Genomic DNA, 57,671 nt, shown 5'->3' on the forward strand with positions numbered 1-57,671 from the left:
CTTACCCAAGTTACGCCTTAAATTTGGATCAATTAGGGGCGCTTTGCATTTCAAATCTTTGTGCAACAAAGCCATTTTAAAGCGGGTGATTTCTATATCAACAATACAACGACTTACTATTTAAAACCAAATGAATATGTACTATCTGTTAAAAACTGCAAAGAAGAATGTAAAACATATCACACAAAACTCGTTATTAATAATCAGTTTCAAAGTGTAAATATTATATTATCTTTAGATAATAAAGACCGCCCTTTCATTATTAATAAAAAATCATAATATTAAAAATTGAACCCAATTTAAATGAAAATTTGGTTTAAATTAAAACCAACTATTTTAGTATAATTAGTTTCTCTAAATAATATTAAAAATAATTAGAATAATTACTTTAAAATAAACAACAATAGAATAAAAACTCCATTTCATTATTTAGACTTTATTTTAAACATTTTAATCTGCTATTATTTAGTGATGTAATTAACACTTATTTAACTATTATGTCTAATCAAAACCAGATACTGCGTAAGGATTTAAGAACAAAACGCCGAAAAATTTCTATGTTAGAACAAAAACATAGTGAAAACTTTACATTACAACGCCTGATTAAAAATCCTAAATTTAAAACAGCCCACAATATCGGTATTTATCTACATAGTTTTGGTGAGTTACATACTGGAAAAATGATTGAATATTGTTTTAAACATCACAAAAATGTGTATTTACCGCTCATTTGTAACATGAATAAAACCTTGCGTTGGGTTAAAATTTCACATCAACAATATAGAAATAAACGGTTTGTATTACATAAACTCGGCATGTTACAACCCATGGCAAGTCGCGCTTCGCATGTTTCACATTTAGATGTATTGCTCATGCCGTTATTAGCATGTGATGCAGTTGGAATACGTATGGGGATGGGCGGTGGTTTTTATGATCGGACTTTGGCCTCAGCACCATTTAAACCCTATCGTTTAGGACTTGCACATGATTTTCAATTTTTACAGCAAAGGTTGCAAAAAAATCCTTGGGATCAACCCCTTCATGCACTGATTACACCCACAAAATTTGTCCGTTTTCAGTGTCAAATCAGTCAATAGCATCTATTATGATTTATTTATAAACAAATACTTGGCATTTTTTATGCAAATTATTTTTTAAAGCCCTTGTAATTTTTAAAATACCCATCACTATAAAAAACATGGCAACACCGTTGTCACTCATTAGGAGTGCCCATGTCTGAGATTATTATGAATCAAGAAAACTTAGAGCCACAGGTTCCAAGTGTATTACCGCTTTTAGCGTTACGTGATGTTGTGGTCTATCCACACATGCAAATTGCGCTATTTGTAGGTCGTGAAAAATCGATCAATGCAGTTGATGTGGCTCGTAACAGTGACAATTTAGTATTTGTAGTTGCGCAAAAAGATTCGCTTACAGAAGAAATTGATCACGACAATTTATATCAATATGGTACTGTCGCTAAGATTGTACAAGTTGTGAATCACGAAAATGATGAAAACTGTATAAAAGTATTAATTGAAGGTTTACATCGTTCTAAACTGGTACAAATCATCGAAAATGATGAGTATTTATCAGCAGAGCATGCTTTAAGCCCAATGACAGTATCCATTGATGAAGATACGCAAAAAACACGTGTTGAAGAATTACGTGCCTTGTTTGCTCAATATGCAGAAGCAAAATTACGTAATGCACGTGAATTGATTACAGCGGCGAATAAAATTGATGATTTATTGCAATTATTATTTTTTGTCGCAACACGTGTACCTTTGAATATCGATATTAAACAAAAATTCTTAGAGCACGATGAGTTTGAAGCACATTTACAAGAACTCATGACTTATTTGCTACAACAATCTGAAGAACAACAGATTGAGCAAACATTGCATGATTCTGTAAAACGCCAAATGGAAAAGAATCAACGTGAATACTTTCTCAATGAAAAGATGAAAGTCATTCAACGCGAACTTTCTGACATGAATGGTGGTGCTGAAGATGACGTTGCTGAAATTGAAAAACGTCTTACGGAAGCAGATCTACCTGAACATGTTCGTAAAAAAGCTGAAAGTGAATTCCGTAAGCTTAAGTCAATGCAACCTGCTTCAAGTGAAGCAGCAGTGGTTCGTAACTATATTGAGGCGATTTTAGATACACCTTGGAATAAAGCGAGCAAAGTCAGCATTAACTTGGCAAAAGCACAAGAAATTTTAGATACAGATCATTATGGCTTAGATGATGTCAAAGATCGTATTGTGGAATATCTTGCAGTGCAATCACGTGTGAAAAAGCTTCGTGGCCCGATTCTTTGCTTAGTTGGTCCTCCAGGTGTGGGCAAAACTTCTCTTGGTGAATCCGTTGCAAAAGCAACAGGTCGTGAATTTGTTCGTATGGCTTTAGGTGGTGTACGTGACGAGGCGGAAATCCGTGGACACCGTCGTACTTATATTGGTGCGATGCCAGGTAAAATTGTGCAGTCTTTAATTAAAGTCGGCGTAAAGAATCCATTATTCTTACTCGACGAAATTGACAAGATGGCACAAGACTACCGTGGTGATCCAGCTTCGGCATTGCTTGAAGTGCTTGACCCATCTCAAAACAGTAAGTTTAATGATCATTACCTTGATCTTGATCTCGACTTATCTGAAGTGATGTTTATCTGTACTGCCAACAGTATGAATATTCCTGAAGCATTGCTTGACCGTATGGAAGTGATTCGTCTACCAGGTTATACCGAAGATGAAAAAATCAATATTGCTGAACGTTACCTTGTTCCGAAAGCAATCAAGAACAATGGCTTACGTGGCAAAGAATTGACTGTTCATGAGGAAGCGATTCGTGACATCGTTCAACGTTATACGCGTGAAGCAGGCGTTCGTAATCTCGAACGTGAAGTGTCCAAAATTGCACGTAAAGTAGTGAAGGAAGCAGTAAGTAAGAAATCTAAAAACTTACAAGTGGATGTCACTTCAGCAAATCTTCCTGAATACTTAGGTCCGCATAAGTTTGACTTTGGTATGGCTGAAGAAGAAGCTCAAGTCGGCCGTGTCAATGGTTTGGCGTGGACTTCAGTCGGTGGTGAATTGTTAACGATTGAAGTTGCAGCGGTTAAAGGTAAAGGTAAATTCATTACAACGGGTTCACTCGGTGATGTGATGAAAGAATCGATTACTGCAGCAATGACCGTGGTTCGTACGCGTGCCGATGAATTGGGTATTGAAGCTTCTCGTTTTGAAGAAACCGATGTACACGTTCACTTACCTGAAGGTGCAACACCAAAAGATGGTCCTTCGGCCGGTCTAGCCTTGACGACTGCGCTTGTGTCTGCATTCACAGGTATTGCAATTCGTCCTGATATTGCCATGACAGGTGAAACCAGTTTAGGCGGTCGTGCAATGCGTATTGGTGGCTTAAAAGAGAAACTTTTAGCTGCACATCGTGGTGGCGTGAAACTCGTGTTTATTCCACAGGAAAATGTACGTGATTTGGCAGAAATTCCAGACAACGTCAAAGAAGGCTTAGAAATTAAAGCTGTAAAATCAATCGATGAAATTTTACCTTTGGCTTTGGTTGAAATGCCAAAACCTTTAGTTAAGGCACCGATTGTCAAAGCAGTGGATGACGGCAAAAAAGCAGCTCGTCATTAATTTAAAAAGAAAATGAAAGAGAGCGCTACGGCGCTCTTTTTTATTGTACCTAAAATATATGATTTTCAATTAGATAAGTAAAAATTAAAAATAATGCAATTATTTTAAGGATTGTTAAAATTTTTGAATATATTTGCTTGAAATAACAACAATTTCCCTCATAATAAAATGTATAGATACGATCCTACATCCAAAGATCGTTTCGTTAACATCAATTGAATCTCCAGATAGATTGATGTTAAAACGCAGTCCTAACGGCTTTAGGACTGCGCTTTTTATTCAACCATCATGATGATTACTGCGTAAATATAATTACAAATAATTAATTTATTAAAAATTTATTTTATCGTTGATATATAACATCTTATATTGTGTAATCACCTTTATTTTGCAATAGAAAAATTCCATAGCTCTACTTTGCTATAACAATCCACTGGATATTATTTTTAGCTTTGCTGCTGGTAAATTTCACCCCAAATCTAAGAACATTAAAATATCGGGTTATAATATCGATCTATACATGTCACGATTAGTTTTATATGAAAATCCGCATTCTGACCATCGGTCAAAAAATGCCTGCTTGGGTATTGACTGGCTTTGAAGATTATTTCAAACGTATTCAACCTTTTGTACAAACTCAAATCATTGAACTTCCGATGGCCAAACGAGCTAAAAATGACTCTGAAGCAGATATTTTAAAATATCGTAATCTTGAGGGTGATAGTATTTTGACTCAGTTAAAACAAAATGAAGTACTCATTGCTTTGGAAGTCGGTGGACGTGAATTTAGCACAGAAAAGCTTGCTGAAACCATGAAAACATGGATGCTTGAAGGCAATGATGTTGCCCTTGCAATTGGTGGACCAGATGGACATTCTGAAGCGGTACGTAAAGCGGCTGCATGGCATTGGTCATTGTCTAAATTAACTTTACCGCATCCTATGGTACGTGTCATGCTCATTGAGCAACTCTATAGAGCGATGAGTATCAATAACAACCATCCTTATCATCGTGCTGGCTAAACAAGATAGGATGCCACATAAGTCGTTCTACATTTAGAACAATATGTTGAAATAATTCATCTTTCCATCCGCACATTTTTTTGGCATCCTCTTCATTTACATTCAACATAGGTGAATCTCAAATGAATTTACAAACACTTCCAGGTTTATTTATTTCACATGGTTCACCAATGTTAGCACTGAATCCTGAACAAGTGGGACCAGCCCTCTATCGCTTAAGTCTTAATTTACCCAAACCTCAAGCCATTGTAGTCATGTCAGCACATTGGGAGAGTCAGGCACTAGAAGTCAGTACAGGGGTACGTCCTGAAACGTGGCATGATTTCCGTGGTTTTCCACCTGAATTGTATGAAATACGCTACCCTGCGCCTGGAAATCCTGAATTAGCTGAAGAAATTTTGCATTTACTTGCTGAGGCACATCTACCTGCACATGCCAACAGTACACGTCCACGTGACCACGGCGTATGGATGCCTTTACTGCACATGTATCCTGATGCTGATATTCCTGTGGTTGAAATCTCGCTACCGATGAGTATGAATGCGGATGAGATTTATAAAATTGGACAAGCCTTAGCGCCACTACGTGAAAAGCAAATCTTACTGATTGGTTCAGGCAGTATTACCCATAATTTACGTGAATTATCTTGGAATAATGACAATCAGAATGTGCCTGAGTGGGCATCTACATTCCGTAATTATGTGGTCAATAAGCTCACTCATAATGACTACGATGCTGTACTAGATTGGTCAAATATACCTTTTGTTCAACGTAATCACCCTACAATTGAACATTTCGCACCGCTGTTTTTTGCCATGGGCACAGGTACGCGATTTAGTATAGTACATAGTAGTTTTTCTATGGGTGCGCTCGGCATGGACATATATCGTTTTGATTGATATTTAATAAAAATACATAAAATATATTTATTAATTAACAAATATAAATTCATGGATACATTTTGAAACCTAAAATCTCCGAATGTATCCATTGTTTTGTAAGTTAAATCAGTTATGCTCTCTACTATCATTTAAATCAAATACTTGCAGATCATATTATGAAATTACGATATCTTGCACTTGCCCTATTTCCTTTAACCTTAGCTGCATGTCAATCAAGCGATATTCAAAAAGTTGGAGATTTAGCAGTGTCAGTGTTACAACAACAAAATGCAGATAAAATTTTACCAGCTTATCAATGGTCAGTAGATACTGGCGCAGCTAAACCATTGATCTTGAATTTTGCTCAAGATGGCAGCTTAGGTATTTCTACGAGTTGTAACTCTATGTCTACGAGCTGGAAAATTGAAAACAATCAAATTGTTAGCACTAATGTAGCATCTACGCTTATGGCATGTCCAGGTGATGCAACAAAACAAGAAGGTCTTGCTGCAAGCTTGTTTGAAAAAGGTAAAACTGCTTTTGTATTAAACACAAGTAATCCACAAAACCCAACGTTAACCCTGACATCTGCTAAAGGTGAAAAAGTAGTATTTACAGGTCAATTAACACCTGAAACCAAATATAACACGCAAGGTGAAACGATCTTTTTAGAAATCAGCCCTGAAACAAAACAATGTACAGGTGTTGCACCGCAAACGTGTTTACAAGTACGCGAAATTAAATATGCTGACAATGGAGTAAAAAGCCAAGTCGACAAAGATTGGACTTTATTCTATGACAAAATTGAAGGTTTTACCCATACGCCAAATGAGCGTCAAGTGGTACGCATTAAACGTTATGAAATTAAAAACCCTGCGGCTGATCAATCTAAATATGCTTATGTACAAGACATGATCATTGAACGTGAAGCAGTTAAAGGTTCTCTTTAATTTCTTATATATCAAAATAACTTTTTTAAAACCGATGTTTAGGCATCGGTTTTTTTTAATCCTTTTCAATAATTCCAATATGTGTGATTAGAACATGAAAACTAAAATAATGATGCTTGTCCTATTCTGTACGGCTTGTACTGAAAAACCGCGATCTACACAAGAAACTCAAAAGCTACTTGGTCAATATACATGGGCATATACACCACCCAACAGTAACATTCCGATTGAACTGACGTTTAGCAATGATCATCTCAATGCATATACGTCCTGTAACGCTATGGGAGGAGCTTATAAAATTATTGAACAGAAAATGAGTACGCCTTTATTTTATGGTGATGCCCAAGCATGTACACCCAATATCATGCAACAGGAACACTTTATTCGTATGTTTTTTTTGCAACCTGTACCCTTTCAAATTAAATATGCTTCAAGTCAACACCCCAAACTTATTTTCCAAAAAGACCAACAAGAGTATATATTTATCGGTACAAAAATTTTGAGTAAAAATAAAAACCCCCATGGAGAATAAATGATGAAAATCGTGCCATTATTGTTTTTCTGTGCATTATTATCTGTTTCAGCTTGTCAAAACGCCCCCACTCAAAATCAATCTCTAAACCTTACTGCTCCGCTATCCACACAGCAATTCACTGATGCCTTAACACAATATACATGGGGCTATACTCCACCAAACAGCTCAGTGCCTATTCTGGTTAATATTTCAACTCAAGGTACTCAAATCTATAGCGGTTGTAATCAAATCTCAAAAATGCATGTACTCAATGGCAAGCACCTCAAAGCAAATCCTGTTCAGGTACAAACTTTGATGGGCTGTGGTGCACTAGAGCATCAAGAACAGTTAGCGACTCAAATTTTCACGGATGCACATTTAGACATTCAAACACATGCCAAAGACCAAAAAAAGCTGAATGTTTCGTTAAAAAATGGCGCTATATATACCTTTCAGGCACTTCCTTCTATTTCTGATCTCCCCCATTATGATGCTGAATTATTGAAAAAATTTACATGGCAACATCAAACTGATGAACCAAGCCTTGACCAAATTCAACCCTTACTTATCAATTTCACAGCCGATCATATGCTGTTTTATGCAGGGTGTAATCGTCAAAGTCAAAACTATATACTTGAAAATAAGAAGATCATTCCAAAAGGTAACTTGAGAAGCCAAGTGAAATTTTGTGGCAATAGACAACATGAGCGGCAGATTGCTCAAAGTATGTCAAAGCCAATGAGTATCAGGTTTGACTTTTCAACGGCTTTACCCAAATTAATTTTAGAGTCCAAATATCAACCCACTATGATTTTTCAAGCCATTAAAAATAAGACCTGACATTAACCTGATGCAAAGCCATAAAAAAACCGATGCAAAAGCATCGGTTTTTAGATTTATTCAAAGTTTTAAAGCTTAGAATACACCTTGCGCTAACATTGCATCAGCCACTTTTACAAAGCCTGCAATGTTCGCACCGTTTACGTAGTTCACAGTACCATCTTCTTCGGTACCGTATTTCACGCAGTTGCGGTGAATTTCTTTCATGATCGCATGCAAACGCTCATCAACTTCTTCAAATGTCCAACCCAAACGGATTGCATTTTGTGACATTTCAAGACCAGAAGTCGCTACACCACCTGCATTTGATGCTTTACCTGGTGCATAAAGAATTTTCGCTTCGACGAATTTTTCTACAGCTCCAAGTGTAGAAGGCATGTTTGCACCCTCAGCAACACAGATCACACCATTGGCAAGCAATGTTGCTGCATCTTCTTCATTTAGCTCATTTTGAGTTGCGCATGGCAACGCAATGTCACACTTGATTGACCAAGGGCGTTGACCTTCAAGGTATTCAAAGCCATGTTTAGACGCAAATTCAGAGATACGACCACGTTTTACGTTTTTGAGTTCCATCACTTCACATAAAAGCTCTGTTGTGAAACCATCTTTCACATAAACCGTACCGTTAGAGTCAGAAAGTGAAACCACTTTTGCACCCAAATACATTGCTTTTTCAGCAGCATATTGTGCAACGTTACCAGAACCAGAAATGGTGACAATTTTACCTTTAAAACTGTCGCTACGTGTTTTGAGCATTTCTTCTGCAAAATACACTGTACCAAAACCTGTTGCTTCAGGACGGGCCAATGAACCACCGAAAGATAAACCTTTACCCGTGAATACGCATGAAGTGTCATTGCTGAGCTTCTTCATCATACCCGCCATATAACCGACTTCACGACCACCCACACCGATATCGCCCGCTGGAATATCTGTGTTTGAACCGAGATGGCGATATAGCTCAACCATTAAAGCTTGGCAGAAACGCATAATTTCGCCTTCTGACTTACCTTTCGGGTTGAAGTCAGAACCACCTTTACCACCGCCCATTGGCAATGTTGTCAACGCATTTTTAAAAGTTTGCTCAAAACCTAAGAATTTTAAAATTGAAAGGTTTACAGATGGGTGAAAGCGCATGCCACCCTTAAATGGTCCAATCGCAGAGTTATACTGAACACGGAAAGCACGATTGACTTGAGTTTGACCTTGGTCATCTATCCAAGAAACGCGGAATTGAATAGCACGTTCAGGCTCTACAAGACGCTCAAGCAAACCATAATCTGCATATTGTGGATTTTTTTCAATAAATGGCCATAAGCTGGTCATTACTTCTTCTACAGCTTGCAGAAATTCTGGTTGATTTGGATCACGTGCTTTAACGTAATTTAGGAAGTCATTCAGGCTAGTATATTTCAACGCTCAATCCTCAGCAAAAGGGGTGAATCAAAATTGGTCAAATTTTTCAAAAGAATGATATATTTTGGCGCAAAGTATTTAATCTCTTTTGTTAACAATCTACAACACTTTTTCCAATGTTTTTTTAAATAATTATTAAATTCAATGTGATAATTTCTAATTAATAAAAAAATTTATGTCTATTCAGTCTTATTTTTAATAAATTATTTAGGTGTTTTTGCCCACATTCAGCGCACTTTTTGTACCATTTTGGATCAAGTACAAAATCTTCAGAATATGCTAAAATTCAAAAACCTAACTGGCACCTTGTTATATTTTTAAGCACATGACTCCTTCTATTTCTCTCATACAGCAGATTGATGCCCTTTTACCTCAAACCCAATGTGGATTATGCGGACATCGAGATGGTTGTTTGCCTTATGCCAAATCGATTGCTGAGGGAGAAGATGCTAACAAATGTGTACCTGGTGGTCAGCCTGTTGCGGATGCCTTGGCTGCTTTATTGTCCCGTCCAAAATTAGTGGCTGAACCGAGTGTGTGGGAGATCCAAAGTGATGGGCGTCCACAACGGATGAAAGCGATTATTCGTGAAGATGAATGTATCGGTTGTACCAAATGTATCAGTGCATGCCCTGTCGATGCGATCATTGGCTCTGGAAAGCTGATGCACACGATTTTGACAGACTTATGTACAGGCTGTGAACTATGCATTCCTCCATGCCCTGTGGACTGTATTGATTTGGTTGAAGACACGCAAAGTATTCCTACAGCGTCACAGCGTCTTGATGAACAAGCCGATCTCAGACAACGGTATTATGCCCATATTCAACGTGAAGAAAATCGTCGTATTCACCGTAAAGGGCCTGTCGTACGTGCTGAAATAGATACAGAGTTATTCGCTCAATATACTGAACAAAATCAGCAACTCACTGCAATTGAAGTCATTGAAAAATCAGAACAACCTAAATTAATCCTTGATGCAAAAAGCACCATTGAACTGGCAAAGATTCGCACACAAATTAAAAAATTAGAAAAGCAACTTTCCGTACGTCCTGATGCAAAAAAACAGCAGCAACTCGAGGCACTTTTACAGCAATTATCTGATGTGCAAGGAGAATGATCATGGCTGTAAAGAATATGACCAAAAAGCAAATTCAGACGTTCTTTGAGCGTTTACGTGAACAACGACCTCATCCTGAAACTGAGTTAAATTACTCCTCGCCATTTGAACTTTTAGTCGCGGTAACCTTATCTGCACAAGCGACTGATGTCAGTGTCAATAAAGCCACAGATAAGCTTTTTGCAGTAGCAAATACCCCTGAAAAAATCTATGCCTTGGGGGTAGATGGACTCAAGGAATATATCAAGACCATTGGTTTATATAATTCCAAAGCAGAAAATGTCATTAAAGCCTGTAAAATGTTGATCGAACTCCATAACAGCCAAGTCCCTGACAACCGTAAAGATTTGGAAGCTTTGCCTGGTGTTGGACGTAAGACAGCGAATGTCGTATTGAATACAGCTTTTGGGCAGCCAACCATGGCAGTAGATACCCATATTTTCCGCGTAGGTAACCGTACTGGCTTAGCGGTTGGAAAAGATGTGCTTGAAGTTGAACAACGCTTAATTAAAGTCATTCCCAAAGAATTTATTTTAGACTCGCATCATTGGTTGATTTTACATGGCCGTTATTGTTGTATTGCACGTAAACCTAAATGTGCTGAATGCATTGTGTCGGATGTATGTAATTGGCCTGATAAATATGAGTTTGGTGCAATTAAAGAAATTAAGGTGAAAAACCTCTAAAATCAGACTTCACCTATTTATAATGAAGTCTGAAATATACTGTCTTATTTTAAATGCAGTGCTACATCTTTTGCTACTTGTACCGCTATATCATCCCATGCACTATCTAAGAGCCCTGTTTGAGATGATCCCCCAATTTTAGGATCTTTTAAATTAGAGACAAACTTACTTGTCCATTTATTTCCTTTAAATTCAAAGGTTGCAGTTAAAGTTACATTTGCAACATCAATCGCAGGTGTTACATTAAAAAATCCTGCAGAATACTCAAACCCAGATCGAGCATTATCGACATTAATTACCAAGGGTTGCCCTTCTAGGGAAATCGTTGCTACTTGAGAAATTGCCTCCTCAATTCTACTTGACAAGGCAACACCAGTTGGAATACGAGTTCTTGACCCACCCCCTACAAATCCATCTGCCCCCTGAATATCGATACGTTTAGGAAATGTTTCAGGATTCCATTTAATAAAAATTTTTTCATCAGTTTTAGAAAATGCAGATAACTGTGATACTGATGAATAATTTAAACGATTATTAAAGGGTAAATTAACTGCACACCCAGTCATCGCAAACGAAATTGCAATAACAGCTAAAAAAGTTAGTTTTTTCATAATGCCCCCATTTTAAATTAATAAATAATACACCTAAATTTATTTTTATTTTACAACCACGAGTGTATATTCTTTACGAAAATGAATATTCCCACCATACGTATTTCGAGTTTCTCCTTCTAAAACAACTCGATATGTCCCTAGTTGAGTGGGTATGCCTTTGATTTTAATTACATGATCATGATAAGGGCGCTGTCCCATTCCTGTATAAATCTTTAATCCAGAATTTATAGGAATAGAGGTATCCACAAATAAACCATCGATCAAGGTCACTTTTTCAATCTCAATTTTCGCATCGTAATTTTGCCCCACGATAGCATGAGGCAAAATGTTCGGTGTAATCTCAATCTCTTGACTACACGCCATTAACAACAAACTCAATGATAAACATAGCGCTTGTATCTTCATGACACTCCAAAGCGATTATTTATTTTTATTTTCCAAATCTTTTTTCATTTGTTCTAGTCTTTTCCACTCTTCAGCCACTTGAGGATGCATTTGGTAATCGCCTGATTTACGCATTTCACGACGTTCCGCAAGTTCCTCTTTTTGTGTTTTACGCAAAAGTTTGAAACTGATCACCAATAAACTCAACACCACCACGACACTTAAAATAACCAAGGCAATTAATGCAATTTTGATCAAAATATATTCCTTAGCCATAAAAAAAGAGCCCTAATATGAATCAGGACTCTTTTTTTGTCAAAGTTTTAACAACTTTGATCAATGGTTTTATTTATCTAAAATTGCAAATAAATCTTTCTGAACAACTTCGATCTCACGTAAACCATCTAACTTATCATAAGTTGGTGCATTTTCACCTGAAGCAGCACGACCTTGATAGAAACCAACAAGTTGTTCAGTTTCTGTATGATAAGATCCTAAACGTTTACGAATCGTCTCTTCTTGGTCATCTGGACGTTGGATCAGATCTTCACCCGTTTCATCATCTTTACCTTCCACTTTTGGTGGATTGTAAATCGTATGGTAAACACGACCAGAAGCCGCATGCTGACGACGACCAGAAAGGCGTTTTACAATTTCTTCATCAGGCACATCGATTTCAATCACGTGATCAATTGCAATGCCTTCTTTTTCCAAAGCTTCAGCTTGCGGAATCGTACGTGGGAAACCATCAAAGATACAGCCATTAACACAGTCTGGCTGTGCAATACGTTCTTTTACTAAACCAATGATGAGTTCATCTGATACTAAACCACCAGACTCCATCACACTTTTAGCTTTAAGACCTAATTCAGTACCTTCACGAATTGCAGCACGGAGCATATCACCGGTTGAAATTTGTGGGATATTGTAGCGCTTACAGATCAACTGAGCTTGAGTACCTTTGCCTGCTCCAGGTGGTCCGAGTAGGATAATGCGCATAAAAAACATCCTCTTTTAAAACAATATGTATAATACCTTGGTGTCCTCATCTAGTGAGGAGCACTGGCATCTATTTATAAGAAAGCAACAAACAAATGGATTAGACCTGCCAAAAATCCAGTGACCCCACCCAATACAATCAAAAGCCATTCGTCTTCCCTAAAAGCAGGACGTAATAGATTTTGGAACTCTGTTGGTGTCAGTTCACGGATACGCTCTCGAAACATTTGAAAGATTTTCTGTGCACGGCTCGCATTAAAGACTGGGTCGCTTACAGGCACCATCGTAATTTCAATGGAACGATCAATCAAGTCTGTTTTTAGTTTAGCATATTCCGACGGACCAATAGAAAGTTGTAATGCAGTTCGTATTAATGGCGTTTCCATAATACTATTTACATGGCGCTTAATAATACGGCGTGTCTTGTCTTTTTTTGGTCCATACATCATTTCGGTCATGATTGATTTTAACGTAATCAAATCTTCTGTCACAACACTTGCGAAAACATCCGAAACCTCATCTTGACGTTTCATGAATGCGCCTTGTACATTATATGTACCAATACGTGGAATAACGGGTTTAATCCATGGAAATTTTCGATCTTTTGTACGTTCAAAAAATTGAGGATAACGCACATAATGTGGATAAACTGGATTAAAGACCATCCAAATAGCAATCCAGTTGGTTAAAAAGCCCCAAATCGCGGCAAATATGGGCACAGTGCGATGATCAGGAATTAAGATATAAACCGCCATTTGGAATATACCAAAGAATGTTCCAATGAGTGCACTAATATGCCAAATAAAGTTAATTTCTTTTTGACCCACTTTTAAGAACATACGTACCATTAAACGGCGGTCACCTTCCATCTGGCGTACAACCATTTCTTTCATGTTCACCAATGACTCAACATTCATGGTTAACTCTGTCACCAACCCTTTTAAGATCTCAGGCATTTGTTGGTGTGCTTGCGCATAAATACGGCGCTTAATGGAATACGGTAAGTTTTCCCAAAGTACAGCATTACGATCCATCATCACTTCATCAATGAGATGTTCGAGTTCAAAACCCACTTGTTCACCAATGATACGTGCCATGTCTTCAGGTTCCATGGCATTTAAAAACTCATTGAGCGAACCTAATTTAGATAAGGTGTTATCTGTAATAATACCTGAAATACGTCCCGCTTTACGAGGCACAATCCCTTGCCAACCCACAGGCAGAGGACCTATATGAAAACCCCAAAACTTGATTGGGTAAAACACCATTTTTAGTGCCATCCACACATGGATCCAAGTCACAAAAGCTGTCACTGGTACAATACTTAATATTGCAAGATGATCAGGTCGACTAAAAAAAGTGTGCCACAAATCGCTAACGTATTCCAACATGCATGACTCTCATATTTATTTCTATTTGCGGTCTAAACGGCGACATATAAACTTAAAGCCCAAAACTTAAAGTATAAGCAAATTGCAGTTGTGGTCTGGTTTCTTCAATCATTTTGCCACGACTGTCATGTATTTCACTTCCAGCGCCCACACCAACACTAAATGTACTGATGCGTTCTTTATTCAATAAAACATAAGCTAAGTCTACACCTGCGCCATATTGAATCTCATCTTTATTATCAACTTTTTTACTTTTTAATGAACCACCATAAACACCGACATAAAAGCCATTTTTGTCCACCCCATTTAAAAATGCAGGATAACGAAAACCGACTTGCCCGGCAAACTCATGGTCATTGTTTACAAAAGCACCGACTTTCGCATAGGCGATTCCGTATGGATTTACCCATTCACCATTAAAATGAGCAATTTTTTGCGTCAGACCTGCACCAACATTAAATGTTGCAGCATCTGTATTTTGTAATTTTGCTTCTGGTAAGTAATCTTGCCATGCTGCATGGGTCACATTCCCTAATCCTAATAATAATATTAAGGGAAAGCTTTTTTTCATTATTTTCTCCATTGTCCCTAATTTGAGGTCAAACCAGATCTTCCATATTTTTCTGACTTTAACAGAATTATGAAACAACTCATATACAAAACACTAGAAATTTAGTGTCGCTAGGGTCAACAGCGGACAACTAAAATATTGTGTTCGAGCTGAATGAAGAGATGCATTTTTACAGATTTTTATGTAGTTTCAAAACGATTATTACCATTCTCTACCTAATTCTAAGGTAAAATAGCTGCCCGCACTCTGCCCCCCTATTTGCCAAGTAAGTCGATGTCTATATGAAACAGCAGTTTCCCTTAAAGAATGTTCAACAAGAAAAACGCATCTTCCGAAGCCGCATTTTCTTTTCTATTGGCATTGTTTCATTTTTTCTTCTATTACTTGTCTCACGTTATGCGTATTTGCAAATTTTTCATCACCAAGAATTTAGTGAAGCTTCCGATAAAAACCGTATTCGCTTACAACCCATTGCGCCTGCACGTGGTTATATTTATGACCGCAATGGTATTTTACTTGCCGATAATTATCCTGTTTTTACAGCAACACTAAGTAAATCTGATGTTGAAGATATTGATGATACGGTTAAACGCCTAACTCCCATTCTAAATTTAAACGAAGAGGATATTGAGCGTTTTTCAAGCCGAATTAAAACATCAAAGAAAACCGAACGTGTCACACTCAAGCTAAACCTCACTGAAACCGATATTGCACGATTCAGTGAAGTCAAGTTTCAGTTTCCTGGTGTCGATATTGAAACGCAAATGACACGTTATTATCCACATGGTGAATTATTTGCACATGTGATCGGTTATGTAGGACGTATTAACGATAAAGAACTCAAAGAAATTGATAAAGACAGTTATGCCGGAACCAACTTAATCGGTAAAATTGGGGTTGAAAAATCTTATGAAGATTTACTCCATGGTAGCCCTGGTTATGAATCCATTGAAGCAGATGCTCATGGTAATGTCTTACGTCATTTAGGTCGTAAAGAATCAACGCGTGGTAATGATTTATTTTTATCCTTAGATTATGGCTTACAAACTGTCGCCGCTGAACAACTCGCAGGTCGCCGTGGTGCAATTGTTGCAATTGATCCACGCACGGGTGAAATTTTAGCCTTGGTCTCTAGCCCAAGTTTTAATCCAAATCTATTCGTCACAGGCATTGGACACACAGACTATAGTGCTTTACGTGATAATTTAGACCAACCGCTTTATAACCGTGCTGTACAAGGAAGCTATCCACCCGGCTCTACCATTAAACCTATGGAAGCTTTAGGTGGTATTCACTATAAAACTGTAGATTGGTCAACTGCAATTTCTGACCCTGGTTATTTCCATTTACCTGGCGATTCGCATAAGTTCCGTGACTGGAAAAAAACAGGTCATGGTAGTGTCAATATGCACAAATCGATCGTGGTCTCTTGTGATACTTATTTTTATATTCTTGCCCATCAAATGGGTATTGATAAGATGAATGCATGGATGCGTCAATTCGGCTTTGGTGAAAAAACTGGCGTTGATCTCCCGAGTGAAAGTACAGGTCTATATCCAAGCCCTGAATGGAAAATGCGTACACGTAAAACCAAATGGCTCAAAGGTGAAACTATTTCTGTGAGTATCGGTCAAGGTGCATTTACCGCAACGCCATTGCAATTAGCAATGGCAACAGCAATTACTGCAAACCATGGTGCCCATGTTATTCCCCATGTATTACGTGAGTCTAAAGGTGCAAAAGTACATAAAGTCCTCAATGCACCTACAGGTAAAATCAATTTTAGTGGTACGGATGCCGACTGGGTAAAAATGCGTGATGCTATGGTAGACGTAATTCAATCGGGTACGGGGCGTGGTATTCGTACACCAATGTATCAAATTGCAGGTAAAACAGGGACAGCGCAGGTCAAAAGTATTGCGCAAGGAAAACGTTATAATGAAGCATTATTAACTGAGCGACAACTTGACCATGGTTTATTTGTTGGTTTTGCACCTGCAGAAAATCCTGAAATTGCGATTGCAGTGATTTGGGAAAATGGTCGTCACGGTGGTTCTGCTGCACAACTTGCACGCCCTGTATTCGACTATTGGTTACTCACACGCAATAAAAAACCAATTGTCCCACTCAATCATCAAATCAGTGGAGGTCTAATGACGGCAGGGATTAAACCTGGTGAATTACCAAGTGGTGATGTTGCATTATCTGCAGATCCAAATGCCGTGCCAAATGCAACTTCAGATCAGGCGACAACACATTCTCGCCAACCCCATACCCATCAGGCTCGACCTGCACCTGAACAACATGGAACAGAACTCAGTGACTAAAGTAAAAAATCAACTTCGAATTATTGGGGGTGAATGGAAACGTCGAGTTTTACCATTTGCTGACATCGACGGTTTACGCCCTACACCCGATCGCGTACGTGAAACTTTGTTTAACTGGTTGATGTGGGATATTCAAAATGCAAAAGTGCTTGATCTCTGTGCAGGTTCAGGTGCCTTAAGCTTTGAAGCATTGTCTCGTGGTGCTCGACATGTCATTATGGTTGAACCCAATTTACAACAAGTAAAGTTTTTAAAAGAAAACATTCATCTTTTAAAAGCTGAAAACTGCCAGATCAAAGCCCAAACAGCACAACAAGCCATGGCGAGTTTGGATGAAAAATTTGATTTGGTGTTTCTCGATCCACCTTATAGTTTAGATCTGTGGACCGAACTTGCTGAAAAAGTCGATATCTTACTTGCCCCCAAAGCAATGATTTATGTTGAAGCAGATCGAGCTTTAAATACTTTAAAGCTACCCGCACATTGGCAGTTAATTAAACAAAGTAAAGCAGGCGTGGTTCAAGCAGGTCTATTCCAAAAAAATGAGGTATAAAAAAGCTAAGCATCACAGCCCAGCCTGTAAAATCTTTCTAATTTAACGATGATTATATCCATCTCTATGATTTGGAAAATGATTTTCATGCGCTCGGTTCGGACGATCTCTGTCCCATTTTGAACGATCACGATCACTATTCCAATGTGGACGATCTCGGTCATAACCTGAATGATGACGTCCACCATCGTCATATGGTGCAACAATACATCCTGTCAAAGATACACCAAGTAATCCAACCACTATCATTTGCTTGATCATCACTTTTCTCACTTAATTTATTTTGTCTCATGACAAAATAACGTGAAGTTATGTAGAGCCACTGAATATCACGTTTTATCTTGTAGAAAAATGCACATTATTTTTTCACATTTCAGGCTTTGAGTTGATATTTGCTTAGTTTTTTAAGATCAAGTTTCCCACTCAATCTTGGCTTTAAAATCCCGTATGATGTTATCTATTATTTTCTTTCCAAGAGAGCCCTTATGAAAATTTGCGATCAGATTGTTTTGGTCACAGGTGGTGCACACGTGGACTTAGTTTAGCCACCACCCATAGTTTATTAGCATAAGGCATGCGTGTTGTCGTAAATTATTAGAAAAGTACAGAAAGTAGCATTCAAATTAAGCCAAGAATTTCCTCAGCACGTTTTTTATTTATGAATCAGATGTGACTGATCCTGAACAGGTGCACAATATGTTTGCATAAACCAACCGCCATTTCGGGCAAGCAATTACTTCTGTGATCAACAATGCTTTGTTAAATTTCCAATTTAATGGAGATGAAAGATCCAAAGTTGAAACTCTGCGCTTGCAAAGCATGCAACAACAAATTGAAATCGCATTAAAAGCAACGTTAAATACCACACAGGCCGCTTTAGATGATATGAAAAAAGACCATTTTGGCCGTATTGTGAATATAGGAACAAATCTCGTGCAAAACCACACTTTGTCTTTGACTTAATTGCTGATTTAAAACCACTGAAGGAAGTCACAACGCCCGAACAATTTGCAGATGTCATTTTATTTTTCTTATTACCTTGGTCTAGAGCACTAACAGGGTAAAATTTAATCGCAGATGGCGGTTTAGTCAAAGGTTAATATTCTATATTTTCCTAGAGATCCTCATTTCAACCACCTATTCTACAGGTAGCAATAGGGATTTTATAAAGCTTTGACCCAATATAAGCGCACCATCTGTCCTCGATCATAAGGAAAACTAGACAAATATTCATAACCTAAACGATTATTTTTATTTATTTTAAACTCCATACCATAACCTACTGAAATATTTAAACCTTGTACCTCTTGTTGCACAGACTGCCCTGCACTCACCCGATTTTTAAAATCATCCGTAGTAAATGCAGTGTAATTAAAAATTTTAAAATACTCATCTTCATAAAATTGATTACTTAAAACCGAGTATTTCTTTAACCCCTGTTCATGTTCTTCTGCTAATTTCTTTTGTTCCTGATTTAAATCAGCATTGGCAATGTTCGTTGCAGTTTCTAGATCAGTCATTTGCGTTCTTTTTTGTTTCAATTGTTTAAAAAAATCATATTTATAGAATGGCTTAGGTTTAACTGAAGAATTATTTTCGAGCCGTTTATTTGAAGGGGTTAGAGTAATATCGGCATATGTATCGTATCCTATACACATCAACAAGATACTGCATAATATTTTTAGGTTCATGCGCCATCCATAACCAATAAAACTAGTTTGTTATTCTTTTCAAACTATAACATTCTTGAAAAATCTAGATGTATTTTTTAATGAGTTTTCTATAAAAAAGAGAGAGCATTATGCCCTCTCCTCTCTAAGGTTTATTTTTAAACATCCAAATTATTTTTGGATTAAGCTAAACCTTTGTCTTTTAATAATTGCAACATGGTTGAACCAAGTTCGGCAGGGCTACGTGTATATGCCATACCCGCTTTTTCAAATGCTGCAAACTTCTCTTCAGCTGTACCTTTACCACCTGAAATAATTGCACCTGCATGCCCCATACGCTTCCCTTTCGGAGCAGTCACACCTGCAATATACCCCACAACAGGCTTTGTTACATTTGATTTGATATATTCAGCCGCTTCTTCTTCCGCAGTTCCACCAATTTCACCAATCATGATGATTGCTTCAGTTTGTGGGTCTTCTTGGAACAATTTTAAACAATCAATTTGGTTCATACCTGGAATTGGATCACCACCAATCCCAATACATGTCGATTGACCTAGACCAAGTTTTGTTGTTTGTGCAACCGCTTCGTAAGTCAATGTACCTGAACGTGAAATCACCCCAATTTTACCTGCTTGGTGAATATGTCCTGGCATAATTCCAATTTTACATTCACCCGGAGTGATGATCCCCGGACAGTTAGGACCAATTAAGCGTGCATTGTTGCCATACGTTTCAAGATAACGTTTTGCTTTTAGCATGTCTAAAGTCGGTACACCTTCGGTAATGACAACGATCAACTCCAAACCGGCATCAATTGATTCAATAATTGAATCTAATACAAATGGTGCAGGGACATAGATTGAGGTTGCTGTTGCACCTGTTTCTTTCACTGCTTCATTCATTGTATTGAAAACAGGTAAGTTTAAGTGAGTTGTACCACCTTTACCCGGCGTTACCCCGCCGACTACTTTTGTGCCATACGCAATCGACTGCTCAGAATGAAATGTTCCATTTTTACCTGTGAAACCTTGTACCAATACTTTGGTGTCTTTATTTACTAATACGCTCATGATTGATACTCCTTACGCTTTCACTGCAGCAACAACTTTTTCTGCAGCATCGGCAAGACCTGTCGCAGAAATTAATTTTAAACCCGATTCATCAAGTAATTTTGCACCTAACTCTGCGTTATTCCCTTCCAAGCGAACAACCACAGGCACAGTCACATTTACTTCTTGAACTGCTGCAATAATTGCTTCAGCAATCATGTCACAACGTACTATTCCACCAAAAATATTAATCAACACAGCTTGAACAGATGTATCTGAAAGAATAATTTTAAACGCTTCAATAACACGGTCTTTGGTCGCACCACCACCAACGTCTAAGAAGTTTGCAGGCTGACCACCATACAATTTAATAATATCCATGGTTGCCATCGCTAGACCTGCACCATTCACCATACAGCCAATGTTACCTTCGAGTGCAACATAGTTCAGATCAAATTCAGATGCTTTCAACTCACGCTCATTTTCCTGAGATTTATCACGCATTGCAGCGATTTCAGGTAAACGATACAGCGCATTTGAGTCAATGCCAATTTTTGCATCGACACAAAGAATTTCACCATTTTCACGTACTGAAAGTGGATTGATTTCAAACAAAGCAAAGTCATTATCAATAAAGGCTTGGTAAGCACCTGTCATAATGGTCACAAATTGGCTCACTTGTTTGTCTTTTAAACCCAATTTAAATGCCACTTCACGTGCTTGGAAAGGTAATAAACCCACCAATGGATCTACTTCAATTTTAAATATCTTTTCAGGGGTTTCTTCGGCAACTTTTTCAATTTCCACACCACCTTCAGTCGATGCCATAAACGTTACACGACGACTTGAACGATCAACCACTGCGCCTAAATATAATTCACGTTCTACAGGATAAACATCTTCACAAACTAAAATGCTATTTACAGGTTGACCATTGGCATCTGTTTGATAGGTAACTAAATTTGTACCCAATAAACTTTTAGCATAGTCTGCCGCTTCTTCGGCAGATTTTACAACTTTTACACCACCTGCTTTACCACGACCACCTGCGTGAACTTGTGCTTTCATGACGGCGAATTTGCCATCAATTTGTTCAAATGCTTTTGATGCTTCTTCAGGGCTTGTAATTAAGATGCCTTCTTGCACTGGCATACCATATTTTTTTAACAGCGTTTTCGATTGATATTCATGTAGATTCATTTTTTACCTTTTACTACTTTTCACGTTGTTATTACCACCAATATTCAAACTTCCATCGCATTAAACATTGGCATTTATTAAAATTTGTTCTTTTATTAATAGATGATTATTCACTTAAAAACAACCATCAAAAGTAAAAAGAGCGGTCGAAACCGCTCTTTTGTATTATTTACGTTTACGCTGAATCGCGTGAATCGCACGTCCATCCACTGCAAGTGCAGCTTCATGTACCACTTCAGAGTACGTTGGGTGACCAAATGTCATTAATTGTAAATCTTCCACAGAAGATACAAACTCAAGCGCAATCATACCTTGGTGAACGATGTCTGAAGCACCAGGACCAATGATGTGCATACCCAATAAACGGTCAGTTTTTGCATCTGCAACAAACTTCACGAAACCTGCAGATTCATTCGCTGCTAAAGCACGACCATTCACTGCAAATGGGAATTGACCAGTTTTAACTTCATGACCTTTAGCAACTGCTTGCTCTTCAGTTAAACCCACCCAAGCCGCTTCTGGATGTGTATAAATCACAGAAATGATGGTGTCATAGTTTACTTGTGCAGCATGACCGTGCATACGCTCAACTGCCATTACGCCTTCTTCCATTGCTTTATGTGCAAGCATTGGACCACGTACCAAGTCACCAATTGCATATACGCCATCTACAGATGTCGCACACCAATCATTGACTTCAACCAAGCCACGTTCAGTCAATTTAATGCCTGAATCTTCAGCCAATAAACCTTCAGCATAAGCTTTACGACCTACACAAACAATCAATTTATCGAAAGTTTGAGTTTTGTCTTCACCGCCTTGAGTATATTGAACAGTCACTTCACGACCATTGATTTCCGTACCCGCAACTTTAGCGCCTACACGGATGTCTAAACCTTGTTTAGTCAACAGTTTTTGGTAGTCTTTTGCTAAAGCTTTGTCCGCCATTGGTAAGAATGCATCTAATGCTTCAAACACAACAACTTCAGAACCTAGACGACGCCATACTGAACCCAATTCAAGACCGATTACACCTGCACCAATTACACCCAAACGTTTAGGCACTTCTTGGAATTCTAATGCGCCAGTTGAATCTACGATAAGGTCTTCATCAACTTTAGCTACAGGAATATTTACAGGTACAGAACCCGTCGCAAGAATGACGAATTTAGGTTCTAAAACTTGAACTTCACCACCATCTAATGGTGTAAATTCAACTTTTTTACCTGCAAGTAATTTACCAGTCCCTTGTAACCACTCGATGCCATTGCCTTTTAATAATTGAGCAACACCACCCGTTAAGTTATCAACAACTTTGTCTTTACGTGCAAGAAGCTTTTGAAGATCAAGTTGAACATTTTCAACAGAAATCCCATGCACATCTAAGCCATGAAGTGTGTCTTCATAGTGATGTGAAGAATCTAAAAGTGCTTTAGAAGGGATACAACCTACGTTTAAGCAAGTACCACCTAAAGATGGTTTACCTTTGTGTACACGTTTTTCGATACACGCAACTTTGAAACCAAGCTGTGCAGCACGAATCGCTGCTTCATAACCACCTGGTCCACCGCCGATTACCACTAAATCAAATTGAGACATGCTTATCTCCAAAAACGAGCTTAGAGGATCGCCCTAAGCTCGTGTTGTTATTCTAAAGAATTAAAGGTCAAGGATCAGTTTAGCTGGCTCTTCAAGCAACTCTTTTACTGTTACAAGGAAACCTACAGCTTCTTTACCATCAATTAAACGATGGTCATAAGAAAGTGCTAAATACATCATTGGAAGAATTTCAACTTGACCATTCACTGCCATAGGACGGTCTTGGATTTTATGCATACCCAAGATAGCAGTTTGAGGTTGGTTCAAAATAGGTGTTGAAAGTAATGAACCGAAAGTACCACCATTGGTAATAGTGAAAGTACCACCCGTCATATCTTCAATCGAAAGTTTACCATCACGTGCTTTACCAGCAAATCCACGGATACCATTTTCAACTTCAGCATAGTTCATACGGTCTGTATCACGAAGTACAGGAACCACTAAACCACGATCAGAAGACACTGCCACACCGATGTCATAGAAACCGTGATAAACAATATCATCGCCATCGATAGATGCATTCACAGCTGGATAGCGTTTTAATGCTTCAGTACATGCTTTCACAAAGAAAGACATAAAGCCAAGACGTGCGCCGTGACGTTTTTCAAATGCGTCTTTATATTGAGCACGCATTTCCATGATTGGCTTCATGTTCACTTCGTTGAATGTAGTTAACATTGCAGTTTGCTGAGTTGCAGCAAGTAGACGCTCAGCAACACGCTTACGAAGACGAGTCATCGGAACACGTTTTTCGATACGCTCACCTACAGCAACACTTAATGGTGTTACAGAAGCAGCAGCTGGTTTAGCTTGATGATTTGCGACATCTTCTTTAGTGATGCGACCACCACGACCAGTACCTTCTACGTCAGACGCAGCGATACCTGTTTCAGACAATGCTTTACGTACAGCAGGTGCTTGGTCAGCAACTTGTGCACGCTCAACCACAGGCGCATTACCTGCTTGAGTTTGTGCAGCAGCTTGCTCAACTTTCTCTTCTGATTGCACAGCTTGAGTTTGCGCAGCACCAGAAACAGCACCTTCTTCAAACGTTGCAATTACTTCAGCTGAAAGAACTGTATCACCTTCATTTTTGATGATTGCAGAAATAGAACCATCGGCAGGAGCAACAACTTCTAAAACAACTTTATCCGTTTCAATATCACAAATCACTTCATCACGTGATACTGCTTCACCTGGTTGCTTATGCCAAGTCGCAATTGTTCCGTCAGCAACTGACTCTGGGAACACCGGTGCTTTAATTTCGGTTGCCATTATTTAGATTCTCCTGATTGATCAGCTACGATTGCAAGTGCATCAAGTACGAGCTGAGCTTGTTGTTTTGCGTGCAAGTATGGTGAGCCACATGCAGGTGCAGCTGAAGCCTCTCGTCCTGCGTAGCTAATACGAATTTGTTTACCAGAGTTGATTACGCCTTCGTATAAACGAGGAGCAATGAACAACCAAGCGCCTTGGTTTTTCGGTTCTTCTTGACACCAAACAAGTTCTTTAATGTTTGGATAAGTTGCAAGAACTTCAGCAATGCGTTGTTCTGGGTATGGATACAATTGTTCTACACGTACAATTGCAATATTCAGATTTTGTTCACGACGTTTTTCAAGTAAATCGTAATAAACCTTACCACCACACAATACGAGACGTGTTACATCTGCTTTGTTGATGTTATCTACTTCATCAATCACAGTTTGGAAAGTACCATTTGCAAGCTCATCTAAAGTTGATGTTGCAAGTTTATGACGAAGTAAAGATTTAGGTGACATCACGATCAATGGTTTACGTAAAGGACGAATCGCTTGACGACGTAAAACATGATAAATCTGTGCAGGTGTAGTCGGTGTGATCACTTGCATATTTTCTTCAGCACAAAGCTGTAGATAACGTTCTAAACGTGCAGATGAATGCTCTGGACCTTGACCTTCAAAACCGTGTGGAAGCAACATGGTTAAACCACACACACGCTCCCATTTGGTTTCACCAGAAGCGATGAATTGGTCAATCACCATTTGCGCACAGTTTGCGAAGTCACCAAATTGCGCTTCCCAAACGATTAAGCTTTTTGGCAAAGTCGTTGCATAACCATATTCAAATGCAAGTACAGCTAATTCTGACAATAATGAGTCATAAATTGCAGTACGTGGTTGGTTTTCTTTGATATGACAAAGTGGAATGTAAACCGAACCATCTACTTGATTATGCAGTTTCGCATGACGGTGCGAGAATGTACCACGACCTACATCTTCACCTGTTAAACGCACAAGGAAACCATCATCAAGTAAAGATGCATAAGCTAAAGTTTCAGCAGCACCCCAGTTCAATGGCATTTCACCTGTTTGCATTTTCAAACGATCATCAATGACTTTTTGAACTTGACGTTGCATCACAAAGCCTTCAGGCAATTGACGCATTTTTTGACCAAGCTCTTTTAAACGCTCGATCGGGAAACGTGTATCCCATTCATCTGTATAATCATGGCCTAGGTAAGGCGTCCAATCGACAAACATTTTTTTGTTTGGTTCTAAGACAAGTGCATTGGCAACATGTTTACCTGCTTCTAGATCAGCACGGTATTGTTCAACCATCGCATCCGCTGCAGCACGATCCAATACTTTTTCTTGTACCAATTGATCTGCATAAAGCGTACGAGTCGTCGCTTTTTTATTGATCACTTGATACATCATTGGTTGTGTTGCTGCTGGCTCATCCGCTTCGTTATGACCACGACGACGATAACAGAACATATCGATTACAACGTCTTTACGGAATGTATGACGGAAATCATGTGCTAATTGAGCAATAAACAATACAGACTCAGGATCATCACCATTCACATGGAAGATCGGGGCTTGGATCATTTTTGCAATGTCAGTACAGTATTCTGTAGAACGCGCATCACGTGGATCAGACGTTGTAAAACCGACTTGGTTGTTTACAACGATATGAACCGTACCACCCACTGTGTAACCACGAGTTTGTGACATTTGGAAGGTTTCTTGGTTGACACCTTGACCTGCAAATGCAGCATCACCGTGAACGATGATTGGTAATACATCATCACCACCGATGTCTTTACGACGTACTTGACGAGCGCGTACAGAACCTTCAACTACAGGTCCAACGATTTCTAAGTGTGATGGGTTAAATGCCAGTGCCAAGTGAACTTCGCCACCTGGAGTCATGACGTTTGATGAGAAACCTTGGTGATATTTAACGTCACCAGAACCTTTTTTATTAAGTGCCTTACCTTCAAACTCACCAAACAAGTCAGCTGGATTTTTACCCATGATATTGACAAGAAGGTTTAAACGACCACGGTGTGGCATCCCAATAACAACTTCTTTACAACCTACAGAACCTGCACGTTGAATCAGTTCATTGACCATAGGAATGAAAGATTCACCACCTTCAACACCAAAACGTTTAGCACCAACGTATTTATTACCAAGGTATTTTTCAAGACCTTCAGCAGCAGTTAAACGCTCAAGAACATGTTTCTTTTGTTCAGCAGAGAAACCGAATTGACCACGTGCACCTTCAAGACGTTGTTGAATCCAACGCTTTTCTTTGGTATCAACAATGTGCATATATTCTGCACCAATAGAAGCACAATATGTTGCTTCCATCGCTTCAACCATTTCACCTAAAGTTGCTTCAGTTTTACCAATCGCAAGATTACCTGCATTAAATACAGTATCTAAATCTGACTTGGTTAAACCATGCACTGCAAGATCCAAATCTGGAACGTCTTCACGTTTTGCCAAACCCAAAGGATCAAGTTTTGCTTTTTGATGTCCACGATTACGATACGCAGCAATCAGTTGCAACACGCCAATTTGGCGGCGTTCATGTTCAGTACTGACTTCACCTTGTACAACAGGTTGAACACGATTAGAGTTACGACCTAATAATAAGAATTGCTCACGAATGTTACCGTGGGGCTGATCACCTTTAGGGAATTTATCGAAATATTGTTGCCAATCCTCACCGACTGAGGTTGGAGAAGACAGGTACTGCTCGTAAAGCTCTTCAATATACGCTGCACTATCAGCGGAAAGTTCAGTGTCAAGACGCAGTGCGTCAGCAACTTCTTGCATTTGTGGACCCATTTCCTATTGCAAAAACATTAGAGGATGCTTTTTAAGCAAACCCAAGATTGATCATGCCAAACTGGTAAATTGGCACTCACCCTTTCGTTACTCAAAGACCAAAGGGCATTATACGGCATTAGAATTTTACTAATGCTGACAATGAATCATAACGCCCTCAATGGCATCACCACTCACTTATATACTCAACCGCAGCTGAGCAATTTTTTTGCAAATCGACTTAGAAAAAGCAAAACAATGATTTACTTTTTCTAAAGCGGTTTATTTTATAAGCTATTTCTATTTTATAAACTCAACAGCGCCCCACTTATGTTAAAAAATGTACGATATTTACCTATTTTTTCCACTTACAAAGATTTGTTAAATCCTAACATGAACTTAAGCCTCAATTGATTTTTTTGACACATACCACTCATAAAATAGCGAAATACATATCTATTATAATCTATTACTATATGGAGTTGTTTATATAAAAATTCAACCCATTCATATAAAAATACTATTTCAGCTTAAATAAAAAAAAGAGCGCACCTTAGTTTGAGGTGCGCTCTTTTATTTTTAGGATATTAACCCGCTTGGTCGAGCAACATGCTACGGATGTGACCGATTGCTTTTGTTGGATTCAAACCTTTAGGACATACTGATACACAGTTCATAATCCCTTTACAACGGAACAATGAGAATGGGTCGTCAAGACGAGCCAAACGTTCCTGTGTTGCAGAGTCACGTGAATCAATAATGAAACGGTATGCATTCAACAATGCAGATGGACCTAAGAATTTATCAGGATTCCACCAGAATGATGGGCATGAAGTTGAACAACATGCACAAAGAATACATTCATACAGTCCATCTAAGTGTTCACGCTCTTCAGGAGACTGTAAACGCTCTTTCGGTGGCGCAGGTTGATTGTTAATCAGGAATGGTTGAATTTTGTCATACTGATCGTAGAACTGATTCATATCCACAACTAAATCTTTAATCACTGGCAAACCTGGCAATGGACGAATCACGATTTTTTCAGGTAAATCGTTTAAGTTCCACAAACAAGCAAGACCATTTTTACCATTGATATTCACACCATCCGAACCACAAATACCTTCACGGCAAGAGCGGCGGAATGTTAATGATTCATCTTGTACTTTTAATGCAAGAAGTGCATCAAGCAACATACGATGCTTGTCTGTCAATTCAAGTTTAAAAGTTTGCATATACGGCGCTTTATCCTTATCAGGATCATAGCGGTAGATTTCGAATGTACGAGTACCTCTACTCATCTTAGTTCTCCCAATTAGAATGTACGTGGTTTAGGTGGAATTGGATCTACAAGTAATGGCTTATAGCGTACAGGCTTGTACTCTAAATGATTATCTGTAGAGAACCATAAAGTATGTTTCATCCACTCATCATCACGACGACCATATGGGTAATCTGCATGATCAGGTGGTAATTCATAATCTACAACCGTATGTGCACCACGACATTCTTTACGTGCAGCAGCAGAAATCAAGGTTGCTTTTGCAACTTCATACAAGTTTTCAACTTCTAAAGCTTCAATACGTGCAGTGTTAAATACTTTAGATTTGTCTTTCAAATGAATGTTACGTACACGCGGTTCAATCGCAAGGATTTGTTTTACACCTTCGTCAAGCAATGCTTGAGTACGGAATACACCTGCGTGATCTTGAACGATGTCACGGATTGCATCTGCAACTTCTTGTGCATTTTCACCTGAAGTTGACTCATCAAGGTGTTTCACACGTTTTAAAGTATTTTGAAGCACTGTTGTAGGCAATGGCGCATATTCATCGCCGTGATGTTTAGTCACGTAGTCGATGATGTGTTCACCTGCCGCTTTACCAAATACAACTAAGTCAAGCAATGAGTTCGTACCTAAACGGTTTGCACCATGTACAGACACACAAGAACACTCACCAATTGCATAAAAACCTTTTACAGGTTTAGTGAAGTTACGCTCACCACCATTATGTGAATATACATCAGTCGATTTATTATAATTCGCTTCAAGCGGTGTCGTTTCACGGCTTTCAGGAACAACCACTTGACCATGAATATTCGTAGGAATACCACCCATTTGATAATGAATTGTTGGTACTACAGGAATCGCTTCTTTAGTAATATCGACGTTTGCGAATTTTTTACCAATCTCAAATACAGATGGTAAACGTTTCATAATTGTGTCCGCACCTAAGTGAGTCATATCAAGAAGGATATAATCACCTTTAGGACCACAACCACGACCTTCTTTAATTTCTTGGTCCATCGAACGTGATACGAAGTCACGTGGCGCCAAGTCTTTTAAAGTTGGTGCATAACGTTCCATGAACGGTTCGCCGTCTTTATTACGAAGGATTGCACCTTCACCACGACAACCTTCAGTCAACAATACGCCTGCGCCTGCAACACCCGTCGGGTGGAATTGCCAAAATTCCATATCTTGCAATGGAATACCTGCACGAGCTGCCATACCAAGACCGTCACCAGTATTGATATATGCGTTTGTAGATGCACGGTAAACACGACCAGCACCACCAGTAGCAAACAATGTTGCTTTTGCTTGGAATACAGCAATTTTACCTGTTTCTTGGTCAATCGCAGTTACACCAAGGACATCACCTTCTTCATTACGAATAAGATCAAGTGCGATCCATTCAACAAAGAATTGAGTACCCATTTTCACGTTGCTTTGATAAAGCGTATGAAGGAGCGCGTGACCTGTACGGTCAGCAGCAGCACATGCACGTGGAACTGGCTTTTCACCATAGTTCGCTGCGTGACCACCAAACGGACGTTGATAGATTGTACCGTCAGCATTACGGTCAAATGGCATACCTAGATGCTCAAGTTCATAAACAACTTGAGGTGCTTCACGCGTCATAAACTCGATCGCGTCTTGGTCACCTAACCAGTCTGAACCTTTAACCGTATCATAGAAGTGGTAGTGCCAATTATCTTCTTGCATATTACCAAGAGATGCACCAATACCACCTTGTGCTGCAACCGTATGCGAACGTGTTGGGAATACTTTAGTCAGTACCGCAACATTCAAACCAGCTTGAGCAAGTTGGTAAGATGCACGCATACCTGAACCACCACCACCAACAATCACTGCATCGAATGTTTGATGTGGAATATTTGTGTAATCTTCTTTAGGGGTTATAGCGCCCATGACATCTTCCTATCAATTCGCCCAAAAAATCTGGATTGCCCAGATTGCATATGCAATTACAGCAATAATCACTGCTGATGTTAACACGATGCGTAAACCTGAAGCTGAAGGACCCATTTGACGCGTAGTCACATAGTCAGTGAATACTTGCCACATACCAATCCAAGCGTGTACAACAAGCGAGAAAACAGCCAATAAAGATAAAATCTTCATTGGAAGTGTCATCATGAAGCCTTTCCATTGTTCGTAGTCAAATCCGCCATTGCAAAGAATCCAACCAAGCACAACAACAGTATAAACAGCTAGAACAACAGCACTCACACGTTGGATATACCAATCACGAGAACCTGAACCCGTTAAACCTGTAGCACTTTTCATTAGAGAACAATCCATACAAATGATGCGATGATTGAAATCGCAGCCAAAATTAATGCAATTGTAGCTGCAACACGACCACTTTGCAGTTCTTCAGCAAAACCGAGGTCAGCAAGTAAGTGCTTAATACCCATAATCAAATGGAATAATAAGCCGGCTACAAACACCCATACAACAAAACGTACGATAAAGCCGCCAAAGATTGCTTGCACTTGCGCAAAACCTTCAGGCGAAGACAATGATTTGTCTAAAAGCCACAATAGTACCGGTACGAGTAAAAATACGATGACACCAGAAAGACGGTGTAGAATTGATGCAATAGCCACAGGGGATTTTAAGTTTACATCTAAAACTTGACCCATGGACAAATTGACAGGTCTGTTGCTTTTCACAGCGGGCATCCTGTAAGTAAAAACTCCATCCGGAGTTTGTTGGAATTAATTCGAAGGAAAGCTGGCATTATTAGGCAAGCAAATTGCCTAAACTTTTTAAACGACACCGAATTATAAATCGTGCACTGTCAAAATACAAACGATGCAATTTAGCTTTTTCATAAAAATAACCCTAAATAAGAATCATTTACATAAAATTAAACACTTATTCCACAATACTTAATCCCCCTTATTAAGCTATGTTATTATTTTTTAAAATAATATTTAAAACCCCATCCGCTTTTTTTAATTACTTGAAATTAAGACTAAAGCACAACACTTTACCTAGACTATTTTTCGATTCAAAAATCATCACTTATAATCATTTTCTATTTTATTTAAAATAATGGTATTGATATATTAAAGTTTGATAATTATTTTTTTAATAAATACCTATCATCACAAAGAAGTGATTTGACTTCATAGTTTATCATTAGAAATAAGCACTTAGTTTGTGAATAAATCAAATAAACACTGCTAAATAAATATATTTGCCTATTTTAACAGCAATTTTTAGCTCAAAATTCAACCCAAAGATTATTTTTCATTCAATTAAAATCTTTTTTTTACCATTTTTTAGTCAATCAATATTTAAAATGAAAAAAAATATTTCTGCTATTTTTACGCTTATTTTTTACTCATCTTCATTTTTTATTATTTGTAAGTTATGATTATTAGATGGTTTTAAATTTTTCCCACTTTCACCACAATATTTAAAATTTCAACAAATTTGGGCTTTAAATGCTTTTTTTGTCTAGCAACAATAATTATTTTTATGCACCAATTCGAGAATTTGTCTTATTATACTGAGCCGATACTGCAAGTTTATTTGAAAATATTTGAATGAAATTGTATGACTAAGCTACTGTGCTTATGTCACTTTTTATCCATAAGTATAATTGACAAAATTTCAGTACTCACTAAGCTAATAGCAATTTTTGATCTGTCTAACTTGTTTGGTAATGAATAACAATCACAAGTTAGATAAAACATTCACCAGGACAGGAGATCAATTGAATGTCTGCAGCAACTGGCAAAAAAGCCGTTTTACAACTTGATGGCAAAGAAATTGAATTACCAATTTACAGTGGTACATTGGGCCCAGATGTAATCGACGTTAAAGATGTATTGGCCGCAGGTCACTTTACTTTTGATCCTGGTTTTATGGCAACTGCTGCATGTGAATCAAAAATCACATTCATCGATGGTGGTAAAGGTGTTCTTTTACACCGTGGTTACCCAATTGACCAACTTGCAACTCAAGCATCTTACTTAGAAACTTGTTATTTATTATTAAGCGGTGAGCTTCCTACAGCAGAACAAAAAGCTGAATTTGAAGCAAAAGTTCGTAACCACACTATGGTTCACGATCAAGTTAGCCGCTTTTATAACGGTTTCCGTCGTGATGCTCACCCTATGGCAATCATGGTTGGTGTTGTGGGTGCGCTTTCTGCGTTCTATCACAACGGTTTCGATGTTGAAGATGTTAATCATCGTGAAATCACTGCAATCCGTTTAATTGCAAAAATTCCTACACTTGCAGCTTGGAGTTACAAATATACAGTAGGTCAACCATTCATGTATCCACGTAACGATTTAAGTTACGCTGAAAACTTCTTATACATGATGTTTGCTACACCTGCTGATAAAGATTACAAAGTAGACCCTATCCTTGCTAAAGCAATGGATCGTATCTTTACACTTCATGCTGACCATGAACAAAATGCGTCTACTTCTACAGTACGTTTAGCGGGTTCTACTGGTGCAAATCCTTACGCATGTATTGCTGCTGGTATCTCTGCACTTTGGGGACCTGCTCACGGTGGTGCAAACGAAGCTGTTCTTAAGATGCTTGATGAAATCGGCTCTGTAGAAAACGTTGCTGACTTCATGGAAAAAGTGAAAACTAAAGAAGTTAAACTTATGGGCTTCGGTCACCGAGTTTACAAAAACTTCGATCCACGTGCGAAAGTAATGAAAGAGACTTGTGACGAAGTTCTAAGCGCTCTTGGTATCAATGATCCACAATTAGCACTTGCGATGGAACTTGAACGTATTGCACTTTCTGATGAATACTTCATCAAACGTAACTTATACCCTAACGTAGACTTCTACTCAGGTATCATCCTTAAAGCGATTGGTATCCCAACAGAAATGTTTACTGTAATCTTCGCTCTTGCACGTACTGTTGGTTGGATCAGCCACTGGTTAGAAATGCACAGCGCACCTTACAAAATTGGTCGTCCTCGTCAGCTTTATACTGGCGAAGTTCAACGCGATATCAAACGTTAATTCGTTATACGTTTTGACCATAAAAAAACCACCTTTTGGTGGTTTTTTTATCACTTCAATTTAGCGTATTTTAAAAGGTATTTTATCTTCTTTTATGGTGACTTTAGCGCCTTTACACGCATTCGATGTCTTAGTGGTTCTTAATACATAATCTGCATCAGCCACTAGCTTTAATGTACTTTCAATATTCTCGCCAGTTTTACAATCTTCCTCACCTAGCTTTTCACTATAACGCCCTGGATAACTTGACGATTCAGCTGTCGCTACCACATAAGCTTTCCACCCATCAAAATAAACTAAGTCATCTCGACTAGATACTTCACCCTGACCAGAACTTGCAGAGGTCAATTGCACAAGTTGAATCGGCTGGGTTTTAGCTTGAGCATTATAGATTTTAAAGCTATTGGCTTGCCCGCCATATTCAAGAATTTGTGACTGCTTTAACTTTGGTCGAGTTAAAATATAACCACCCCAAAAGTTGCGTCCTGCATCTTCAAATTCTACACCAGACAAATAGGCGACTTCTCCTGATTTTAGTCGTACAGCCTGTGTCTTATTAATATCAATTGCATTTTTGGGTGTCGCATAAGAATCATCTAGATTCGTTATTGTTGAGATAATGTCTTTTGCTGTAAGCGCTGCTGCAAAGCCTGTAGAACATACAAACATGCCAACCATCAAACAAATACTTTTTTTCATCATAAGTTTGCTTTCTCTATTTCAAATCAATAGCACAATAGACTTTTTGCAAAAACCAAAATAATCACTGATGGATCGAAAGATTAATATTAAAAGTCCCTTCCCAATTTCAGTTTTATTAGCGCCCCCACTCCATCTTTTCCATATAAGGACGAACTTTTTTAATTCGTTGAATATTGGTCTTTTCAATTTCTGTAAGCTGATTTTCAACATTAGTGCTACATGGCATATACCAATCTGCTTCACTAAAAGCATTTGCTATTTCTTTATTGGCAAATGAATAACCATGACGTGCATAAATACTATTACGCATATAATCAAGCTCATCAGGTGGAAGTTGTAAATCAGCATCTTTAAGTAAACGATTTGAAGCCTCTGCAAATGAACCTTCATTTTTTGCATAACGACACTGTTGTGGTTTTAATTCAAAATATTTAGGTTTTACTTTAGCGGTTGTAGATTCCCAACTCGATTGTAATGTTTTAGGCTGATTTACATTGACTAAAAATATAAATGTACCACTACTTGCCTTAGGACCACTTTCAACCGCCGTGATTTTATAACCTTGTGAAGTTGCTTGAACTTTTCCTGAAAAATTCTGCTTATTTTTACCTAAAATGCTGTAGCCCTTGACCTGATTACCATCAATTGACTCAATAAACACTCCTATTTTTTGCCCATCATAAATACCTGACCAAGATGTTTTAAGCTGTTGTATATTCAATGCAAAACTTGATTGCATCGCAAATAAAGGCAAGCAAAACATAAATAATTGCTTTTTCATTGTTATACCTATGTATGTATTTATATAAATTTACACTATAATTTTAATGCAACTTTAAAATTTTTTAAGATTGAAAACGTAAAAATTTATCAAGATATTTAGCGACCATTTCACCGCTATTTTACTCGTATTAATCGTGCATAAATCATGCAGAATACAACCATGAAAAAAATACAATTCAACCAAGTCATCTTAATTTTTATACTGATGATTTATTTATATTTGGGTATACTCATGGTCAAAATTTGCCTACAGTATTTTCCTTGGCAAAATGACACTAATTTTCTAGCCTTAAAACAAGACGTCATTCACACGCAACCTTGGCGCTTTGCCTTCCAAGCTCATGTCATTGTCAGTTCATTAATTTTAATCGCTGGCTTCACTCAATTTTCGAGTCAAATTAGACAAAAACTCCCCAAAATCCATCGTTATAGTGGTTGGCTTTACATCATAAGTGTCTTAGCCTTTGCCTTACCTAGCGGCTTTATTATGGCATTTTCAGCCGCAGGAGGTTGGCAAACACAGCTATGCTTTATCCTCCTCAGTATTTTATGGGGAGTAACTACCTGTATTGCTCTGTATAAAATTTTTCAAAAACAATGGAAAGCTCACCGCAATTGGATGATTCGCAGTTTTGCCTTAGGACTTTCAGCCTTAAGTTTAAGAACTTGGAAAATCGCTTTATATCACCTACAACCCTATTTTGACTGGCTTACACCACTTCATATTTACCAACTTGAAGCATGGTTAGGTTGGACAGTTAATCTTTTGATTGCTGAAATCATTATTTTTAGATTAAACAAAAATAAAAGCCCTAAACTAAGTTAGGGCTAAAATTTTTTAAATAAATTATGATGCTGTATGGTAATGCTTCAAATCTAAATCTTTTAACTGGTTTTTTAACTCTTGCAATGACCATGGCCAAGCTGCAAAGTTACGACCATTTTGATCTAAATAATAAGACTTACAACCACCTGCATTAAATACAGTCGTTTTCAGATTTTTTTGCACTTTTAAATTATGATAACGCACAACATTTTTCTTAATTTCAAGACGTTTAATTTTCTGGTCACGCATTTTTAATAAGCCACTGATAATATAATCAAGTTGCGCTTCTGCAATACCAATGAAAGAGTCATACACTAAAATATTTGGACCCAAGACCAAGAATGCATTAGGCACTTTTTCAATACTTGTACCCAAATAAGCTTCCGGAGAACTGTCTTTCCACAACTCAGATAACAATACACCATCAGAGTTCCTTACACGCTGCCCAATAGGGGGATGAGAAACTTCAAAACCTGTTCCCCAAATAATCACATCAACTTCATGACGTTCACCATTGGCAGCAATCACCGTATTACCATCAATTTCAACTAAACCATGTGGAATTAAGTTCACATTATCTTGTTGTAAAGCAGGATAATAATTGTTAGCAAACAATAAACGCTTACAACCAATATCAAAGTTTGGAGTTACATCTTGACGTAATTTTTCATCTTGAATTTGTAATTTAAGCAATTGCTTACTTAAAAAATTAACAGGTTTTAAAATTTTTGGATGGCGTAAACCAAAATTAATACCATTCAAAATTTGTGCAATACTATTACGCCAAGTTTGTTGAATAACAGGGAAACGGCTCACAATACCCTTTGCGGTATCTCCTAATTCACGATCAGCTTTTGGTAAAACCCAAGGTGCAGTACGTTGAAATACAAATAGTTCTTTTGCTAATGGTTGTACTTGCGGAATAAATTGAATCGCTGATGCACCTGTACCAATCACAGCTACACGTTTACCTTTGAGATCATAATTATGATCCCAACGTGCAGAATGGAACATTTTACCTTTAAAGCCTTCAATGCCCTTCACTTTTGGCATAGATGGTTCAGTAATTGGACCTGTTGTAAAAATGACTGTTTTCGATTGAAACTTCCCTTTTGAAGTTTCTAAATTCCAAACCTGTTGCCCTTCATCCCATTGAGCACTCAGTAACTCATTACCAAATTCAATTTTCCCACCCAAATTATGCTTTTCTACAACCTCCTCTAAATAACTGAGAATTTCTGGTTGCTTCGCAAATAAATGACTCCATTTATGGCTTGGTGAAAAAGAAAATGAATACAATGCAGATGGCACATCACAGCCACAGCCTGGATAATTATTATCGCGCCAAGTTCCACCGACACGATCTGCTTTTTCTAGTACGATGTAATCGGTATAACCCGCCTGATTCATTTTATATGCAGCAGCAATACCTGAAATCCCAGCGCCCACTACGATCGTATCAAAGACACGTACTGGTTCAGATTTTTTAGGTGCAGTTGCTTTTTGTTCAACTGTTTTTGCTGATTTTTGTTCACTGCTTGGTGTTTTCTCAATCGCTTTTGCTGCAACTTTGGGCTCAGCTTGAGTGTCTACTTTCACTTCTGCTTTTACTACATCTTTCTCTACAGCTTTTTCTTGTAGTTCAACCTTTGCAACTGTGTGATCCGCTTTTACCACTTCAGGTTGTGTCACTTTTTTCACATCTTCAACGGTGGTCTGTTTCAACTTTTTCTCAGTCGTATTTTCTTCAGATAAAGTGTCTACTGATGTTTCTGTTGTCATTTTTCTTTACTCAAACTTTAGATTACTTAAAATATCGATTAAAAATTGGGTATCCAATACCCAGCATTTTTGCATATAAACTTGGGGATGCACGCTTCATGAGCCAGAAGAGTTTTGCATCTGGTTGGGGAATGGTATAAAGCTTGCCTGCATCAAGATTATCAAGTGTTTTCTGTGCCACTTTATCACTCGTTGTAAATGCATGATTGGTTAACAAATCATCTGCAACACCTGCATACTGTTTTGGCAAACGACCATTCTTCATAATATTGGTCGGCACCAATGTTGGACACAGCACATTAACACTGATTTTATCTTTACGTAGCTCAGCTGATAACGTTTCAGAAAGTGCTAACACACTTGATTTCGTTACGTTATATGCAGTCATTTCAGGTGCTGCTGTATAACCTGCTGCTGAAGCCACATTAATAATTGCACCATAACCTTGTTGTTTAAACTTAGGGACAAAATAGTGACAACCATAAATCACGCCCCAAAGATTAATATTGACACACCACTGCCAATCCTCAAGTGAAACCTCATCAAATTTGCCTCCCAACCCTACACCGGCATTGTTGATGACTAAAGTGACTGCATGATTCATTAACTTTTCAGCATTTTCAGACAATGCTTTAACTTGTGTCTGATCTGTCACATCACATTGCACAGCAAATGCTTGACCTGAAGTTTGGCTTGCAATTAAATGTACTGTTTCTTGTGCAGCATCCAGATTAATATCTGCACAAACAATCGTTCCACCGCGTTTTGCCAATTCCATAGCAAAACTACGTCCAATACCACTGCCTGCACCCGTCACGACAGCATAGGAGTTCTGTGATGGCTTTTTTGTTTTAAAGAAAATTCCCATATATTTTCTCCAATCCTTGATGAACTTAATTACGTAATGCAGGAATAAATTCTTTAACAAAATATGGTGCTAACACACCTGTTTCAGGGTTCAATAAAGTGTCTTTGTAATATTCTAAGAACTCGGTTGTATCATGGTCATTTGGATGAAAATCTGGGCGTAAGTAATCAAAAATATGTTTCACTGTACTACCATAAACACCATCTTTTAAACCAAAAATTAAACTAAAGCTGTGTGGAATATCTTTCCAATAACTCCAACTAATTAAATTAGACGGTTTACGATAAAAAGGCACAATGGTTGAAGCGACAGAAATTAATACCAAAATGGTAATTAATGCAGGGAAAAAACCTGCAATACGTAACCAATAATTATTTGATAATGTTTGGAAAACATCAAATGCAATATCTTTATGCTCAGATTCTTCTAACATATGCCACATCCAAATGGCACGTTGTTTTTCATCATGAGAACGGAAGAAAATTTCTTCATGGTTCATCATATACTCAGCTAAAACAGCAGTGAAATGTTCAATACCTGCCATTAAAGATAATTTCATAGGCTGAGGTAAACGATTAAAACCATAATCAAAAACTTTACTCGCTAAAAAACGAAAGAATTTTACAGGTAGATCAATTTCCATATATGCATCATTCATTTCCTCATGCATTTTAGAATGAATAGCTTCTTGACCAATTAATGAGGTAACACGCTGCTTCAGTAAAGGGTCTTGAATAAAGTCACGATGATAACGTGCAGTATCAATCACCAAATCTTCACCATAAGTCAAAAAGATTGATAATGAAGCAAAATATGCACTCGCTAACTCTGCATCCATAAAAAATTTTGGATCAAGTTTCTGCGGCTCAAAATCAAATTTCATATGACGAATTGGAATAATAGGTGTTTGTTTTTCCAAGTCAAATGGAGAACCTGTAAATACCTTTGAAAATATAGACTTAACCGGATTAGCGAATAACATGGCGATATACTCTTTTATTGGATTAATATAAGCACAGCTTTATGTGAAGCCTTGCTCATGTTTGGAGTAAAAACTCGATTTAATGCATGAAAAATTACGCTAAGATTTATCAAACGCTATTAGCATTTCAGGTCATTCAATTTGCATTTTGTGACTTTATTAAATTTTGTCAGACAATTTTTTTAGAAATAACACCTATTAACAAATTTTGACCTCTAAGGATATTTTTAAACTGAGAATGTGTGCTTATTTTTTTATTGATAACACGTCGTTAGCTTGATAATCCCTAGTATTTAATCTTTTTTTAATTTGAAATTATAAACTTTTAATATGACATCTTGATAAAAATATCGAGTTCTCCATTAAGTCTCGCTATAATTTCAAATGCGTTAAATCACAAGGTTTATACTGTGTTCGATTTTCATGAATGGCTATATAAAGCTTTAAAAATTGAATTATTTAAATGTCGTCATTTAACTGAAGGTGAAATCCGAATTAGCCGTTCTGTTTTTGGTGATCTGATTGATTACTCAAAAGTTTTAGTCATGAATCAGCCTTATCTCCCATGGCAACCTGTCGGAATTTTAATGGCGCCCAATGGCTGCATTCATATGAAAGATGCCGATTTTTGTCATGATTTTTCAAAAGAAAGTTTATCTAATCAAGCACTTTTCATCCATGAAATGGCTCATGTTTATCAATATCAGAATAAAGTCAATGTACTACTCAAAGGTGCTATTTTACAAATCGCACTATACGCAAGTTATGGTAAATACAACCCTTATCACTACACGTTAGAAGCCAATAAAAAGTACTGGGCGTACAATATTGAACAACAAGGTGATATTGCCAAGGATATTTTCTTAAAAAAAATACCCAATATTATTTTAAATTCAGCGATGTATATAAAATAGATAACTGCTTACTTTTTACAACCCAAATCCTGCTCTTGTTTACCTAGGATCCTCTTAAAAATAAATCCTCAAAATTCTTCATTTTTTCATTAAAAATCTGTTAAATTTAACAAGATGATAGATAAGTTTTTGACATTTTTTTTAAATCTCTAGCATCTGGCTTTATTTTCGTTAAAATAGCTTAAATCTGTAGTTTTTGCCATGCAAGAAATAAAGATTTTTATCATGAAAATCATTTTTTATTTTGCGCCTTTTGGCAGTGTTTGTGAATGTTAAATTACACACAGTTGAATAACTATATAGATATAAATCAACCTGTTGTGTTCTTACTACCCTATAGGAATAGGACAAAGTTTAAATGAAAAGTTTTAAAGTTGCTCTCGCGCAATTCTCTCCACACATTGGTAATATCGAAGCAAATGTTCAAAAAATGATTGAACAAGCCAATCAAGCAAAAAAACAAAATGCAAATATTATCGTTTTCCCAGAACTTGCCACTATTGGCTATCCTGCTGAAGACTTATTGCTTCGCCCAAGTGTGAACAAACGTACAGCTCAAGCTTTTGAACAATTACAATCAGTTAAAGATATTGTGATGGTTTTTGGCTTTGTAAATGCAACTGAAGATGGTCAACGTTACAACGCTGCTGCTGTGATGAAAGACGGACAAATTCTCGGCATTTATAATAAACAAAATCTTCCAAATTATAGCGTTTTTGATGAAAAACGTTATTTTAATGAAGGTCATCAACACCTTGTTTTTGAATACTTAGGTCATAAATTTGGTGTATTAATCTGTGAAGACGTATGGTCACTCAATACTGTACAGCAACTTTCGCAGTTAAATGTTGAAAGTGTTTTAGTTTTAAATGCTTCTCCTTATGAAGTCGGTAAACCACAGCACCGTATCGCAACCCTGCAAGAATTAGCAAAACAAATGAATATTCACTTGATTTATACCAATCAAGTGGGTGGTCAAGATGATTTAATCTTTGATGGTTCAAGCTTTGTTATTAACAACACAGGTAATGTTGCTTTACGTGCCGAAAGCTATAAAGAACAACTTTATATTGTTGATTATGAAGTTGAAAACAAAGCCTATAAAGCAGTAGAAACCACGCCTGCTTTAGACACGATGGCTGAAATCTATCAAGCCTTAGTCATGTCTACACGTGACTATGTCGAACGTTCAGGTTTCCCAGGTGTGATTTTAGGTCTTTCAGGTGGAATTGACTCTGCATTAACTTTAGCCATCGCGGTTGATGCCATTGGCGCTGACAAAGTACAAGCTGTAATGATGCCTTATACTTATACCTCACAAATCAGCGTAGAAGATGCTGCAGAGCAAGCGAAACGTATGGGCGTGACTTTTGGCATCGCGGAAATTCACCCGATCGTCAACAGCTTTATGCAAACACTTTATCCATTCTTTGGTAACTCACCTGCGGATGCGACTGAAGAAAATCTTCAAGCACGTGCTCGTGGCACATTACTCATGGGCTTGTCGAACAAATTTGGAAATTTAGTTCTTTCTACAGGAAATAAATCTGAATTGGCTGTGGGTTATTGCACACTTTATGGTGACATGGTCGGTGGTTTTGCAGTCCTCAAAGATGTTTATAAAACAATTGTGTTTGAACTTGCAAAATATCGTAATAGTTTGAGTGAAACTGCGGTGATTCCTGAACGTGTCATCACGCGCCCACCATCAGCAGAACTTCGTCCTGACCAAAAAGATCAAGACTCTTTACCTGCATACGACATTTTAGATGCCATTTTGTATGCCTATATTGAAGAAGATCAAAGTCAAGATGACATTATTGCCAAAGGTTTTGATAAAGACGTGGTTGAAAAAGTGATTAAACTCGTTGATCGCAATGAATACAAGCGCCGCCAAGGTGCAATTGGACCACGCATTAGCTCACGTGCTTTTAGTCGTGAACGCCGCTATCCAATTGTCAATGGCTGGAAAGCCGGGAACTAATCCTCATGCCCTCGTTAAAGCTTTCACCAAGTTTTAGCCAAGACTTTGCTCAAGCACTTTTGCTTGAGCAAGTCCATTTCATTAAACGAAAATTACGAGATCCTCAAGACCAAAGCTATCTCCAAAACTTTATTGAAAAAGTCTACAATCATGCTGACAAAATCTATTTAAAAGATGTCATTCAGTGTCAGTCTTTGCATGAAGTTGTACAAAAATATGCATTTGAACTTAATCTAGGTGCAGATATTTTAGAGTTCATCGGTTTTAGTGCGCAAAAAATTCACCAAACTGCAACCCTAAGTGCAGCTCAATTTAATGATTTTTTATCCGATGAACATTTTGAGCTTTGGCTATACAAAATTTTAGAATTACAACAATTACGCCAATATCTACAAGAAAATTTAAATGAAAATTCACAAATTAAACTCATCAGCTTGCAGCTTGCCAATCAGATTTTAGAAAGCAATACACCTTGGTTAGATTATTTCCGTAAACTCAATGTGCGTAATCAAAGCATCGGCGGCAAAGTATTAAATTACTTACAAGATCAACAACATTCCATTGAGCTTAAATTAGAGCAACAACTTGCTACAGCAATCCGCCATCAAATCGGCAATATTATTTTATTACCCAATGACGAATTAGCAGAAATAGCCTTACAGTTGTGGTCTGAAATTAAAACTAAAACCTTACAAGAAACATTTTCTCAGTTTGAAGCCATCGACTTAGAAGAATTTTTTATTTTGGCCTATGAAACATGGAAGCATTTACGTCAAATCCCCTACATGCAAAAGATTATTCTTCATATCGTGGATGCTTTTTATGAGTATTTTAGCGAATATTCATTACAAGCACTTTTACATGCGGTCAGTTTAAGTCAGGCAGATTTGTTCAAAGAAGCTCAACGTTTTGCCCCCTTCTGTCTAGCAGCATTAGATAAAAATGGGATGTTAGATGACATCATCAGTGCATTCATTGCACCATTTTATTTAGATGAAAACACGCAGAAATTCATTGAAAATTATATCAACCAATATCTTGATAAAAACTAATTTTCTTTGATTTTATTGATCTTTTTTTAATTTTTATGCGGCACAAAAAAAGAGACCATGCGGTGAGCATGGTCTATAAAAATGGTGGCTATGACGGGACTTGAACCTGTGACCCCCGCATTATGAGTGCGGTGCTCTAACCAACTGAGCTACATAGCCTTAAACTGTGTGCGCATTATGTAAATTTTTTAATGCATCGTCAAGCACTGCAATGCACTACCGCTCATAGTTTAAACAACCAAAAAACAAATGTTTAAAATTAATACATTTTTATTGTAATGATCAGGCAAAATAAATCCAATCAATTGAATTTAGGTTTTTGATGATGAAAATTAAAATACTGATGTTAGCACTATTGATGCCGATACTGCCCGCATGCCAACTCATTAGCCCTATTTTTGTCGATTATAACGGCGTGCGTATGGATGTTGCCCGTTGGATTAATCAACAACACTTGCTCAGCATGCAACAAAAAAGAAGCCTTGCACAACTGAGTAAGGCCCAACAAAAACTCGTTCACATTGAACAGATTCAAGAGAATCAAAAGCTCGACATTGCTAAAGAAAATAGCATTGCGCTACAGTGTGCCCAGCAACATCTCAACACACATAAAATTCAGCAATTACAACAACAGGTGTTTGATCAAAAAAACATGCAACGTATTTTAACCATCTATGATCAACAATTTCCCAAAATTAAACTTGATGCCAATAGCATTCAATGTGAATAATACCAATCTGTTAAATTAACTACATATGACTCAGCCACTTTTGCTTTTCTGCACCAATTGCTTTAAACAGGATCATGCTATCGTGAGGCGACAGGGATGTCGCCGTTAGACAAGGGTTACATGGATGTACCCTTTGTCTAACAAAGGATTTTTGTTACTTTTCATCCTGAGCAAGAACAAAGCACTACTTTGTTTGAAGCGCAAGAGTAAGGCATCGTCTACGCATAGAAATTTAAACTTTTCACTGTAGGATAAGGCAATGCAAACTTTAAATTTATATTAATTCACTTTTACTGAATGGTATAATTTTCTCTTCAAACGATGGGATGCAAATATTTTTTAGATTTACCTACCTTCGCTTATTTGCATCTTCTTCATTCCAAATGCTGAAAAACTTTTTCAATTCATATTTTTGATGAGCTTAGATTTTGCATCATAAAGATCATAAGGTAAAATTCCTCATAAGACGATTCCCAACCATAACAATACTGATTTAATACCTGAATTTTCTGTTCTGTTAATTTTTCAGCCAACTCATATAAAACAGGACCCAAATGGTGGCACAATATACCCGTTGTGCTTGTGTCATCGTTTTTCTCATCTTTTTTTATTTCATTTCGTATTTTATATAATGAATCATCAAACAATAAGATATTAGGTGAAAAAATCCACCTATCAAAAAATAACAGATAAAAAAACAACTTGCCCATGACCGTGCTATAGGACGTTATTGTGCATTACAGCAAATTTCTATGAAAAAGCTCAATCTGGTTGATCAACAATTTTTTGCTTTGCCTCAGCAGCAAAAAATCTCCATGATTTATATACGCTTCAAACACAGATGCAATTTCATCTAGAACAAGAAAACTACCAAAATAAATTTTAGTCAAGGAGCTGAGCAAGCAAAGCCATTCATCACACCCTAATTTCAATTCAATGTTAATGATGATTCAATGAAATGGTTATATTCACAAAAATGTACTGATCCATTAAGCTATCGCACAATTTCCATATATTCTAACAATTTTATTTTTAATTAAATTTAAAGGGATCTCGTTTGTCTTCTTCAGCTCAAGCATATATTGCAGGTTTTTGGCGCAGATTTTTCGCGTTTTTCATTGATAGCATTCTCGTTGGTATTTTCTGTTGGGTTATCGCAAGTGTTTCAGGTAATTTATTATTTAAATTCCCTATCGTCAGTATTTTTGTTGGTTATTTGATTGTCATTTTATATTTTGGTTTACTCAATAGCCATTTACATCAAGGGCAAACTTTTGCCAAACAATTACTTAAAATTCAAGTGACGCAAATCAATGGAGAATACTTAGCCGTCTTGCCATCATTGCTACGAGCTGCCATTTTATTTGCACCTACATGCTTGATGTCTATCAGCAATTATATGCCCCCAACTCTCGCATGGGGCTGTACAAGCCTACTTGCTATACTACAATGCCTGATTGTCTATTTTTATCTGTTTAATCGCCACAATCGCCGCTCAGTACATGATTTTATTGCACAAAGTGTTGTGGTTAACACCTCAGCTCAGCCAAATCAAACCGTCGCTAAAATGTGGAATAAACATCTCTATTTTGCAGGTGTCTTCGTCCTTGTCAGCTTCACTTATAGCATTTGGATGTTTATTCAGATGGGTGACTTCAGTGCTACTGAAAATCCTCAATTAAAAAGTATGCAACCAGAGATTATCTCGATTAAAGAAATTGGAGATCCAAACCCTGAATTTACATTGCGCATGTTTGAAATTCAGGTCAATGACCCAAAAACTTTGAATAATCCATTTTTTGCACAACAGTTTGTAGATAATTTACAACGTCTTCGACCTACAGCATTTGCTGCAAAGACCAATACAATGATTGTACTCATTTCAAAATTTCAATTTGGTTTAGCATCAAAAAGTCATTTCAATATGTATAGCGTTGACAAAAATGAGCAAGGACAGAACATTGCTGTTGAACAAATGTCGAGTTTGGATTTTTAAATCATAAAATTCAGATAAAAAAAGACCATGTTTTTGGAAACATGGTCTATAAAAATGGTGGCTATGACGGGACTTGAACCTGTGACCCCCGCATTATGAGTGCGGTGCTCTAACCAACTGAGCTACATAGCCTAAAACTGTGGGCGCATTATCTGTTGTTCTGATAAATACGTCAAGCACTAATTTTAAAAATTTGTTTGAAGTGAGCCGATAAGCCGGGTTCTGTCGTGAACGATCATTCCTCTAGGCGTACAATCACTCATACGCTCAAGCGACCTACCCGAATCCAGCACGGGCCGTGCCTCAGGATTCCTATTTGGTCTTGCTTCTGGTGGGGTTTACCTTGCCGTGAACTGTTACCAGACACGCGGTGCGCTCTTACCGCACCCTTTCACCCTTACCATCTCTCTTGGTTTCCCCGAAAGGAAATTGCAAAAATGGCGGTCTACTCTCTGCTGCACTTGCCGTCGGCTTTCGCCGCCCAGGCGTTACCTGGCACCCTGCCCTATGAAGCCCGGACTTTCCTCCCCTGCTTCAATCACGGAGATCTCCACAGCAGCGATCGTCTGGCTCACTTCAAGGGGCGCATGTTAACAAATTTTTGTGTTAATTGCTCGCACTTTTTTGAGCAATCAGTTTTTTATATTTGTCCATCAGTTGTTCTTCGCTTTCCACATGATCGGGATCGTTTGGAATACAGTCGACTGGACAAAATAATGCACACTGCGGCTGGTCGTGATGCCCCACACATTCTGTACACAAGTCAGGATTTATTTCATAGATGAGCTCACCCATAAAAATCGCCTCATTGGGACAAACAGGCTCACACACATCACAGTTGATGCATTCATCAGTAATAATTAAAGACACTCTACCAACCTTGTTGAATTTTGTGTGCAAAGGCATTGACCACACATTGTGGTACAAACTTATGCACATCACCTTTTAAACGTGCAATTTCCCGCACCATTGTCGATGAAATAAATGAAAATTGTTCAGATGGCGTCAAAAATACTGTTTCAAAATGATAATCAAGCTGGCGGTTCATATTTGCTAACTGAAACTCATATTCAAAATCTGAAACAGCTCTTAAACCACGCAGAACAGCAGTGGCTTTTTGCTCATTAAAGAAATTCACTAAAAGTCCATCAAATCCCACAAATTCAACATTGGGTAAATGACGTAATGATTCTTGTGCTAATGCCACACGCTCTTCTAGAGTAAATACAGGGTTTTTATGATGTCCTATTGCAATTGCGACCACAACCTCATCAAACATTCGTGAAGCACGGGCAACTAAGTCGACATGTCCATTGGTAATAGGATCAAATGTTCCAGGATAGATGACACGAGTTTTAGACATCCATTTTTACTCTAGTTGTTTATGTAGATGCATAGTTTAACAAAAACTTATTTTTAAGCGAACTATCTCAATGCAAATGAAAGCACTTCACCTACAGCCAAGTTTGAGGCAAAATAAGATTAATCTTGGAAATTTTGAATTATGTCTAAAAATATTGTAGTTAAAAAAAATAATGGTGGCACCATTGCACAGAATAAACGTGCTCGCCATGATTATTTTATTGAGGAAAAATTTGAAGCAGGTTTGGCTTTGCAAGGTTGGGAAGTCAAGTCTTTACGCGCAGGTCGCATGACCATTACAGAAAGTTATATTATTTTTAAAAATAATGAAGCGTTTTTGTTTGGCTCACAAATTCAACCCCTTTTGTCAGCATCTACGCATGTGGTACCTGAGGCAACACGTACACGTAAGTTATTGCTGTCTAGACGTGAAATTGAGAAACTGCAAGGTGCAGTGAATCAAAAGGGCTATTCTTGTGTGCCTTTAGCCTGTTATTGGAAAGGTCATTTAGTCAAAATCGAAATCGCTTTAGTGAAAGGTAAGCAACTTCACGATAAACGTGCCACTGAAAAAGACCGTGATTGGCAACGTGATAAAGCTCGCATCATGCATAAATAAAAGCGGTAAAAAAACCTCCAAATTGGAGGTTTTCTTATATCACTACTAGCAAAATTTTAGACTACCGTAGCAGTTTGGAGCAAAGTTTTGCGTGGCTAACTGTAAGTCTTTAAGTGGGAAATTAACTGTAGTATTAGGTAAATTAACATTACCTACAGTCAAATCGGCACCAAAAAGACAATTTAATACAGTACAGCTAGGAGGATTATTTGTAATATAATTACTAATTGGATTAACAACTTGCTTTAGGACATCATTGGTAATATCAATTTTTTTACTTGGATTTACACTTCCAATATCAATTGGATCTTCAATGGCTAACCACCATCCACGTTGAGCAGCAGCAGCAGCACCATTCCAAAAAATATCTTGCTTCTGCATAGAAAGTGAAAAAGGATTATTTAATTTAAGTTTATGAATGTAGCCTAAATTTTCATTAACCGTAATATTCGCTTTTAATCCTGTGATATTCCCCGTCACTCTCTTTTGTAAAGTAAGTAATCCAAAAGACTCAGTAATCGTTGCACCTAAATTCCCACCGAAATTAAGTTGATTAATATTTGCGTAACCATCAAGTTGTACACTAGATAATCTTTTACCAGATATTGTCGTACCATTGATAAAAATATCAGCTTTGGCTGAATCTAATGCTAAATTATAATCAGTTGAAGAAAAACCTAAGCGCATTGCACCAAAACAAAATATTACACAAATTTTTGCATCCACTTTACCATTAATGGACATCTGTGTATCACCATATGACATATTTCGTTCAGCCGTGTAACCTACACCCGTTGTATCTTGAATTTTCATATAACCACTGAGACTATTAATACCATTAGGTTTATCAGAATTTTCCTCACCAAGAGTTAACATCCCTAAGACTTTTTCTGCACTCAAACGAAAGCCCATGATTTCACGAGTAGAAGCTGAGTTTGGATTTTTAATCGCAAATTCAACAAAGGGATTGGTCATTTTTGCAGAAGAACTCACACGTCCTTCTCGTGTTTCGGCAATGCCTGATAAACTTAGATTATCAATATCAAGATCACAGCCACCTGCTCCATTGATACCACCACAGCCGAGTTGTAACTTTTTAATATTGGCATTTAATTCAAGTTCAGCTTCCATACCCAATTTATAAAAACCAATATTTTGTGATGCCATGGAAGAATTTGCTTTAGAAGGGTCTGTATAAGTCAAATTCATAAGTGCCTGACCTTGCACTTCAGAAAGTTCTGCATCAGAAAGAGGTTTGAAAGTAGTGTCATCTGCACAAGCTGAATCTATGGTCAACATAAGCAAAGCACCAGAGATGACCAATCTCATTTTAGTCATTACAAATACTCCAAATTTTTATTTTATTTATGGCGTGTAGATTCCATCAACACGTTGAAGCATTATGCATTAAAACTAAACAAATGAAAGTTAATAAGTTTACATAAATCATAAAATTTGTTTACTTTGCGGTATATTTCACATTTATTATTTTTTAACCGTTTGTTTAAATAAAAATTTACTTAATTATCTTCATTAACAATAAAGCAACATATTCACCAAACCAGATCGCTGTTTGCAAATCTCCTTTTGGGGGTGTGACATCTACAGGTGCATTATCAGATTGGGTCATTAAGCCCAAAAAACTCGACATACGGTTTAAATCTTCTGTGCCACGTCCTGTTGGCATCATCGGTAGACCTGTCCATAACATGCCATGTTGCATTGCAAATAGATTGATCTGTTGCAGGACGGCAAGTTTGTCACCACTAAGTCCGCCGCCATTGGTAAAACCTGCTGCAAGTTTGCCTTGCCATGCACGAGCCAACCAACGTTTAGAGGATTGTTCCATGAACAATTTTAAGCCTGAGGTGAGGTTGCCCATATAGGTTGGGCAACCAAAAATAATTCCATCTGCTTGATCTAATACGTCCCAATCAATATGTTCAATATTCATCAAATGAACAGCAACCTCTACTTTGGCTGCACCTTGTGCAATATGCTGTGCAACTTTTGCAGTGTGTCCATAGGGACTATGATAGACAATAGCAAGGGTTTTAGCGTTCAAAGACATATCAATAAAAACAAAGGGATTTACTCAAGTTTACATGAATTACTGCATAAAGACGAATGTCGCCATACGTCCAGTTTTGGCATTTCGGCGATAAGAGTAAAAGTCCTGATCTTGTAAATACGAGCATTGCTCGCCGCCCAGCACCTGTGTGACACCATTTAACTGGAGAATAAACCGTGCAATAGCATAGAGGTCGGCATAATATTTTCCGTCTTGCTCGCCATCTTTAAAGGCAACTGCAAGCTCTGGATATTTATCACAAAAGGCCGCTTTTACTTCTGCACCAATTTCAAAACATGGCTGACTGATTGCCGCACCTAACCACGCCCAAGTTGGTGGTGATAGCATCTCAGCAAGGGTATTTTCAATAATGCCACCTGCTAGTCCACGCCAACCTGCATGTAAGTTCGCAATCTCTGTACCCTCAGCATTGCCGAGTACTACAGGTAAACAATCCGCTGTCATCATCATCAAGGCATGGGCTTTTTGCTGTGTGACCAAGCCATCACCCACCAATGCTTCAAAAGGCATCTGTTGATTGATGGTGTGGCAAATCGTACTGTGAGTTTGCGTCATCCATGTGATTTTATCCACACCGAATTGCGCAAACTCATCCAATAAAGTCATACGATGCTTTTGCACACGTTTCGGGTCATCATTCACATGCAATGCCAAGTTAAATCCCACAAGCTCAGGCGTTGCCGAAGGCAAAGCGTTGTCATGCTGTATATGTGTCTGTCCAACACATACACCTTGAGGTAAACCTTGAATAAATTGCATGTGATTTTTCCTTTATCGGGTAATTAATAGGCTTTATTTTCAGTACGTAAAACTTCAACCAAAGTGGTGAAATCTGCTGGCCACGGCGCCTCAAACAACATCTCTTCTTTGGTTCTCGGATGAACTAAGCCTAATTTTGCCGCATGTAAAGCTTGACGTTTAAAGCCACGTAAAGTGTCTGTGAGTAGCTCAGATGCACCCGCAGGTACTTTAACACGACTCATATACACTGGGTCGCCCACCAAAGGAAAACCAATATAAGTGAAATGGACACGGATCTGATGGGTACGCCCTGTTTCCAATTGTGCTTGTACACGTGTGAAATGTTGAAAACGTTCTTTCACATTATAATGGGTCACTGCATCACGCCCACCTGGAAGGATCGCCATTTTTATACGATCAACAGGATGACGTTTAATTGGCTCATCAATGGTGCCACCTGCAATAATATTGCCATAGCAAATCAAGTCATAAATACGATAAACAGATTTTTTTGCCAGTTGTTTACTGAGCGCAAATTGTGCTTCTAAGTTTTTTGCAACCACCAATAAGCCACTGGTGTCTTTATCGATGCGATGCACTAAGCCTGCACGGGTCAGTTCGGCAGATTTTGGATAATGATAAAGCAAGGCATTGACCAAAGTTCCATTTGGATTGCCTGCACCTGGGTGAACAATCATGCCCACAGGCTTATTAATCACGATAATATCTTCGTCTTCGAAGACAATATCTAATGGAATATTTTCAGGTTGTGCAGAAGTTTGAGCCTCAAGCTCAACCTCTAAAGTGAGTAATTCATTGCCTTCGCATTTGTACTTTGGCTTAACAATGTTACCATTTACCAACAAATGACCATCCTTCAACCATTGCTTGAGTTTTTCGCGTGAAAATTCACTCCAAACGGTGGCTGCAACTTGGTCGATGCGTAGACCTAAATAACTTTCATCCAATTGAAATTGCAACGATAAACGTGTTGCAGTTAAGGCTGAAGTATGATTATCTGCATCCTCAGAATCTTCAAGTAAATTGAAATCATTTTCTGAGAAATTAGAATTAGAAGATTGTGCTGAAGTCATTTGCTCATTCGGACAAAAGTGGTTTAATAGTGCAATTGTAGCCTATTGCCCGTATAAACAGAGGAATTTTTATGTCGCTACCACGTTATAAAGTTACAATGCTTGCTTTATCTTTAAGCATCGCAACGGCATTTTTAGGCTGTAGCAGCAATCCAAGTAAAAAAGAAGTGGTTGATACTGGTCCTCAATCAAGCGAGCAAAGCTATTACAACAAAGCAATGAAAGCCTTAGACAAAGGTCAATATGGCGATGCTGAAAAGTCATTACAAGCGATTGATACCTATTACCCGACTGGACAATATGCGCAACAATCGCAATTAGAATTAATTTACACAAAATTTAAACAAAAAGATTATGAGGCAACCATTGCCCAAGCTGAGCGTTTTATTCGCTTAAATCCACAACATCCAAATGTAGATTATGCCTACTATGTACGTGGTGTCGCGAATATGGAAATGAACTATGACGGCATCATGCGTTATACCTCATTGAAACAATCGCATCGTGACATTAGTTATTTAAAAGTGGCATATCAAAATTTTGTCGATTTTATTCGCCGCTATCCAAGTAGCCAATATGCAGTAGATGCTGCACAACGTATGAAATTCATTGGTCAAGAATTGGCTGAAAGTGAAATGAATGCAGCACGTTTCAATATCAAACGTAAAGCATACTTAGCAGCCGTTGAACGTGCACAATGGGTGATTGAACATTATCCACAAACACCTCAAATTCCAGAAGCTTTAGCGACTATGGCATATGGCTATGACAAACTTGGGGATCAAGCCACTTCAAAACAATATATTGATATTTTGAAGTTAAATTATCCAAACTTAGTGAAGTCAAATGGCGAAGTAAATCTAAATGCTGCACGTAAAGACGGTAGTTTATTGAACCGTGCAACCTTAGGTATTTTTGGTCGTGGGGAAAAAACTACAGGTTCTGCCGAACAGAATGCTAAAAACATACAGCAAGACACTGCCGCAGAAGACAAACCAAGTTGGTTAAATCGCGCAACCTTTGGTTTGTTAGACCGTCCAGATCGTAAAACGTCAGGCGAATATGCCTCTGCAAATGAAAGCTTATACGATGGTCAGCGTACACAACCTGCCCAACCCCAACAATAAGTCAGCCGATCACAACAAAGGCAGAATTTTTATTCTGCCTTTTTTATGTGTAAGCAAATCCAATACACATATACGCTTTGCCAAATCTAAGCTAAACTTGTCGACCCACTTATTTTTTATTGCCGATTTGGCTTGTACTTATGGCTATTCCTCAGCATACGATTGATCAGATTTTAGATCGAACCGACATTGTCGATTTGATTGGTCAACGTGTGAAATTGAAAAAGACAGGTCGTACCTATTCAGGTTGCTGCCCTTTTCATCAGGAAAAATCACCCTCTTTCCATGTCTATCGTGACAAACAATATTTTCATTGTTTCGGTTGTCAAGCCAATGGGAATGCCATTCGTTTCTTAATGGACATTGACCATCGTAATTTTGTCGATGTCATGAAAGACCTTGCCAGTCAAACAGGTATCGAACTACCTAAAGACAACCAAGACAATAAAAAACTGTCATATAAGCGTGAAGCAGCAAAACCACAACCAAGTATTGAACATAAAACTTTAGATCAACCGAGTATCGTTCCGAGCACAGATAACACAATGCCTATGGATATTGATCCATTTGAGGCATTCAATCAGTCTCCTGACTTTGAAAACTTTGATCCAACACAGTTTGATCATTTTAGCGATGAACAAATTCCACAAGATGGAAATTTATATGATCTTTTGGAAAATATTGCCCAGTTTTATGAAAAACAACTCCCACATAGTAAAAGCGCACAACATTATTTTAAGCATCGTGGTTTAACCAAAACCACCATTCAGTATTGGCGTTTAGGCTATGCACCTGAAGATTGGCAACATTTAGAAAAAGCTTTTCCGCAAGATATTGAAGGCTTAAAACTGCTTGGTCTCATCCGTACCAGTGATAGTGGTCGTGACTTTGACTTGTTGCGTGACCGAGTGATTTTTCCAATCCGAGACTCCAAAGGTCGTGTGGTCGGATTTGGTGGTCGTGCACTGAATGACGAGATTAAACCCAAGTACATCAACTCACCTGACTCCGAAGTATTTCATAAAAATCAATTGCTCTATGGCTTATATGAAGGTCGTAAAGAGCGTGCACAAGATTGGCTGATGGTCGAAGGCTATATGGATGTCATCGCCTTACAGCAATATGGTATTTCGGGTGCAGTCGCAACACTTGGAACAGCAAGTAATGCTGACCATTTGGGCATTTTATTTAAACAAAATAATCAAATCACTATTGCTTTCGATGGTGATGCCGCAGGTCAAAAAGCCGCACGCCGAACACTAGAAATCGCGTTACCACTACTCAATGATGGGCGTGAACTCAAGTTTTTTGTTTTACCCAAAGAACATGATCCCGACTCTCTGATCCGTAAAGAAGGCATGGAGACTTTCCAACGCTTGTGGCAAAGTGCACCGCTGTTGTCTGATTTTTTGTTTGCGTTACTCAGTCAAAATTATGCCATTACCACACCCGAAGGTAAGAGTCAGGTGATGGCTGAACTCAATCAATTGGTTGAGTTACTGCCCAAGCAAGGCTCATATCGTTATTTATTACGTCAATTTTTCCGTGAAAAGTTAGGCTTTAATAAAAAATGGCAGCCACAAATCAGTTTAGATGCCTCTTTGTCTTTTAATATTCGCACCAAAGATGAAGACTTTGCTGTGGCAATTTTGATGCAACACCCCTTCTTATATATTCATTTTGAAGTGTTACGTGCATTTATTCAGTCCGATGAATTACTTGCCAAAGTACTTGCTGTATTCGACATTATTTTTGATGACCTACCTGATGATCAAGAACTCGCAACTTATTATATTTTAGGCGCTTGCAGTGCTTATCATTTAGAGTTGGCTGAAATTATGCAACGCACCAATATTCAAAACCTCATTGAAACACCTGAACTTGCTGACAAAGTTGCCGCTGAATACTCTCTTTCTTTGCAAGAAAAATATTTACGTCAGAAAATGAAAGCGCCTGCATCCTTAAGTGAATCTCGTAATCTACGTCAACAACTCAATGAATTGACCAAGAAAATTAGTTTAAAATTGGTGCATAGTTAAAAATAGAACTGATCCAAAATTTACTCATCATTCAGGCTTTCAATCATAAAAACCAACTTTATTTTTGAGTTAAGAATTCACTTTACGACCATTTGCGAAAATATCCTGAATATTTTCTTTCAACCAATCAAAATGCGAAGGATCTTCATCTTTGGCAGCATTGCGTAGCAAAATAGAGGTTGGATGCAACAATTTTTGTGTTAAACGATGATTAAAATCTTTTAACACTTGTTCAGCATTTTCACCTGACTGAATACGCTGTAAAGCATATGATAATTCAAGCCGACTCTGTTGCTCACCTTGCTGACGATATTGATGAATAGTTTCACCTGCTTTATTAATTTTTTGCTGTGTCACCAACTGCGTTACCAATTGGTTCACCATCACCTCTGCTTCAACAGCAGCCTGACGGCGATGGGCAAGATTTTCATCAATGACAGACTGTAAATCATCTACGCCATACAAATACACGCCATCTAAACTTTCGACTTTTGAATCAATATCACGAGGTACAGCCAAATCAACCATCAGCATTTGTTGATAACGACGTTTTTTCAAAGCCGCTTTGACATCAGCAAATGAAATCACCTGATATAAACTCCCCGTGCAACTTGAAATGACATCTGCACGGTATAAGTTTTCAGCAAGCTCACTAAATGGAATAATTTCCACTTCCACACGGTGGGCAATTTCTTGTGCCAATTTTTCAGCACGCTCACGCCCACGGTTACAAATCAAAATTTTAGCAACACCCATTTCTGCTAAATGTTTTGCAACCAAGCTGTTCATTTCACCCGCAGCAACCACCATGACAGTCAGTTTTTCTGGGCGGCTAAAGACTTGTAGTGCCAATTGTGCAACGGCATAGCCCATTGAAACTGCATGACTTCCTACAGCTGTTTCAGAACGTACACGTTTTGCTGCATAAAAGGCATATTCAAAAATTTGATTGAGTTGTTGCGAAACGGTGTCTGCATCTTTAGCCAAAGCCAAAGCCGTTTTCACTTGTCCTAGAATTTGTGGCTCACCCAACATCAATGAATCCAAACCGCTCGCGACCCGCATTAAGTGCGAAACAGCATCGCTATTCTCATAACGATATACATGATTTGACAATTGTTTTACATCAATACCATTTGTTTGAGCGAGCCACTCTAATACCATATCAGCATTTTCAGCCATGGCATAAACTTCAGTACGATTACAGGTCGAAACCACCACCATATCGTTCATTTCATGATGTTGGCACTGTTCTGCAAGCAAGGTGCTTAAGCGTTCAGGATTGAACGCAACTTTTTCACGAAGCTCTACAGAAGCAGTTTGATGGTTGACACCCAATGCAAAGAAAGACATATCAGATCATCATTTCGCTAAATTTATGTTATTGTGCAATAACGGTGTCATAAAAAGCATACTTGGATAAAGAAAAATTGCGTCAAATAAGCAGCCGCATTAACGGCACGACAATTAGGCAATATTCTACCACATTCTTACTTGTCGGTAGCATGGCTTCTAGCGCTCATATTCGAGCCGCTAGCGAATTGTATCATGCAAATTATAATACAGAAGCATTAAAACAGACCATGATTGCCGAATTTGCCTTGGCCTATCATGATACACCTACAGCTTTGCATAACTACACCGTACTTGCAATCCGTAATAATTCTACGTCTATCAAACAACGTGCACTTGATATTGCGATTGAACACAATGACCTACAAGCCGCTTTAGACATTGCCACGCATTGGGTGGTGCAAGAGCCTGATGATGTTCCTGCAAAATTTTATTTGGCACATATTGCACTCAAAGCACATGAATATCAGCTTGCTGCCGAAACCTTAGATCAGATTTTAAACATTGATGCCAATGCCGATCTAGAACAAATTTTAGCAGGTATTACCCCTGAATCTGAGGAAGATCGCCTTAACCTCCTCAACACCTTACATGCCAGTAAAGAAAAAAATAATCCTTCCCTTTTAATTCTTATCGCAGGCTTAGAAGCGCAAAATAACAATATTGAAACGGCTTTGGAAACGATCAATAAAGCCTTACGTAAACGTCCTAAAGTGACTGGTTTTATTCTCATGAAAGCCAATCTACTCATGGCTTTAG

Annotated in this window: 52 protein-coding genes, 2 tRNA genes, 1 other RNA gene and 1 pseudogene (1 of these 56 running past the window's edge); 23 read left to right on the forward strand and 33 right to left on the reverse strand. The window is 37.9% G+C overall.

The window, feature by feature from the left end; translation table 11 throughout:
• The first annotated feature begins 497 nt into the window (after positions 1–497).
• The 7 genes from HX129_RS13910 (at position 498) to HX129_RS13940 (ending at position 7,869) form a co-directional block, all read left to right on the forward strand.
• On the forward strand, positions 498–1,097 hold the full coding sequence (locus HX129_RS13910) for a 5-formyltetrahydrofolate cyclo-ligase (RefSeq protein WP_130074671.1): 600 nt from the start codon (positions 498–500) through the stop codon (positions 1,095–1,097).
• A 135-nt stretch (positions 1,098–1,232) separates the two neighbouring features.
• Positions 1,233–3,662: an endopeptidase La gene (lon, locus tag HX129_RS13915; protein ID WP_286434954.1), complete on the forward strand. Its 2,430-nt coding sequence runs from the start codon at positions 1,233–1,235 to the stop codon at positions 3,660–3,662.
• A gap of 539 nt (positions 3,663–4,201) precedes the next feature.
• Positions 4,202–4,684 (forward strand): 23S rRNA (pseudouridine(1915)-N(3))-methyltransferase RlmH, encoded by a 483-nt coding sequence (gene rlmH, locus HX129_RS13920; protein WP_130074669.1) that lies wholly within the window; start codon positions 4,202–4,204, stop codon positions 4,682–4,684.
• 122 nt (positions 4,685–4,806) lie between these two features.
• On the forward strand, positions 4,807–5,583 hold the full coding sequence (locus tag HX129_RS13925; protein ID WP_180045685.1) for a DODA-type extradiol aromatic ring-opening family dioxygenase: 777 nt from the start codon (positions 4,807–4,809) through the stop codon (positions 5,581–5,583).
• Between the two features lie 158 nt (positions 5,584–5,741).
• On the forward strand, positions 5,742–6,515 hold the full coding sequence (locus tag HX129_RS13930) for an META and DUF4377 domain-containing protein (RefSeq protein WP_286434953.1): 774 nt from the start codon (positions 5,742–5,744) through the stop codon (positions 6,513–6,515).
• A gap of 94 nt (positions 6,516–6,609) precedes the next feature.
• Positions 6,610–7,047, forward strand: coding sequence for an META domain-containing protein (locus HX129_RS13935; protein ID WP_286434952.1), 438 nt, complete (start codon positions 6,610–6,612; stop codon positions 7,045–7,047).
• Positions 7,048–7,869, forward strand: a complete 822-nt coding sequence (locus HX129_RS13940; RefSeq protein ID WP_286434951.1) for an META domain-containing protein — start codon at positions 7,048–7,050, stop codon at positions 7,867–7,869.
• 75 nt (positions 7,870–7,944) lie between these two features.
• Here HX129_RS13940 and gdhA read toward each other — a convergent pair whose 3' ends face one another.
• Complete coding sequence (gdhA, locus tag HX129_RS13945) at positions 7,945–9,288, reverse strand: NADP-specific glutamate dehydrogenase (protein ID WP_130074664.1); 1,344 nt, start codon at positions 9,286–9,288, stop codon at positions 7,945–7,947.
• 325 nt (positions 9,289–9,613) lie between these two features.
• Here gdhA and HX129_RS13950 point away from each other — a divergent pair, with 325 nt between their 5' ends.
• The gene (locus HX129_RS13950; RefSeq protein ID WP_130074663.1) at positions 9,614–10,408 is read left to right on the forward strand and encodes an RnfABCDGE type electron transport complex subunit B; all 795 of its coding nucleotides are present in this window, start codon (positions 9,614–9,616) and stop codon (positions 10,406–10,408) included.
• Between the two features lie 2 nt (positions 10,409–10,410).
• On the forward strand, positions 10,411–11,094 hold the full coding sequence (nth, locus tag HX129_RS13955) for an endonuclease III (protein ID WP_130074662.1): 684 nt from the start codon (positions 10,411–10,413) through the stop codon (positions 11,092–11,094).
• 44 nt (positions 11,095–11,138) lie between these two features.
• Here the strand turns inward: nth and HX129_RS13960 are convergent, their stop codons facing one another.
• The 6 genes from HX129_RS13960 to HX129_RS13985 all read right to left on the reverse strand — a co-directional run bounded on the left by HX129_RS13960 (position 11,139) and on the right by HX129_RS13985 (position 15,053).
• Positions 11,139–11,705, reverse strand: a complete 567-nt coding sequence (locus tag HX129_RS13960) for a hypothetical protein (RefSeq protein WP_174492191.1) — start codon at positions 11,703–11,705, stop codon at positions 11,139–11,141.
• Between the two features lie 45 nt (positions 11,706–11,750).
• Entirely contained in the window at positions 11,751–12,113 is a 363-nt protein-coding gene (locus tag HX129_RS13965) for a hypothetical protein (protein ID WP_286434950.1), read from the reverse strand.
• A 15-nt stretch (positions 12,114–12,128) separates the two neighbouring features.
• Positions 12,129–12,347 carry a hypothetical protein gene (locus tag HX129_RS13970; protein ID WP_353620013.1) on the reverse strand — a complete coding sequence of 73 codons (219 nt, stop codon included), beginning with the start codon at positions 12,345–12,347 and terminating at the stop codon, positions 12,129–12,131.
• 90 nt (positions 12,348–12,437) lie between these two features.
• On the reverse strand, positions 12,438–13,091 hold the full coding sequence (adk, locus tag HX129_RS13975) for an adenylate kinase (RefSeq protein WP_130074660.1): 654 nt from the start codon (positions 13,089–13,091) through the stop codon (positions 12,438–12,440).
• 74 nt (positions 13,092–13,165) lie between these two features.
• Entirely contained in the window at positions 13,166–14,482 is a 1,317-nt protein-coding gene (locus HX129_RS13980) for a DUF445 domain-containing protein (RefSeq protein WP_174492189.1), read from the reverse strand.
• Between the two features lie 52 nt (positions 14,483–14,534).
• Entirely contained in the window at positions 14,535–15,053 is a 519-nt protein-coding gene (locus HX129_RS13985) for a hypothetical protein (RefSeq protein ID WP_130074658.1), read from the reverse strand.
• Positions 15,054–15,334: 281 nt separating this feature from the next.
• On the opposite strand from HX129_RS13985, the gene mrdA reads away from it, so the two are divergent.
• The gene (gene mrdA, locus HX129_RS13990) at positions 15,335–17,380 is read left to right on the forward strand and encodes a penicillin-binding protein 2 (RefSeq protein WP_130074657.1); all 2,046 of its coding nucleotides are present in this window, start codon (positions 15,335–15,337) and stop codon (positions 17,378–17,380) included.
• On the forward strand, positions 17,373–17,933 hold the full coding sequence (gene rsmD, locus HX129_RS13995) for a 16S rRNA (guanine(966)-N(2))-methyltransferase RsmD (RefSeq protein WP_265088096.1): 561 nt from the start codon (positions 17,373–17,375) through the stop codon (positions 17,931–17,933). The genes mrdA and rsmD overlap by 8 nt, the downstream gene beginning before the upstream one ends.
• A 42-nt stretch (positions 17,934–17,975) precedes the next feature.
• Here the strand turns inward: rsmD and HX129_RS14000 are convergent, their stop codons facing one another.
• A complete protein-coding gene (locus HX129_RS14000) occupies positions 17,976–18,194 on the reverse strand; it encodes a hypothetical protein (protein WP_130074655.1) in 219 nt (72 codons plus the stop codon).
• A 224-nt stretch (positions 18,195–18,418) separates the two neighbouring features.
• Between HX129_RS14000 and HX129_RS14005 the strand changes: the two are divergent.
• Positions 18,419–18,997, forward strand: a pseudogene (locus HX129_RS14005) (SDR family NAD(P)-dependent oxidoreductase).
• Positions 18,998–19,096: 99 nt separating this feature from the next.
• On the opposite strand, the gene HX129_RS14010 reads toward HX129_RS14005, so the two are convergent.
• The 10 genes from HX129_RS14010 to sdhC form a co-directional block, all read right to left on the reverse strand.
• Positions 19,097–19,453 (reverse strand): hypothetical protein, encoded by a 357-nt coding sequence (locus HX129_RS14010; RefSeq protein ID WP_180045692.1) that lies wholly within the window; start codon positions 19,451–19,453, stop codon positions 19,097–19,099.
• A gap of 332 nt (positions 19,454–19,785) precedes the next feature.
• Positions 19,786–20,676: a succinate--CoA ligase subunit alpha gene (gene sucD, locus HX129_RS14015; protein ID WP_130074653.1), complete on the reverse strand. Its 891-nt coding sequence runs from the start codon at positions 20,674–20,676 to the stop codon at positions 19,786–19,788.
• 12 nt (positions 20,677–20,688) lie between these two features.
• On the reverse strand, positions 20,689–21,855 hold the full coding sequence (gene sucC, locus HX129_RS14020; RefSeq protein WP_130074652.1) for an ADP-forming succinate--CoA ligase subunit beta: 1,167 nt from the start codon (positions 21,853–21,855) through the stop codon (positions 20,689–20,691).
• 165 nt (positions 21,856–22,020) lie between these two features.
• Positions 22,021–23,454 carry a dihydrolipoyl dehydrogenase gene (gene lpdA, locus HX129_RS14025; protein ID WP_130074651.1) on the reverse strand — a complete coding sequence of 478 codons (1,434 nt, stop codon included), beginning with the start codon at positions 23,452–23,454 and terminating at the stop codon, positions 22,021–22,023.
• Between the two features lie 60 nt (positions 23,455–23,514).
• A complete protein-coding gene (gene odhB / locus HX129_RS14030; protein ID WP_130074650.1) occupies positions 23,515–24,729 on the reverse strand; it encodes a 2-oxoglutarate dehydrogenase complex dihydrolipoyllysine-residue succinyltransferase in 1,215 nt (404 codons plus the stop codon).
• Complete coding sequence (locus HX129_RS14035; RefSeq protein ID WP_130074649.1) at positions 24,729–27,566, reverse strand: 2-oxoglutarate dehydrogenase E1 component; 2,838 nt, start codon at positions 27,564–27,566, stop codon at positions 24,729–24,731. Before HX129_RS14035 ends, odhB begins: the two co-directional genes overlap by 1 nt.
• Positions 27,567–28,144: 578 nt before the next feature.
• Positions 28,145–28,855 carry a succinate dehydrogenase iron-sulfur subunit gene (locus HX129_RS14040; protein WP_130074648.1) on the reverse strand — a complete coding sequence of 237 codons (711 nt, stop codon included), beginning with the start codon at positions 28,853–28,855 and terminating at the stop codon, positions 28,145–28,147.
• Between the two features lie 14 nt (positions 28,856–28,869).
• Positions 28,870–30,768 carry a succinate dehydrogenase flavoprotein subunit gene (gene sdhA / locus HX129_RS14045; RefSeq protein WP_130074647.1) on the reverse strand — a complete coding sequence of 633 codons (1,899 nt, stop codon included), beginning with the start codon at positions 30,766–30,768 and terminating at the stop codon, positions 28,870–28,872.
• Positions 30,769–30,780: 12 nt separating this feature from the next.
• The gene (sdhD, locus tag HX129_RS14050; protein WP_130074646.1) at positions 30,781–31,146 is read right to left on the reverse strand and encodes a succinate dehydrogenase, hydrophobic membrane anchor protein; all 366 of its coding nucleotides are present in this window, start codon (positions 31,144–31,146) and stop codon (positions 30,781–30,783) included.
• A complete protein-coding gene (sdhC, locus tag HX129_RS14055; RefSeq protein WP_130074645.1) occupies positions 31,146–31,544 on the reverse strand; it encodes a succinate dehydrogenase, cytochrome b556 subunit in 399 nt (132 codons plus the stop codon). Before sdhC ends, sdhD begins: the two co-directional genes overlap by 1 nt.
• Before the next feature lie 1,047 nt (positions 31,545–32,591).
• Here sdhC and gltA point away from each other — a divergent pair.
• Positions 32,592–33,866 carry a citrate synthase gene (gene gltA, locus HX129_RS14060; RefSeq protein ID WP_130074644.1) on the forward strand — a complete coding sequence of 425 codons (1,275 nt, stop codon included), beginning with the start codon at positions 32,592–32,594 and terminating at the stop codon, positions 33,864–33,866.
• A gap of 60 nt (positions 33,867–33,926) precedes the next feature.
• Here the strand turns inward: gltA and HX129_RS14065 are convergent, their stop codons facing one another.
• Both HX129_RS14065 and HX129_RS14070 read right to left on the reverse strand, forming a co-directional pair.
• Positions 33,927–34,568: a hypothetical protein gene (locus tag HX129_RS14065; protein WP_130074643.1), complete on the reverse strand. Its 642-nt coding sequence runs from the start codon at positions 34,566–34,568 to the stop codon at positions 33,927–33,929.
• A 115-nt stretch (positions 34,569–34,683) separates the two neighbouring features.
• Positions 34,684–35,349, reverse strand: a complete 666-nt coding sequence (locus tag HX129_RS14070) for a YARHG domain-containing protein (RefSeq protein ID WP_286434946.1) — start codon at positions 35,347–35,349, stop codon at positions 34,684–34,686.
• A gap of 162 nt (positions 35,350–35,511) precedes the next feature.
• Between HX129_RS14070 and HX129_RS14075 the strand changes: the two genes are divergently transcribed.
• On the forward strand, positions 35,512–36,177 hold the full coding sequence (locus HX129_RS14075) for a DUF2306 domain-containing protein (protein WP_286434944.1): 666 nt from the start codon (positions 35,512–35,514) through the stop codon (positions 36,175–36,177).
• 21 nt (positions 36,178–36,198) lie between these two features.
• Here HX129_RS14075 and HX129_RS14080 read toward each other — a convergent pair whose 3' ends face one another.
• From HX129_RS14080 to HX129_RS14090, 3 genes are read right to left on the reverse strand one after another with little or no spacing between them, the layout of a single operon-like run.
• Positions 36,199–37,959 carry a flavin-containing monooxygenase gene (locus HX129_RS14080; protein ID WP_286434943.1) on the reverse strand — a complete coding sequence of 587 codons (1,761 nt, stop codon included), beginning with the start codon at positions 37,957–37,959 and terminating at the stop codon, positions 36,199–36,201.
• Positions 37,960–37,981: 22 nt separating this feature from the next.
• Positions 37,982–38,827, reverse strand: coding sequence for an SDR family NAD(P)-dependent oxidoreductase (locus HX129_RS14085; protein WP_130074640.1), 846 nt, complete (start codon positions 38,825–38,827; stop codon positions 37,982–37,984).
• 25 nt (positions 38,828–38,852) lie between these two features.
• Positions 38,853–39,809 carry a metal-dependent hydrolase gene (locus HX129_RS14090; protein WP_130074639.1) on the reverse strand — a complete coding sequence of 319 codons (957 nt, stop codon included), beginning with the start codon at positions 39,807–39,809 and terminating at the stop codon, positions 38,853–38,855.
• A gap of 410 nt (positions 39,810–40,219) precedes the next feature.
• On the opposite strand from HX129_RS14090, the gene HX129_RS14095 reads away from it, so the two are divergent.
• From HX129_RS14095 to HX129_RS14105, 3 genes are all read left to right on the forward strand, one after another.
• Positions 40,220–40,723: a hypothetical protein gene (locus tag HX129_RS14095; protein ID WP_286434941.1), complete on the forward strand. Its 504-nt coding sequence runs from the start codon at positions 40,220–40,222 to the stop codon at positions 40,721–40,723.
• A gap of 358 nt (positions 40,724–41,081) precedes the next feature.
• The gene (locus tag HX129_RS14100) at positions 41,082–42,707 is read left to right on the forward strand and encodes an NAD+ synthase (protein WP_130074637.1); all 1,626 of its coding nucleotides are present in this window, start codon (positions 41,082–41,084) and stop codon (positions 42,705–42,707) included.
• A 5-nt stretch (positions 42,708–42,712) separates the two neighbouring features.
• The gene (locus HX129_RS14105) at positions 42,713–43,759 is read left to right on the forward strand and encodes a hypothetical protein (RefSeq protein WP_286434940.1); all 1,047 of its coding nucleotides are present in this window, start codon (positions 42,713–42,715) and stop codon (positions 43,757–43,759) included.
• Between the two features lie 82 nt (positions 43,760–43,841).
• On the opposite strand, the gene HX129_RS14110 is transcribed toward HX129_RS14105, so the two are convergent.
• A tRNA-Met gene (locus HX129_RS14110) sits at positions 43,842–43,918 on the reverse strand.
• A gap of 163 nt (positions 43,919–44,081) precedes the next feature.
• On the opposite strand from HX129_RS14110, the gene HX129_RS14115 reads away from it, so the two are divergent.
• Together HX129_RS14115 and HX129_RS14120 are read left to right on the forward strand one after the other, a co-directional pair.
• Positions 44,082–44,489: a hypothetical protein gene (locus tag HX129_RS14115; RefSeq protein ID WP_174492180.1), complete on the forward strand. Its 408-nt coding sequence runs from the start codon at positions 44,082–44,084 to the stop codon at positions 44,487–44,489.
• Between the two features lie 1,057 nt (positions 44,490–45,546).
• A complete protein-coding gene (locus tag HX129_RS14120; RefSeq protein ID WP_286434939.1) occupies positions 45,547–46,485 on the forward strand; it encodes an RDD family protein in 939 nt (312 codons plus the stop codon).
• Between the two features lie 55 nt (positions 46,486–46,540).
• On the opposite strand, the gene HX129_RS14125 is transcribed toward HX129_RS14120, so the two are convergent.
• The 4 genes from HX129_RS14125 to coaD form a co-directional block, all read right to left on the reverse strand.
• Positions 46,541–46,617 (reverse strand) — tRNA-Met (locus tag HX129_RS14125).
• Between the two features lie 63 nt (positions 46,618–46,680).
• Positions 46,681–47,063, reverse strand: an RNA gene (gene rnpB, locus HX129_RS14130) — RNase P RNA component class A.
• Between the two features lie 28 nt (positions 47,064–47,091).
• Entirely contained in the window at positions 47,092–47,355 is a 264-nt protein-coding gene (locus HX129_RS14135; RefSeq protein ID WP_174492178.1) for a YfhL family 4Fe-4S dicluster ferredoxin, read from the reverse strand.
• A 1-nt stretch (position 47,356) separates the two neighbouring features.
• Complete coding sequence (gene coaD, locus HX129_RS14140) at positions 47,357–47,848, reverse strand: pantetheine-phosphate adenylyltransferase (protein ID WP_130074607.1); 492 nt, start codon at positions 47,846–47,848, stop codon at positions 47,357–47,359.
• A 141-nt stretch (positions 47,849–47,989) separates the two neighbouring features.
• On the opposite strand from coaD, the gene smpB reads away from it, so the two are divergent.
• A complete protein-coding gene (smpB, locus tag HX129_RS14145) occupies positions 47,990–48,466 on the forward strand; it encodes an SsrA-binding protein SmpB (RefSeq protein WP_130074606.1) in 477 nt (158 codons plus the stop codon).
• Between the two features lie 45 nt (positions 48,467–48,511).
• On the opposite strand, the gene HX129_RS14150 is transcribed toward smpB, so the two are convergent.
• The 4 genes from HX129_RS14150 to rluD form a co-directional block, all read right to left on the reverse strand.
• Positions 48,512–49,765 carry a hypothetical protein gene (locus HX129_RS14150; RefSeq protein ID WP_286434974.1) on the reverse strand — a complete coding sequence of 418 codons (1,254 nt, stop codon included), beginning with the start codon at positions 49,763–49,765 and terminating at the stop codon, positions 48,512–48,514.
• Between the two features lie 217 nt (positions 49,766–49,982).
• The gene (locus HX129_RS14155; protein ID WP_286434938.1) at positions 49,983–50,537 is read right to left on the reverse strand and encodes a flavodoxin family protein; all 555 of its coding nucleotides are present in this window, start codon (positions 50,535–50,537) and stop codon (positions 49,983–49,985) included.
• A 39-nt stretch (positions 50,538–50,576) separates the two neighbouring features.
• Positions 50,577–51,317, reverse strand: coding sequence for a peptidoglycan editing factor PgeF (gene pgeF / locus HX129_RS14160; protein WP_286434937.1), 741 nt, complete (start codon positions 51,315–51,317; stop codon positions 50,577–50,579).
• A 23-nt stretch (positions 51,318–51,340) separates the two neighbouring features.
• The gene (gene rluD, locus HX129_RS14165) at positions 51,341–52,393 is read right to left on the reverse strand and encodes a 23S rRNA pseudouridine(1911/1915/1917) synthase RluD (RefSeq protein WP_130074603.1); all 1,053 of its coding nucleotides are present in this window, start codon (positions 52,391–52,393) and stop codon (positions 51,341–51,343) included.
• Positions 52,394–52,464: 71 nt separating this feature from the next.
• On the opposite strand from rluD, the gene HX129_RS14170 reads away from it, so the two are divergent.
• Together HX129_RS14170 and HX129_RS14175 are read left to right on the forward strand one after the other, a co-directional pair.
• Positions 52,465–53,520, forward strand: coding sequence for an outer membrane protein assembly factor BamD (locus tag HX129_RS14170; protein ID WP_286434936.1), 1,056 nt, complete (start codon positions 52,465–52,467; stop codon positions 53,518–53,520).
• Between the two features lie 140 nt (positions 53,521–53,660).
• Positions 53,661–55,559: a DNA primase gene (locus tag HX129_RS14175; protein ID WP_286434934.1), complete on the forward strand. Its 1,899-nt coding sequence runs from the start codon at positions 53,661–53,663 to the stop codon at positions 55,557–55,559.
• Positions 55,560–55,628: 69 nt separating this feature from the next.
• Here the strand turns inward: HX129_RS14175 and hemA are convergent, their stop codons facing one another.
• Positions 55,629–56,912, reverse strand: a complete 1,284-nt coding sequence (gene hemA, locus HX129_RS14180; protein ID WP_286434933.1) for a glutamyl-tRNA reductase — start codon at positions 56,910–56,912, stop codon at positions 55,629–55,631.
• Between the two features lie 77 nt (positions 56,913–56,989).
• Here hemA and HX129_RS14185 point away from each other — a divergent pair, with 77 nt between their 5' ends.
• Positions 56,990–57,671, forward strand: partial view of a tetratricopeptide repeat protein gene (locus HX129_RS14185; RefSeq protein ID WP_286436294.1) — the start only. 1,031 nt of this gene lie beyond the right edge of the window; only the first 682 of its 1,713 coding nucleotides appear in the window; its start codon is at positions 56,990–56,992; its stop codon lies beyond the right edge, outside the window.

This window comes from Acinetobacter sp. 251-1, from assembly GCF_030329305.1.
In the GTDB taxonomy this organism is placed as follows: domain Bacteria; phylum Pseudomonadota; class Gammaproteobacteria; order Pseudomonadales; family Moraxellaceae; genus Acinetobacter; species Acinetobacter piscicola_A.

Bases quoted from the DNA above. Each gene is read 5' to 3' on its own strand.
- gltA (WP_130074644.1), top strand. From the start codon at position 32,592: ATGTCTGCAGCAACTGGCAAAAAAGCCGTTTTACAACTTGATGGCAAA.
- sdhD (WP_130074646.1), bottom strand. From the start codon at position 31,146: ATGAAAAGTGCTACAGGTTTAACGGGTTCAGGTTCTCGTGATTGGTAT.
- HX129_RS13985 (WP_130074658.1), bottom strand. From the start codon at position 15,053: ATGAAAAAAAGCTTTCCCTTAATATTATTATTAGGATTAGGGAATGTG.
- HX129_RS14080 (WP_286434943.1), bottom strand. From the start codon at position 37,959: ATGACAACAGAAACATCAGTAGACACTTTATCTGAAGAAAATACGACT.
- HX129_RS14100 (WP_130074637.1), top strand. From the start codon at position 41,082: ATGAAAAGTTTTAAAGTTGCTCTCGCGCAATTCTCTCCACACATTGGT.
- lon (WP_286434954.1), top strand. From the start codon at position 1,233: ATGTCTGAGATTATTATGAATCAAGAAAACTTAGAGCCACAGGTTCCA.
- HX129_RS13950 (WP_130074663.1), top strand. From the start codon at position 9,614: ATGACTCCTTCTATTTCTCTCATACAGCAGATTGATGCCCTTTTACCT.
- HX129_RS14175 (WP_286434934.1), top strand. From the start codon at position 53,661: ATGGCTATTCCTCAGCATACGATTGATCAGATTTTAGATCGAACCGAC.
- sucC (WP_130074652.1), bottom strand. From the start codon at position 21,855: ATGAATCTACATGAATATCAATCGAAAACGCTGTTAAAAAAATATGGT.
- HX129_RS14105 (WP_286434940.1), top strand. From the start codon at position 42,713: ATGCCCTCGTTAAAGCTTTCACCAAGTTTTAGCCAAGACTTTGCTCAA.
- HX129_RS14010 (WP_180045692.1), bottom strand. From the start codon at position 19,453: ATGACTGATCTAGAAACTGCAACGAACATTGCCAATGCTGATTTAAAT.
- mrdA (WP_130074657.1), top strand. From the start codon at position 15,335: ATGAAACAGCAGTTTCCCTTAAAGAATGTTCAACAAGAAAAACGCATC.
- nth (WP_130074662.1), top strand. From the start codon at position 10,411: ATGGCTGTAAAGAATATGACCAAAAAGCAAATTCAGACGTTCTTTGAG.
- HX129_RS13925 (WP_180045685.1), top strand. From the start codon at position 4,807: ATGAATTTACAAACACTTCCAGGTTTATTTATTTCACATGGTTCACCA.
- hemA (WP_286434933.1), bottom strand. From the start codon at position 56,912: ATGTCTTTCTTTGCATTGGGTGTCAACCATCAAACTGCTTCTGTAGAG.
- HX129_RS13980 (WP_174492189.1), bottom strand. From the start codon at position 14,482: ATGTTGGAATACGTTAGCGATTTGTGGCACACTTTTTTTAGTCGACCT.
- sucD (WP_130074653.1), bottom strand. From the start codon at position 20,676: ATGAGCGTATTAGTAAATAAAGACACCAAAGTATTGGTACAAGGTTTC.
- HX129_RS13960 (WP_174492191.1), bottom strand. From the start codon at position 11,705: ATGAAAAAACTAACTTTTTTAGCTGTTATTGCAATTTCGTTTGCGATG.
- HX129_RS14075 (WP_286434944.1), top strand. From the start codon at position 35,512: ATGAAAAAAATACAATTCAACCAAGTCATCTTAATTTTTATACTGATG.
- adk (WP_130074660.1), bottom strand. From the start codon at position 13,091: ATGCGCATTATCCTACTCGGACCACCTGGAGCAGGCAAAGGTACTCAA.
- HX129_RS13940 (WP_286434951.1), top strand. From the start codon at position 7,048: ATGATGAAAATCGTGCCATTATTGTTTTTCTGTGCATTATTATCTGTT.
- pgeF (WP_286434937.1), bottom strand. From the start codon at position 51,317: ATGCAATTTATTCAAGGTTTACCTCAAGGTGTATGTGTTGGACAGACA.
- HX129_RS13935 (WP_286434952.1), top strand. From the start codon at position 6,610: ATGAAAACTAAAATAATGATGCTTGTCCTATTCTGTACGGCTTGTACT.
- HX129_RS14150 (WP_286434974.1), bottom strand. From the start codon at position 49,765: ATGTTGACCATAGATTCAGCTTGTGCAGATGACACTACTTTCAAACCT.
- HX129_RS14090 (WP_130074639.1), bottom strand. From the start codon at position 39,809: ATGTTATTCGCTAATCCGGTTAAGTCTATATTTTCAAAGGTATTTACA.
- HX129_RS13930 (WP_286434953.1), top strand. From the start codon at position 5,742: ATGAAATTACGATATCTTGCACTTGCCCTATTTCCTTTAACCTTAGCT.
- sdhC (WP_130074645.1), bottom strand. From the start codon at position 31,544: ATGCCCGCTGTGAAAAGCAACAGACCTGTCAATTTGTCCATGGGTCAA.
- HX129_RS14040 (WP_130074648.1), bottom strand. From the start codon at position 28,855: ATGAGTAGAGGTACTCGTACATTCGAAATCTACCGCTATGATCCTGAT.
- HX129_RS14115 (WP_174492180.1), top strand. From the start codon at position 44,082: ATGATGAAAATTAAAATACTGATGTTAGCACTATTGATGCCGATACTG.
- HX129_RS14035 (WP_130074649.1), bottom strand. From the start codon at position 27,566: ATGCAAGAAGTTGCTGACGCACTGCGTCTTGACACTGAACTTTCCGCT.
- HX129_RS14000 (WP_130074655.1), bottom strand. From the start codon at position 18,194: ATGATCAAGCAAATGATAGTGGTTGGATTACTTGGTGTATCTTTGACA.
- odhB (WP_130074650.1), bottom strand. From the start codon at position 24,729: ATGGCAACCGAAATTAAAGCACCGGTGTTCCCAGAGTCAGTTGCTGAC.
- HX129_RS14085 (WP_130074640.1), bottom strand. From the start codon at position 38,827: ATGGGAATTTTCTTTAAAACAAAAAAGCCATCACAGAACTCCTATGCT.
- HX129_RS14065 (WP_130074643.1), bottom strand. From the start codon at position 34,568: ATGATGAAAAAAAGTATTTGTTTGATGGTTGGCATGTTTGTATGTTCT.
- rluD (WP_130074603.1), bottom strand. From the start codon at position 52,393: ATGACTTCAGCACAATCTTCTAATTCTAATTTCTCAGAAAATGATTTC.
- lpdA (WP_130074651.1), bottom strand. From the start codon at position 23,454: ATGTCTCAATTTGATTTAGTGGTAATCGGCGGTGGACCAGGTGGTTAT.
- HX129_RS13965 (WP_286434950.1), bottom strand. From the start codon at position 12,113: ATGAAGATACAAGCGCTATGTTTATCATTGAGTTTGTTGTTAATGGCG.
- HX129_RS13910 (WP_130074671.1), top strand. From the start codon at position 498: ATGTCTAATCAAAACCAGATACTGCGTAAGGATTTAAGAACAAAACGC.
- HX129_RS14155 (WP_286434938.1), bottom strand. From the start codon at position 50,537: ATGTCTTTGAACGCTAAAACCCTTGCTATTGTCTATCATAGTCCCTAT.
- rlmH (WP_130074669.1), top strand. From the start codon at position 4,202: ATGAAAATCCGCATTCTGACCATCGGTCAAAAAATGCCTGCTTGGGTA.
- coaD (WP_130074607.1), bottom strand. From the start codon at position 47,848: ATGTCTAAAACTCGTGTCATCTATCCTGGAACATTTGATCCTATTACC.
- smpB (WP_130074606.1), top strand. From the start codon at position 47,990: ATGTCTAAAAATATTGTAGTTAAAAAAAATAATGGTGGCACCATTGCA.
- sdhA (WP_130074647.1), bottom strand. From the start codon at position 30,768: ATGGGCGCTATAACCCCTAAAGAAGATTACACAAATATTCCACATCAA.
- HX129_RS14070 (WP_286434946.1), bottom strand. From the start codon at position 35,349: ATGAAAAAGCAATTATTTATGTTTTGCTTGCCTTTATTTGCGATGCAA.
- HX129_RS14170 (WP_286434936.1), top strand. From the start codon at position 52,465: ATGTCGCTACCACGTTATAAAGTTACAATGCTTGCTTTATCTTTAAGC.